General features: G+C 59.6%; 64 protein-coding genes and 4 tRNA genes (2 of these 68 running past the window's edge). 36 read left to right on the plus strand and 32 right to left on the minus strand.

Features of this window, described 5'->3' with window-relative positions; genetic code table 11:
- From bioD to AFE_RS01185, 8 genes are all read left to right on the plus strand, one after another.
- Positions 1–345: the end of a dethiobiotin synthase gene (gene bioD, locus AFE_RS01150; RefSeq protein WP_009563102.1), read on the plus strand. 360 nt of this gene lie to the left of the window's left edge; 345 of the gene's 705 nt are visible here — the last part of the coding sequence; its start codon lies off the left edge, out of view; its stop codon occupies positions 343–345.
- Between the two features lie 113 nt (positions 346–458).
- A complete protein-coding gene (htpX, locus tag AFE_RS01155; protein WP_012536043.1) occupies positions 459–1,355 on the plus strand; it encodes a protease HtpX in 897 nt (298 codons plus the stop codon).
- A 46-nt stretch (positions 1,356–1,401) separates the two neighbouring features.
- The gene (aat, locus tag AFE_RS01160) at positions 1,402–2,127 is read left to right on the plus strand and encodes a leucyl/phenylalanyl-tRNA--protein transferase (protein WP_012606530.1); all 726 of its coding nucleotides are present in this window, start codon (positions 1,402–1,404) and stop codon (positions 2,125–2,127) included.
- A 2-nt stretch (positions 2,128–2,129) separates the two neighbouring features.
- Positions 2,130–2,840: an arginyltransferase gene (locus AFE_RS01165; RefSeq protein ID WP_012536045.1), complete on the plus strand. Its 711-nt coding sequence runs from the start codon at positions 2,130–2,132 to the stop codon at positions 2,838–2,840.
- The gene (locus AFE_RS01170; RefSeq protein WP_009560928.1) at positions 2,837–3,616 is read left to right on the plus strand and encodes an ABC transporter permease; all 780 of its coding nucleotides are present in this window, start codon (positions 2,837–2,839) and stop codon (positions 3,614–3,616) included. The genes AFE_RS01165 and AFE_RS01170 overlap by 4 nt, the downstream gene beginning before the upstream one ends.
- A gap of 6 nt (positions 3,617–3,622) precedes the next feature.
- The gene (gene rnt, locus AFE_RS01175; protein ID WP_012536046.1) at positions 3,623–4,228 is read left to right on the plus strand and encodes a ribonuclease T; all 606 of its coding nucleotides are present in this window, start codon (positions 3,623–3,625) and stop codon (positions 4,226–4,228) included.
- 75 nt (positions 4,229–4,303) lie between these two features.
- Positions 4,304–5,320, plus strand: a complete 1,017-nt coding sequence (locus tag AFE_RS01180) for a CDP-6-deoxy-delta-3,4-glucoseen reductase (RefSeq protein ID WP_012536047.1) — start codon at positions 4,304–4,306, stop codon at positions 5,318–5,320.
- A gap of 62 nt (positions 5,321–5,382) precedes the next feature.
- On the plus strand, positions 5,383–5,751 hold the full coding sequence (locus tag AFE_RS01185; RefSeq protein WP_009566152.1) for a hypothetical protein: 369 nt from the start codon (positions 5,383–5,385) through the stop codon (positions 5,749–5,751).
- A gap of 88 nt (positions 5,752–5,839) precedes the next feature.
- Here the strand turns inward: AFE_RS01185 and AFE_RS01190 are convergent, their stop codons facing one another.
- Both AFE_RS01190 and AFE_RS01195 read right to left on the minus strand, forming a co-directional pair.
- The gene (locus AFE_RS01190) at positions 5,840–6,151 is read right to left on the minus strand and encodes a zinc ribbon domain-containing protein (protein WP_041645263.1); all 312 of its coding nucleotides are present in this window, start codon (positions 6,149–6,151) and stop codon (positions 5,840–5,842) included.
- Positions 6,144–7,082 (minus strand): hypothetical protein, encoded by a 939-nt coding sequence (locus AFE_RS01195; RefSeq protein WP_012536049.1) that lies wholly within the window; start codon positions 7,080–7,082, stop codon positions 6,144–6,146. Before AFE_RS01195 ends, AFE_RS01190 begins: the two co-directional genes overlap by 8 nt.
- Before the next feature lie 190 nt (positions 7,083–7,272).
- On the opposite strand from AFE_RS01195, the gene AFE_RS01200 reads away from it, so the two are divergent.
- Positions 7,273–7,917 (plus strand): TetR/AcrR family transcriptional regulator, encoded by a 645-nt coding sequence (locus tag AFE_RS01200; RefSeq protein ID WP_009566155.1) that lies wholly within the window; start codon positions 7,273–7,275, stop codon positions 7,915–7,917.
- Positions 7,914–8,786: an acetylglutamate kinase gene (gene argB, locus AFE_RS01205; protein ID WP_012536050.1), complete on the plus strand. Its 873-nt coding sequence runs from the start codon at positions 7,914–7,916 to the stop codon at positions 8,784–8,786. Before AFE_RS01200 ends, argB begins: the two co-directional genes overlap by 4 nt.
- A gap of 82 nt (positions 8,787–8,868) precedes the next feature.
- On the opposite strand, the gene AFE_RS01210 is transcribed toward argB, so the two are convergent.
- A complete protein-coding gene (locus AFE_RS01210; RefSeq protein ID WP_009567391.1) occupies positions 8,869–9,882 on the minus strand; it encodes an HlyD family secretion protein in 1,014 nt (337 codons plus the stop codon).
- 236 nt (positions 9,883–10,118) lie between these two features.
- On the opposite strand from AFE_RS01210, the gene AFE_RS01215 reads away from it, so the two are divergent.
- Positions 10,119–10,685 (plus strand): acyloxyacyl hydrolase, encoded by a 567-nt coding sequence (locus tag AFE_RS01215; protein ID WP_009567390.1) that lies wholly within the window; start codon positions 10,119–10,121, stop codon positions 10,683–10,685.
- A 46-nt stretch (positions 10,686–10,731) separates the two neighbouring features.
- On the opposite strand, the gene bioB is transcribed toward AFE_RS01215, so the two are convergent.
- The 5 genes from bioB to AFE_RS01240 are packed head-to-tail and all read right to left on the minus strand — an operon-like array spanning position 10,732 to position 13,821.
- Positions 10,732–11,682: a biotin synthase BioB gene (gene bioB / locus AFE_RS01220; protein WP_012536051.1), complete on the minus strand. Its 951-nt coding sequence runs from the start codon at positions 11,680–11,682 to the stop codon at positions 10,732–10,734.
- Positions 11,679–12,029 (minus strand): DUF167 domain-containing protein, encoded by a 351-nt coding sequence (locus AFE_RS01225; protein ID WP_009566572.1) that lies wholly within the window; start codon positions 12,027–12,029, stop codon positions 11,679–11,681. Before AFE_RS01225 ends, bioB begins: the two co-directional genes overlap by 4 nt.
- Before the next feature lie 24 nt (positions 12,030–12,053).
- Positions 12,054–12,332, minus strand: coding sequence for a YggT family protein (locus tag AFE_RS01230; RefSeq protein WP_009566573.1), 279 nt, complete (start codon positions 12,330–12,332; stop codon positions 12,054–12,056).
- Positions 12,329–13,156, minus strand: coding sequence for a pyrroline-5-carboxylate reductase (gene proC / locus AFE_RS01235; RefSeq protein ID WP_009566574.1), 828 nt, complete (start codon positions 13,154–13,156; stop codon positions 12,329–12,331). The genes AFE_RS01230 and proC overlap by 4 nt, the downstream gene beginning before the upstream one ends.
- The gene (locus AFE_RS01240; protein ID WP_009566576.1) at positions 13,153–13,821 is read right to left on the minus strand and encodes a YggS family pyridoxal phosphate-dependent enzyme; all 669 of its coding nucleotides are present in this window, start codon (positions 13,819–13,821) and stop codon (positions 13,153–13,155) included. The genes proC and AFE_RS01240 overlap by 4 nt, the downstream gene beginning before the upstream one ends.
- A gap of 101 nt (positions 13,822–13,922) precedes the next feature.
- Between AFE_RS01240 and AFE_RS01245 the strand changes: the two genes are divergently transcribed.
- From AFE_RS01245 to AFE_RS01255, 3 genes are read left to right on the plus strand one after another with little or no spacing between them, the layout of a single operon-like run.
- Positions 13,923–14,972, plus strand: a complete 1,050-nt coding sequence (locus AFE_RS01245) for a type IV pilus twitching motility protein PilT (protein ID WP_012536052.1) — start codon at positions 13,923–13,925, stop codon at positions 14,970–14,972.
- A 9-nt stretch (positions 14,973–14,981) separates the two neighbouring features.
- Complete coding sequence (locus tag AFE_RS01250) at positions 14,982–16,112, plus strand: PilT/PilU family type 4a pilus ATPase (RefSeq protein ID WP_012536053.1); 1,131 nt, start codon at positions 14,982–14,984, stop codon at positions 16,110–16,112.
- 5 nt (positions 16,113–16,117) lie between these two features.
- Positions 16,118–17,266, plus strand: coding sequence for a glycosyltransferase (locus AFE_RS01255; RefSeq protein ID WP_012536054.1), 1,149 nt, complete (start codon positions 16,118–16,120; stop codon positions 17,264–17,266).
- Positions 17,267–17,325: 59 nt separating this feature from the next.
- Here AFE_RS01255 and AFE_RS01260 read toward each other — a convergent pair whose 3' ends face one another.
- The 5 genes from AFE_RS01260 to trmB all read right to left on the minus strand — a co-directional run bounded on the left by AFE_RS01260 (position 17,326) and on the right by trmB (position 21,428).
- A complete protein-coding gene (locus AFE_RS01260) occupies positions 17,326–18,453 on the minus strand; it encodes an NAD(P)/FAD-dependent oxidoreductase (protein WP_009565299.1) in 1,128 nt (375 codons plus the stop codon).
- A 124-nt stretch (positions 18,454–18,577) separates the two neighbouring features.
- The gene (locus AFE_RS01265; RefSeq protein WP_009565300.1) at positions 18,578–19,195 is read right to left on the minus strand and encodes a hypothetical protein; all 618 of its coding nucleotides are present in this window, start codon (positions 19,193–19,195) and stop codon (positions 18,578–18,580) included.
- A 12-nt stretch (positions 19,196–19,207) separates the two neighbouring features.
- Positions 19,208–19,897 carry a sulfur dioxygenase subunit alpha Sdo gene (sdo, locus tag AFE_RS01270; RefSeq protein ID WP_009565301.1) on the minus strand — a complete coding sequence of 230 codons (690 nt, stop codon included), beginning with the start codon at positions 19,895–19,897 and terminating at the stop codon, positions 19,208–19,210.
- Positions 19,898–20,037: 140 nt separating this feature from the next.
- Positions 20,038–20,703 (minus strand): Crp/Fnr family transcriptional regulator, encoded by a 666-nt coding sequence (locus AFE_RS01275; protein ID WP_215905594.1) that lies wholly within the window; start codon positions 20,701–20,703, stop codon positions 20,038–20,040.
- A 32-nt stretch (positions 20,704–20,735) separates the two neighbouring features.
- Positions 20,736–21,428, minus strand: coding sequence for a tRNA (guanosine(46)-N7)-methyltransferase TrmB (trmB, locus tag AFE_RS01280; RefSeq protein WP_009565303.1), 693 nt, complete (start codon positions 21,426–21,428; stop codon positions 20,736–20,738).
- 37 nt (positions 21,429–21,465) lie between these two features.
- Here trmB and purE point away from each other — a divergent pair, with 37 nt between their 5' ends.
- Together purE and AFE_RS01290 are read left to right on the plus strand one after the other, a co-directional pair.
- Positions 21,466–21,963 (plus strand): 5-(carboxyamino)imidazole ribonucleotide mutase, encoded by a 498-nt coding sequence (gene purE, locus AFE_RS01285; protein WP_009565304.1) that lies wholly within the window; start codon positions 21,466–21,468, stop codon positions 21,961–21,963.
- Positions 21,960–23,093: a 5-(carboxyamino)imidazole ribonucleotide synthase gene (locus AFE_RS01290; protein ID WP_012536056.1), complete on the plus strand. Its 1,134-nt coding sequence runs from the start codon at positions 21,960–21,962 to the stop codon at positions 23,091–23,093. The genes purE and AFE_RS01290 overlap by 4 nt, the downstream gene beginning before the upstream one ends.
- Positions 23,094–23,126: 33 nt before the next feature.
- Here AFE_RS01290 and AFE_RS01295 read toward each other — a convergent pair whose 3' ends face one another.
- The 4 genes from AFE_RS01295 to smpB are packed head-to-tail and all read right to left on the minus strand — an operon-like array spanning position 23,127 to position 26,368.
- Positions 23,127–23,639, minus strand: coding sequence for a disulfide bond formation protein B (locus tag AFE_RS01295; protein WP_225487402.1), 513 nt, complete (start codon positions 23,637–23,639; stop codon positions 23,127–23,129).
- The gene (locus AFE_RS01300) at positions 23,636–24,247 is read right to left on the minus strand and encodes a thioredoxin fold domain-containing protein (RefSeq protein WP_009560677.1); all 612 of its coding nucleotides are present in this window, start codon (positions 24,245–24,247) and stop codon (positions 23,636–23,638) included. Before AFE_RS01300 ends, AFE_RS01295 begins: the two co-directional genes overlap by 4 nt.
- Positions 24,244–25,914: an ArnT family glycosyltransferase gene (locus AFE_RS01305; protein ID WP_012536058.1), complete on the minus strand. Its 1,671-nt coding sequence runs from the start codon at positions 25,912–25,914 to the stop codon at positions 24,244–24,246. Before AFE_RS01305 ends, AFE_RS01300 begins: the two co-directional genes overlap by 4 nt.
- Positions 25,907–26,368 (minus strand): SsrA-binding protein SmpB, encoded by a 462-nt coding sequence (gene smpB, locus AFE_RS01310; RefSeq protein WP_012536059.1) that lies wholly within the window; start codon positions 26,366–26,368, stop codon positions 25,907–25,909. Before smpB ends, AFE_RS01305 begins: the two co-directional genes overlap by 8 nt.
- A gap of 127 nt (positions 26,369–26,495) precedes the next feature.
- Here smpB and AFE_RS01315 point away from each other — a divergent pair, with 127 nt between their 5' ends.
- The gene (locus AFE_RS01315; protein ID WP_012536060.1) at positions 26,496–27,665 is read left to right on the plus strand and encodes a phospholipase D-like domain-containing protein; all 1,170 of its coding nucleotides are present in this window, start codon (positions 26,496–26,498) and stop codon (positions 27,663–27,665) included.
- A gap of 9 nt (positions 27,666–27,674) precedes the next feature.
- The gene (locus tag AFE_RS01320) at positions 27,675–28,160 is read left to right on the plus strand and encodes a type II toxin-antitoxin system RatA family toxin (RefSeq protein WP_012536061.1); all 486 of its coding nucleotides are present in this window, start codon (positions 27,675–27,677) and stop codon (positions 28,158–28,160) included.
- Here the strand turns inward: AFE_RS01320 and AFE_RS01325 are convergent.
- Positions 28,157–28,504: an outer membrane protein assembly factor BamE gene (locus tag AFE_RS01325; protein ID WP_009567211.1), complete on the minus strand. Its 348-nt coding sequence runs from the start codon at positions 28,502–28,504 to the stop codon at positions 28,157–28,159. The two genes, AFE_RS01320 and AFE_RS01325, sit on opposite strands and share 4 nt — an antisense overlap.
- Positions 28,505–28,570: 66 nt before the next feature.
- On the opposite strand from AFE_RS01325, the gene fur reads away from it, so the two are divergent.
- Positions 28,571–29,047 (plus strand): ferric iron uptake transcriptional regulator, encoded by a 477-nt coding sequence (gene fur / locus AFE_RS01330; protein WP_012536062.1) that lies wholly within the window; start codon positions 28,571–28,573, stop codon positions 29,045–29,047.
- On the opposite strand, the gene proB is transcribed toward fur, so the two are convergent.
- From proB to metX, 11 genes are all read right to left on the minus strand, one after another.
- Positions 29,044–30,174 carry a glutamate 5-kinase gene (gene proB, locus AFE_RS01335; protein WP_012536063.1) on the minus strand — a complete coding sequence of 377 codons (1,131 nt, stop codon included), beginning with the start codon at positions 30,172–30,174 and terminating at the stop codon, positions 29,044–29,046. The two genes, fur and proB, sit on opposite strands and share 4 nt — an antisense overlap.
- Positions 30,171–31,295, minus strand: coding sequence for an Obg family GTPase CgtA (gene cgtA / locus AFE_RS01340; protein ID WP_012536064.1), 1,125 nt, complete (start codon positions 31,293–31,295; stop codon positions 30,171–30,173). Before cgtA ends, proB begins: the two co-directional genes overlap by 4 nt.
- Before the next feature lie 55 nt (positions 31,296–31,350).
- A complete protein-coding gene (gene rpmA / locus AFE_RS01345) occupies positions 31,351–31,611 on the minus strand; it encodes a 50S ribosomal protein L27 (RefSeq protein WP_009565803.1) in 261 nt (86 codons plus the stop codon).
- Between the two features lie 11 nt (positions 31,612–31,622).
- Positions 31,623–31,934 (minus strand): 50S ribosomal protein L21, encoded by a 312-nt coding sequence (rplU, locus tag AFE_RS01350; RefSeq protein ID WP_009565805.1) that lies wholly within the window; start codon positions 31,932–31,934, stop codon positions 31,623–31,625.
- Positions 31,935–32,116: 182 nt separating this feature from the next.
- The gene (locus AFE_RS01355) at positions 32,117–33,667 is read right to left on the minus strand and encodes a SulP family inorganic anion transporter (RefSeq protein WP_012536065.1); all 1,551 of its coding nucleotides are present in this window, start codon (positions 33,665–33,667) and stop codon (positions 32,117–32,119) included.
- A gap of 9 nt (positions 33,668–33,676) precedes the next feature.
- Entirely contained in the window at positions 33,677–34,306 is a 630-nt protein-coding gene (locus AFE_RS01360; RefSeq protein WP_009562903.1) for a carbonic anhydrase, read from the minus strand.
- Between the two features lie 167 nt (positions 34,307–34,473).
- Positions 34,474–36,828: a 5-methyltetrahydropteroyltriglutamate--homocysteine S-methyltransferase gene (metE, locus tag AFE_RS01365; RefSeq protein ID WP_012536066.1), complete on the minus strand. Its 2,355-nt coding sequence runs from the start codon at positions 36,826–36,828 to the stop codon at positions 34,474–34,476.
- Between the two features lie 95 nt (positions 36,829–36,923).
- Complete coding sequence (ubiE, locus tag AFE_RS01370; protein WP_012536067.1) at positions 36,924–37,709, minus strand: bifunctional demethylmenaquinone methyltransferase/2-methoxy-6-polyprenyl-1,4-benzoquinol methylase UbiE; 786 nt, start codon at positions 37,707–37,709, stop codon at positions 36,924–36,926.
- Between the two features lie 47 nt (positions 37,710–37,756).
- Positions 37,757–38,413, minus strand: a complete 657-nt coding sequence (locus tag AFE_RS01375) for a glutathione S-transferase family protein (RefSeq protein WP_012536068.1) — start codon at positions 38,411–38,413, stop codon at positions 37,757–37,759.
- 19 nt (positions 38,414–38,432) lie between these two features.
- A complete protein-coding gene (metW, locus tag AFE_RS01380; protein WP_009567240.1) occupies positions 38,433–39,038 on the minus strand; it encodes a methionine biosynthesis protein MetW in 606 nt (201 codons plus the stop codon).
- Positions 39,035–40,186, minus strand: coding sequence for a homoserine O-succinyltransferase MetX (gene metX / locus AFE_RS01385; protein WP_012536069.1), 1,152 nt, complete (start codon positions 40,184–40,186; stop codon positions 39,035–39,037). The genes metW and metX overlap by 4 nt, the downstream gene beginning before the upstream one ends.
- A 190-nt stretch (positions 40,187–40,376) precedes the next feature.
- Between metX and AFE_RS01390 the strand changes: the two genes are divergently transcribed.
- The 10 genes from AFE_RS01390 to AFE_RS01435 all read left to right on the plus strand — a co-directional run bounded on the left by AFE_RS01390 (position 40,377) and on the right by AFE_RS01435 (position 47,967).
- Positions 40,377–41,156 (plus strand): hypothetical protein, encoded by a 780-nt coding sequence (locus AFE_RS01390; protein ID WP_111122541.1) that lies wholly within the window; start codon positions 40,377–40,379, stop codon positions 41,154–41,156.
- A gap of 133 nt (positions 41,157–41,289) precedes the next feature.
- Positions 41,290–42,534, plus strand: coding sequence for a serine hydroxymethyltransferase (glyA, locus tag AFE_RS01395; protein WP_012536070.1), 1,245 nt, complete (start codon positions 41,290–41,292; stop codon positions 42,532–42,534).
- A 6-nt stretch (positions 42,535–42,540) separates the two neighbouring features.
- On the plus strand, positions 42,541–43,032 hold the full coding sequence (gene nrdR / locus AFE_RS01400) for a transcriptional regulator NrdR (protein ID WP_012536071.1): 492 nt from the start codon (positions 42,541–42,543) through the stop codon (positions 43,030–43,032).
- On the plus strand, positions 43,022–44,122 hold the full coding sequence (gene ribD, locus AFE_RS01405; protein ID WP_012606537.1) for a bifunctional diaminohydroxyphosphoribosylaminopyrimidine deaminase/5-amino-6-(5-phosphoribosylamino)uracil reductase RibD: 1,101 nt from the start codon (positions 43,022–43,024) through the stop codon (positions 44,120–44,122). Before nrdR ends, ribD begins: the two co-directional genes overlap by 11 nt.
- A gap of 3 nt (positions 44,123–44,125) precedes the next feature.
- A complete protein-coding gene (locus tag AFE_RS01410; protein ID WP_009560911.1) occupies positions 44,126–44,782 on the plus strand; it encodes a riboflavin synthase in 657 nt (218 codons plus the stop codon).
- Positions 44,779–45,912, plus strand: a complete 1,134-nt coding sequence (gene ribB, locus AFE_RS01415; RefSeq protein ID WP_012536073.1) for a 3,4-dihydroxy-2-butanone-4-phosphate synthase — start codon at positions 44,779–44,781, stop codon at positions 45,910–45,912. Before AFE_RS01410 ends, ribB begins: the two co-directional genes overlap by 4 nt.
- On the plus strand, positions 45,909–46,373 hold the full coding sequence (ribH, locus tag AFE_RS01420; RefSeq protein ID WP_009568607.1) for a 6,7-dimethyl-8-ribityllumazine synthase: 465 nt from the start codon (positions 45,909–45,911) through the stop codon (positions 46,371–46,373). Before ribB ends, ribH begins: the two co-directional genes overlap by 4 nt.
- Before the next feature lie 10 nt (positions 46,374–46,383).
- A complete protein-coding gene (gene nusB, locus AFE_RS01425) occupies positions 46,384–46,827 on the plus strand; it encodes a transcription antitermination factor NusB (RefSeq protein ID WP_012536074.1) in 444 nt (147 codons plus the stop codon).
- A gap of 127 nt (positions 46,828–46,954) precedes the next feature.
- Positions 46,955–47,236 (plus strand): DUF2934 domain-containing protein, encoded by a 282-nt coding sequence (locus tag AFE_RS01430; protein WP_012536075.1) that lies wholly within the window; start codon positions 46,955–46,957, stop codon positions 47,234–47,236.
- 158 nt (positions 47,237–47,394) lie between these two features.
- The gene (locus AFE_RS01435; RefSeq protein WP_012536076.1) at positions 47,395–47,967 is read left to right on the plus strand and encodes a tetratricopeptide repeat protein; all 573 of its coding nucleotides are present in this window, start codon (positions 47,395–47,397) and stop codon (positions 47,965–47,967) included.
- Between the two features lie 17 nt (positions 47,968–47,984).
- Here AFE_RS01435 and AFE_RS01440 read toward each other — a convergent pair whose 3' ends face one another.
- The 3 genes from AFE_RS01440 to AFE_RS01450 form a co-directional block, all read right to left on the minus strand.
- On the minus strand, positions 47,985–48,338 hold the full coding sequence (locus tag AFE_RS01440; protein ID WP_012536077.1) for a LapA family protein: 354 nt from the start codon (positions 48,336–48,338) through the stop codon (positions 47,985–47,987).
- A 54-nt stretch (positions 48,339–48,392) separates the two neighbouring features.
- The gene (gene ubiB, locus AFE_RS01445; RefSeq protein WP_012536078.1) at positions 48,393–50,075 is read right to left on the minus strand and encodes a ubiquinone biosynthesis regulatory protein kinase UbiB; all 1,683 of its coding nucleotides are present in this window, start codon (positions 50,073–50,075) and stop codon (positions 48,393–48,395) included.
- A gap of 99 nt (positions 50,076–50,174) precedes the next feature.
- A complete protein-coding gene (locus AFE_RS01450) occupies positions 50,175–50,828 on the minus strand; it encodes an OmpA family protein (RefSeq protein ID WP_009567335.1) in 654 nt (217 codons plus the stop codon).
- Positions 50,829–51,057: 229 nt separating this feature from the next.
- Here AFE_RS01450 and AFE_RS01455 point away from each other — a divergent pair.
- From AFE_RS01455 to nusG, 7 genes are all read left to right on the plus strand, one after another.
- Positions 51,058–51,142: transfer RNA gene (locus AFE_RS01455), tRNA-Tyr, on the plus strand.
- A gap of 57 nt (positions 51,143–51,199) precedes the next feature.
- A tRNA-Gly gene (locus AFE_RS01460) sits at positions 51,200–51,273 on the plus strand.
- Positions 51,274–51,281: 8 nt separating this feature from the next.
- Positions 51,282–51,357, plus strand: a tRNA-Thr gene (locus AFE_RS01465).
- Positions 51,358–51,402: 45 nt separating this feature from the next.
- Complete coding sequence (gene tuf, locus AFE_RS01470) at positions 51,403–52,593, plus strand: elongation factor Tu (RefSeq protein ID WP_009566505.1); 1,191 nt, start codon at positions 51,403–51,405, stop codon at positions 52,591–52,593.
- Positions 52,594–52,645: 52 nt separating this feature from the next.
- Positions 52,646–52,721 (plus strand) — tRNA-Trp (locus tag AFE_RS01475).
- A gap of 22 nt (positions 52,722–52,743) precedes the next feature.
- Positions 52,744–53,094 (plus strand): preprotein translocase subunit SecE, encoded by a 351-nt coding sequence (gene secE, locus AFE_RS01480; protein WP_009560851.1) that lies wholly within the window; start codon positions 52,744–52,746, stop codon positions 53,092–53,094.
- Positions 53,095–53,384, plus strand: partial view of a transcription termination/antitermination protein NusG gene (nusG, locus tag AFE_RS01485; RefSeq protein ID WP_012536079.1) — the 5' portion only. The gene runs 244 nt beyond the window's last position; only the first 290 of its 534 coding nucleotides appear in the window; it begins with the start codon at positions 53,095–53,097; its stop codon lies beyond the right edge, outside the window.

Raw genomic sequence — 53,384 nt, forward strand, 5'->3', positions numbered from 1 at the left:
GATTGTGTGCTGGTGGAGGGTGCCGGTGGTTTTCTTACCCCATTGGGCGATGACTGGGGCGTTGCCGAACTGGCCAGGGATCTGCATTTTCCTGTGCTGTTGGTGGTGGGCTTGCGGCTCGGTGCCATCAACCACACGCTGCTGAGCGTCGAAGCCATCCGCGCACGGGGACTGCGCTTGGCCGGGTGGGTGGCAAACACCCTGAATCCCGCAGTCGCGGTGGGCACATTGGAGACCTTGCAAGGGCGGCTGGCGGCGCCCTGTCTGGGGGTGCTGCCTTACGCGCCACACTGGTCTCCCGCCATCCTGAGCCCTTGTCTATCCCTTCCTGATGTCCTGTATTGATGTTAGACTGTTTCCGTATTGTCATAAAAAACAAAAGGCAAGCGGCCGCGATGTCAGGGTGGAAATTCAGTCGTCGCGGTAAGGTCGGTGTATTCTGATGGAGCGTGCGTGTCATGAAATCATTCAAGAGCATACTGCTGTTGGTGGTGACGAATCTGCTGATATTCGTCAGCCTGTCGATCAGTTTTACTATTCTGGTCAACTTCATTTTGCCGATCTTCGGTGTCGACCTCCGCGGGTCGGTGAGTGGCGCGGACCTGCTCTGGGCGCTGCTGATCGGTTTTGGCGGCGCCTTTATTTCGCTACTGATGTCGAAACATCTGGCGCGCGCGGGCCTGCAGATGCAACGCATCGATGCGCCGCAATCGGCCAAGGAACATCTGGTATACGATTCAGTGGCGCAGCTCGCCAATCGTTTGGGTATTCGCATGCCGGAAGTCTGGGTGTACTGGAATGATGAGCCTAACGCCTTCGCCACCGGACCGGGGCGCAACCACAGCATGGTGGCGGTCAGCAGCGGCCTGGTCAATCTCCTCAGCGACAATGAGGTGCGGGCGGTACTGGCCCATGAGATGGGGCACGTATACAATGGCGACATGGTGAGTACCACCTTGCTGCAGGGGCTGATGAATACGTTTGTATTCTGGTTGTCCATGCTCGCCGCGCGGCAGTTTGATGACCGGCCCATGGTTGCTTTTGCGGTATCCATAGTGCTGCAGATCGGCCTGTCTTTCCTGGCGCTGATTCCCATCACTTGGTTTTCGCGCCGTCGGGAGTTCGCGGCGGATCGTTTTGCCGCCGAGCAGGTAGGCGTGGCTCCGATGATCTCGGCCCTGCAAAAACTGCAGCGGGGCGCGGAAGCCCTGCATGTGGTGCATGATGTGGTGCGCGATCCCATGGCGACGGCCTACATTTCCGGAAGCTGGCGCGGTTGGTTTGCCACCCATCCCAGTCTGGAGGCGCGGGTGGCAGCTCTGCGGGCGTTGCAAAACGGTTATAGTTACCAGTAGTTGGTATCGCGATGGAGGAATTGGTCTTTGATGCAGCCAGGAGGCAGTGCAGTTGCGCCCTGAGGGCGTCCGTCCGGTCCTCCTGCAATGCCATGACCGGTCAGCCCCCTTCCCCGACCCGGAGCAGGCCGACGGCAACCTGGTCGCCATCGGCGGCGATTTATCCAGGGAACGCCTGCTCCTGGCCTATGCCCACGGCATCTTTCCCTGGTTCGGCGAGGAAGACCCCATTCTCTGGTGGTCACCTGATCCCCGCGGTATTCTCGAGCCCCCGGCGATACACGTCAGTCGCAGTCTGCGCAAATCCGCCCGTAACCGTGACTGGCAATATCGCATGGACAGCAATTTTGCCGGTGTCATCGACGCTTGCGCAGCGCCGCGCCCAGGGCAGGGAGATACCTGGATTACCCCGGCGGTGCGGGCCGCCTACCTGGACCTGTTCGCGGCCGGAGCAGCACATTCCATAGAAGTCTATCAGCAGGACCGTCTGGTCGGGGGACTTTACGGCGTAGCCCTCGGCGGACTTTTTTTCGGGGAGTCCATGTTCAGTCGGGTGCCCGATGCCTCCCGGCTGGCTCTCGTTCTGCTGGCGCGTCATCTCCAGCATTGGGGCTTTGGCCTGATCGATACCCAGTTCATCACCCCGCATCTGCAGAGCATGGGCGCGCGGGAAATACCCCGTCGTGATTTCCTGCGTGCCCTTGCCGATCTGCGCACCCAACATACGCAAGCAGACTGGAACATCTCGTTACCGCTGACCGGGATGTTTTAATCATGGCTTTTTATTTGTCCGCCTTGCAGAAGTGTCCTTACCTGCCGGATCAGGAAGAACTCCTGGTGCTCAGCGATCCCCGGGAGATGGTGGGCAGCGCCCAATATGACCAACTTCTGCAGAAAGGATTCCGGCGCAATGGTCCGGTGGCATACCGCCCGATGTGCCCGCAATGCGATGCCTGCGTTTCCGTGCGCATCCCCGTTGCGGAGTTTCGGCCAGATCGTGGCCAGCGGCGCACCTGGGCATGCAATCAGGATATACAGATACGGGAGCAGCCCCCTCACTGGGAAGCCGCCCACGCACGTCTCTTCGCCGAGTATCAGTGTTCGCGGCACCCAGGGGGTGGCATGGACGAGCATGCGGATCGCCTGTACCGGGAAATGATCGTCGAAAACGGCGGCGTGGACGCCCGCCTCCTGGTCTTTGAACAGGATGAACATCCGTTGGCGGTGGCACTGGTGGACGTGCTCGACGGCGGCGTCTCTGCGGTTTACACCTTTTATACACCAGATCTGCCGCAACGCGGCCTGGGTATTTTTGCTATCCTCAGCCAGATTGAATGGACCAGGAAGCTGGGCCTTCCCTATCTTTATCTGGGCTATTGGGTCGCCAACAGCCCCAAAATGGACTATAAAAAGCGCTTTCGCCCCCTGGAGGGTTTTGTGGCGGGCGACTGGCGATTGCTGACAGAGGCGTTCAAACGCGGATGAACAGTGCCGCACCGGACATTTTCAGCACCTTTTCACCGTGGACCATGGCGGGGGTGACCGGCCTCCTCGGCAGTGCCTGGGCCTTGTCGGCCTGGCAAAAGCTGGGGGTGGGCAAAGAGCTTCTGTGGTCGGCGGCCCGGGCGACGGTTCAGTTGGGGATCATGGGGTTTCTGCTGGGTTGGCTGTTCCGCCAGCATCAGCCGTTTTTGCTGGTGCTCTTTCTGATAGCCATGATCCTGATGGCTGGTCGTTTCAATCGTAAGCGTGGTGCCGGTATTCCGCACGCCTACTGGATCGGGGTGATCAGCATCACGGTGGCGACTACGGTCACCCTCGGTTGGATGCTCCTTTCCGGGCTGGTTTTCTGGCGAGGCGAATCATTGGTCCCCATTGGCGGTATGATTATCGGCAATGCAATGAACGCCGTATCGCTGGCACTTAACCGTCTGCGCAGCGAGGTGGACCAGCGTGAGGCGTTGTTGCTGGCCATGCTGGCGCTTGGCGCCACGCACCGTCAGTCGATGCGCAGCCTGTACAGTATGGTGGTGCGAAGTTCCCTGATTCCGACGATAGACAGCCTGAAAAGCGTCGGCATGATCCATATTCCAGGAATTACCGCAGGAATGATTCTCGCGGGTACGGCGCCCCTTGCCGCGGTATCCATGCAATTGGTGGTGATGGTGATGTTGACAGCCGCTGTCACCCTGAGTGTTTCCACAGCGGTTTTGCTGGCTGCACCGCATGCGCTGGTTTTTTCACAACAGATTGAGGAGTAACTTCTGATGGCGGCTTTGGCCGGACGGTTTCGCGGCTTTTTGCCGGTAGTGGTCGATGTGGAAACGGCAGGATTTGACTCTGAACGTAATGCGCTGCTGGAAGTGGCTGCGATCATCATCGGTGGCGAAGTGGGGCAGTTGCGGCCCGTAGCCACCCACCACTTTCAGGTCCAGCCCTTTGCCGGGGCGGTGCTTGACCCGGCAGCGCTGGCGTTTACGGGTATTGATCCCTTTCAGGCACTGCGCGGCGCTGTTTCCGAGGAGGAAGCCCTGCGCGGGATTTTCAGGCCGGTGCGCACTGCCGTAAAGGTGGCTCAATGCCGACGTGCCATTCTCGTGGGGCACAACGCCGCTTTTGACCTGTCCTTTATCAAGGCCGCAGAAAAACGGACCGGCGTCAAGAATAACCCCTTTCATCTTTTCAGTACCTTCGACACCGTTAGTCTGGCCGGACTGGCCTATGGTGAGACCGTGCTGGCCAAGGCTGCCCTGGCAGCCGGCCTGGACTGGGATCATACCCAAGCCCATTCGGCACTCTATGATGCGCGCCAGACGGCGGAATTGTTCTGCCGGATCGTGAATCGCTACGATCTCAACCGGGAGTATCCGTGAAGCGCGGCCATCACGCCGCGCATCTGCTAGAATGCCCGCCGAAACATTTATCAATCGTTATGAAAGGATGTGCTCATGACTTACCGCCTGCGTATTGAACCGAGCGGCCACGAGATGGATTGCGACAGAGATGAAACCATCCTGGAGGCCGCTCTGCGGCATGGTTTTCATATTCCCTACGGTTGTCGCAATGGTACCTGTGCGACCTGCAAGGGACGTATTCTCCGTGGAGAAGTGGATTACGGGAAGGTGGAGGAAAAGATCTTGTCGGCCGCCGAGAAGGATGCGGGCCTGGCGCTCTTCTGTCAGGCAATACCCCTGTCCGATGTGACGATAGAAGTTCGGGAGATCGGGGCCACCAAGGATATCCAGATTAAAACACTACCGTCCCGGGTAGCAAGAATAGTCGATTTGGCACCCGATGTGCGCGCCGTTTTTCTAAAAATTCCGACTACGGAGCGTCTCCAGTTCCTCCCTGGACAGTATATCGACATTCTCCTGAAAGACGGTGGCCGACGGGGTTTTTCCCTCGCCAACATACCCGGTGACGATGCGCTCCTGGAGCTGCACATCAAAAGAGTACCTGGTGGCGTCTTTACCGGGCATGTATTCAGTGCGATGAAGGAAAAGGACATCTTGCGTTTCGAGGGACCATTGGGCACTTTTTTCATTCGTCAGGAATCCACCCGTCCTTTACTGATGGTCGCTACCGGTACCGGTTTTGCACCTATTAAGGCGATGCTCGAGTCGCTCTTTGCGCAGGGCTCCATACGTCCGATCCATTTTTATTGGGGTGTGCGCCATCCGGAGGACTTTTATTATCAGGATTTGCTGAGGGAATGGCAGGCGCGTCATGACCATTTTCAGGTAACCCGGATAGTATCCCGTCCCGATGCTTCCTGGTCTGGAGCAACCGGCTATGTTACGACACAAGTGATCCACGACTTTCCGGACGCGAGCACGCTCGACGCCTATATTTGTGGGCACCCGGACATGGTGTTTTCCTTAAGCGCCGCTTTACAGGGAGCTGGATTGAATCCGGAACACATTTATGCAGATGCATTTGTATTTGCCAAAGCAAAAACAAGCTGACATAATTATTAAATTGGCGAGGGGTTCTGCCAAGTTAACCTGACTTAGAGGAGCGATAGCATATGGAAGCACAAGTAAAAAAGCGTCACCGTCGTAGTTCGGAGGAGCGTCTCGCGGATTTGGAAGAGAAGCAGCGCCAGACGGAAATGCGACTGCGTGAACAGTTGGCAAAAATCGAACAGCAGAAGCGGAGCCTGCAGGAAAATCCGCGCGCCCGTCGTGAGCGGGAAGCACAACGGCGGTCATTGATGGACCGTATTTCCCGTCTGGTACCTGATTGGGAACCCGCCCAGATTCTGGCGGCTGTTGCCGAAGTGCGTGACCGCGTGGGTGGTAATGACCATTTGCTGGGTGAACTGAACCACCGCGGTGATGCGCTCATGCAGGAACTGAAACCCCGTCGCGGTCGTCGTCCCCGTTCCGCGATTTAAATTCTGGTCCAATCGGTTTTCCACGTACAGAAGCCCCCGGCGCCGAGCGACGGGGGCTTCCTTTATAAAGCGCGGCGGCGGCGGCGTTCTAACGCTTTTTGCATCCCCGCCAGCGGGCCAGTGTCGGCACGCGATGTGCCATGTAAGCACGGACGTACCATGGAGCATTACGTTGGCGCATCAGTTGCCGGACACGGTGCTGCATGGCATCCAGCGCCAGTTCCGGCTCCCTGAATTGACCTCCGGCATAGCAATAGCTGCAGTAACAGGTGCTGTGGCTACCATCGGCTTCCGTTCCCCCACCTTCGGGGTCAAATTGCAGCGGCATACCACAACTCTGGCAGCGGTTTCTTTCGAGTTCCAGTTGGCGCATCCATTTTTTCATAGGGAAATTAGACATCCTCCGGTGCTACCAGTTCGAGAGCCTCAATATAGATGTGTGCCATGCCCAGCAGGAACACCACATTGGGGAGAATGAATACCAGTGCGCCGGCCAAGCCCATTCCCATGCTGAGTCCAGCGTTATACAAGGAGGTATTCGCTGCCATCGCCTGTACAGGCATTCCGTTGCCAAAAACCCTGTCTCCCGACCATGCTCCCAGCATTTGCCAGAACATATCCGCACTGCGGCTGATTTCGTCAGCCAGCACCGGGGTGGCCGCCGTTAATGTCATGCCATATCCAATATAGAGAATCACTGCAATGATAATTCCCATACCTGTCGCCAGGGCTGCGAGCAGCAACATCATCAGCAGGATGGAACCGGGTTTATTACGGGCGATGGCAATGGTATGACGAAGTGATTTGCCCACGCCTTCGCCATGCCACAACGCTGGTCCGGAAAGATTGAAGACGATAATGGCAAGGACAAAAACAACGGCGTTTACCAGCATGACGGCAGGGAAAATCGGGACAAACAGTACCGCACCCACTCCGGGTATCTTGCAGGCGAGAAACCCCAATACCTCTACCGCAAAAATGCCGAGAAGCAGGAGACTTTCGATAATCAGCAATCCCAGCAGACGTGGTAGCGCCCGTATGCCGAAGCGGAGGCTTTTGATTATTCCGGGCAGTGGGTCGCCGCGCGCTTCATGCAGCAATACGCCACCGGAGCCCAGATAGCCGACACCAAAACTGATCAGCAAAATGGTCATCCCGATGGTGGCACCTGCCCACCCTCCCGGCCATTGTGCGAAAAATTCCAGACCAGCCATACCCAGGAAAACCGCGATCACGTACACCAGAATGGGCTGCCATAAAGTAATGCCGCGCAGCGCTCGCAACAACAAAGAAAAAGACAGGTCTCCCTGGCTGGGAGTGTGGGTAAACATGCGTGGTTCCCTTGCTAGAATTTCCAGCCCCTAGAATAGCAAATTGCAGGCGGATGGTGGACAGCTTCCACCCGTGCCCACAGAGGGACAACTGCCACGGGTGATGCTACACTGTCCCTATATTGACCGATTGGTCGGGCGGCGCGCAAGTGTGGCCATCACATGCAGATTGGGGGCGAGGGACGGTTTCATGGGGGAGTTGCCACTGACACTTGAAGGCGAAGGACGGCAGCGGATTCTGGCCGCTGCCGAAAAGCTCTTTTCCGATAAGGCATTTGATGCGGTCTCCATGAATGCCATCGCTTTGCAGGCGGGTATCAGCAAGGCCAATATCTATCATTATTTTCCCAATAAGGATGCCCTCTATCTTGCGGTATTGCGCGCGGCCAGCCGCAATTTGCGGAAACTGCTCAACGATGCGGTCGACGCCCACGGAACCGTGGTGGATGTGCTCCGACATTTTGCGCGCTGCCACCTCCAGGCTCTGCTGGATCGGCCGGAACTGGTGCGTCTGGTATGGCGGGAACTGCTCGAAAAAGGCGCGCCCAGAGCACGGGAGTTTGCAGAACAGGGATTTGCGGATGTATTTTCGGCCTTGGTTGCGGTCTTGGAAAGCGGGCAGGCCCGGGGCGAACTGCGGGCGGATTTCAACCCTGCCTTGGTGGCAACCCTGATGTTGGGCGCGAATGTTTTCTTTTTTCAGTCCCGGGATATTCTGCGCCATTACCCGGCCGTGGCCTTTGCCGATGATCCCGCAGGTTATGACGCTGGGATTGTCGAGATTCTTCTGCGGGGGATGATTCCGGAATCTTCAGCAGACACGGTACGTGCATGATAAACTCCACACACAACGATCCCCACCTGCAGGCTCGCATACTGGTGGAAGCCCTGCCTTACATGCAGCGTTTTCACGGCCGTACCATCGTCATCAAGTATGGTGGCAACGCCATGACCGATGCCCGACTTCAGGAGCAGTTTGCCTACGATGTAACCCTGATGAAACAGGTGGGCATGAATCCGGTGGTGGTGCATGGGGGTGGGCCGCAGATTGGTGCCATGCTGGAGCGACTCGGGGTGCATACCCATTTTGTGGACGGCATGCGAGTGACCGATGCCGCGACCATGGAAGTGGTGGAAATGGTCCTTGGCGGGGGCGTCAACAAGGAGATCGTGCAGGCCATCAATCGTGCGGGCGGCCGCGCCGTGGGGTTGACCGGCAAGGACGGCGGCTTGCTCCGGGCGCGGCCCCTGCGCCGGGATGGAGTGGATCTCGGGCTGGTGGGCGAGGTCGCACGGGTGGACCCGGACATTATCCGTCTGCTCGATCAGGGTGATTTTATTCCGGTGGTGGCGCCAGTCGGGGTGGGTTCCCTGGGCGAATCCTATAATATCAATGCCGACCTGGTGGCAGGCGCTCTCGCTGCGACGTTGCGTGCAGAGAAGCTGATCCTGATGACCAATGTCGCCGGTGTGCTGGATTCTGATGGACAGTTGCGCACTCGTCTGGAGGCCGCCGAGGTGGACCGGATGATCGCCGATGGCCGTATTTACGGCGGTATGCTGCCCAAGATCCAGTGCTGTCTGGACGCTGTGGCGGCGGGCGTGCAGGCTTCACATATCATCGATGGTCGGGTACCCCATGCATTATTGCTGGAAATATTCACCGACGCGGGGGTCGGTACATTGATCTCCGACACGCGCTGAACCTGGGTCGCGTGGTTTGGTGCAGATCTCGCCGCCACGGTTGAACTTCTGGCGTTACCGGCCCTGCCGGTAACGCCAGCGCTCAGAAGATCGGCCGCAGCGCCTTGACCCAGCCCGGTGCTCCGCCCGTATCCACCGTTACCGACGCGCTGGTACCGATCCGTAGCGGGAACCTGGAGTCCGGATTGGTGATGAGCACACGCACCGGTACCCGCTGTGTCACCTTTACCCAGTTACCCGTAGCATTTTCCGGGGGGAGCAGGGAGAAGGCGTTTCCGGCACCGCCGCTCAGGCTCACCACCTTTCCCTTGAAGGGATGGTCGGGGTACATGTCCACAGTGATTTTCGCACTCTGTCCCGGGTGTACCCGGCTGAGATCGGTTTCCTTGTAGTTGGCCTCGACCCAGTATTCCGCATTGCCGATCAGGGGGAACAGATCCTGATTGACATTGACCACGTCGCCCACATGGATTTTATCCACTTTGCTGACGACCCCCGCGATGGGCGCGTAGAGCGTGGTTTCAGACAGATAGAGCCGGGCTGTGCGCAGGGCGGCCTTGGCGGCGGCGATGCGGGCACCATTGAGGACTTGCTGCGCCTGGGTCTCCGCCAGGGCCGCCTGATCTGCGGTCAGGCGCGCCCCGGCACTTTTCGCCGCGGTCATTTCGTTATCCGCCTGTTGCGCAGACAGATATTTCTGCGCCGCCAGCGCCGCCGCGCGTTGGGCGTTGTGCCGGGCATTCTGGTAATTGACCTGGTCGGCGCTGATATTGGCGCGCGCTCCGGCAATATTGGCCTGAATGGCGGCCGTCTGCCGTTCCGCCTGGGTCAGTTCGGCCTCGGCTTTCTGCACGTCGTAGACGTAGGCCCGCGGATCCACCTCGACCAGGGGCTGTCCAGCCTGCACCACCTGATTATCATGCACATAAATAGCGACAATATGTCCTGTAACCCGCGGTGCGATGTTCACGACATGGGCATGCAGATAGGCATCGTCGGTGTTGGGATAGTAATCAGAAATCTGGAAGTATGCATAGGCGCCAAAGGCAACCACGACGATGATGACCAGAACCAAAAGGCGTTTGAGCCAGCGCATATGTGTCCCTTGTTGAATCCAAGCAGCCGGGCGACTCTCCGGACCTGTTTCGACGGTCGACTCATGCGCAACCCCTGCTTACAATGGGTTTTGCGCAGAGCATATGCGCGGCTCAGGTCCATCAGGGTTTTTTGACATGCGCGCTGAGCGAACGCATACTGACCGTTCGGTTGATACCATAACGCAAACGATTCCCGTCGGCAAGGCGGCCGACACATCTTTACTAAGGAGCAGTCATGAAGGACGGTAATGGAATCCTGGCGAGGATCCTGGGGGTGACGGCATTGGGTCTGCTGGCAGCCAGGCCAGCCTGGGCGGAGGGCGCGGGGTTGCATGTGATCCAGGGCGGCCCTGCGTATTTCAACGCCGGTATCGGTGCCTTTAACGCGGCTGGCGTCGAGCCCGGTCCCGGACATCGGGGTAATGCAACCCTTCCGGAGATCGATCTGGAATACCAGTCTGCCTCCAAGTTGTTCGGCATCGGCGCGCTATGGGGTATCGTCGCCAATACCAACGGCGGTTTCATGGGCTACACCGGCTTTTACTCGGATATCGCCTGGGATCACTGGGTACTGACGCCGGTGCTCGGCATGGGCGGATATAATCAGGGGCGTGGCAAATATCTGGACGGCACCTTCCAGTTTCGTCTGGAGTTGAGTCTGGCCTATCAGTTTGCCGATCAGTCGCGGTTGGGGATCAAGATCGCCCACATTTCCAATGCATATATCGCCAACGAGGATCCCGGCGAGGATGAGGTGCTGCTGACTTACGCCATCCCCCTGTCTTTTGGTGACCACTCCTGATGTACACCGGGGCCGGCCCGTCCGGCTGGCCCCTTGTCGCCGATCGTCAGTCCGCGCTGCGGTGCAGGCCCAGTCGGTTGAACAGGGCCTGGTCATGCCCTGTGCTGGCATTCCCTGTCGTCAGCAGGCGATCCCCAAGAAAAATGCTGTTGGCACCGGCCAGGAAGGCGAGTGCCTGTAATTCGTCGCTCATGGCTTCGCGCCCTGCCGAAAGCCGTACGTAGGCCTTGGGGAAGAGGATTCTGGTGACCGCGACGGTGCGCACGAATTCGAAGCCGTCAATGGGCTCCGCAGCCTCCAGCGGGGTGCCGGGAATGGGCACCAGGGCGTTGATGGGGATACTCTCCGGAGCCTGAGGCAACTGCGCGAGCACCTGCAGCATCCGCGCCCGGTCCCGGCGGGATTCTCCCATACCGAGGATGCCGCCGCTGCAAATCCGGATACCGGCGTCACGCACCGCCTCCAGGGTGTCGAGGCGGTCCTGATAACTGCGGGTGTGGATGACCTCACCATAAAACTCGGGGGAGGTATCGAGATTGTGGTTGTAGTAGTCGAGGCCAGCATGCTGTAGGCGTTCCGCCTGCCCCGGTTTGAGCATCCCCAGCGTCACGCAGCTTTCCAGGCCATACTCTTTGACCACGCCGATCATAGCGGCTACTTTTTCGATATCCCGGTCGTGGGGCGAGCGCCAGGCAGCCCCCATGCACAGGCGTTGGGCCCCATTGGCTTTGGCCTCGCGCGCGGCGGCACGCACCTGTTCAAGATCCATCAGCGGTTCGGCCTGGAGGGCCGTCTGGTGATGGACGCTCTGGGAGCAGTAGCCACAATCCTCGGGGCAACCGCCGGTCTTGATGGAGAGGAGGGTGGAGCACTGGATGGCGTTTGGGTCAAAGTGTAGCCGATGCACCTGTTGCGCCGCATAAATCAGATCGTTGAATGGGCGGGCATAGATTTCGAGGATGGCATCGAGAGTCTGCAGTGCTGTGCTGTTGTTCATCGGTCTTCCCTGTCGAGAGCAGGTGAGTGGGCGGATTCGGCATATTTTGCGAGTTGAGTCTGAACGTGTGTGGACGCTGCGCTAATCCTGAGCACTTTGTCCCGCGCGCTCTCCCCCTGCACCAAAGTGATCTGCTGTCTTTTCAGGCGCAGGGTAGCACAGAGCAAAGCCGAAAGGGCAGCATTGGCAGCGCCATCCACGGGCCGGGCACGCAGGCGAATTTTGAGGGCATCGCCGTGGCATCCGCCGATGGCATCGGTCTTGGCACCCGGCTGTACATGGATGCGTACATACAGGTCGTCACCGTCTGCCCGCAGATATGGGGGGCGTGTTTCTGAGGAGGTCATGTGCTGCAGTCCGTCGTAAAGGGCTTACCCGCCCAGATTGAGGATGGCATGAACCAGCAGCCCCCTGAGCACTTCGATGATCAACAGGGCTGCCAGCGGACTGAGGTCGAATCCGCCGATGGGCGGGATGATCCGCTGCAGGGGATAGAGAATGGGTCCGGTAAGCCGGTCCAGAAACTGCATGACCGGATTGCGTGGATCGGGCTGTACCCAGGACAATATGGCACGGATGAGAATTGCCCAGAACAGCAGGGTCAGAATGAGACTGGTAAGGCGTGCCGCCATGATACTCAGTTCGGTCATGGTATATCCTTTTCCGGGCTGCCCAGAGCGCGGCTGCGCTCCGCCGCGGCGGCCAGGGCCCGCTGCGCCAGTGGCCGCAGGTGCTCTTCCCAGACCGCCAAACCCGCCGCCGTGGTGCCACCCGGACTGGTGACCTGATGGCGTAACGCGGTCGGACTGAGGGTGCTGGCGGCCGCCATCTGTGCGGTGCCGAGCACCGTCTGCAGGGCGAGGGCGCGCGCAGTGGCACGGTCCAGGCCCTGCAGCACGGCGGCATCTTCAAGGGCTTCCAGGAACAGCAGGACATAGGCAGGGCCGCTTCCGGATAGTGCCGTAACAGCGTCCATCAGCGATTCATCGCTCAGCCAGTAAATCTCGCCCACGGCGGACATGATAAACCCGGCAGTCTGGCGTTGCGCGGCGCTCACCGAATCGCGGGCATACAGGGCCGTCGCTCCGGCACCGACTTGTGCCGGGGTGTTGGGCATACCGCGCACGATGGCGCTCCCGGGGTTCAGTTCGGCGGCAATGCGTGCGCTGTCGATGCCGGCAGCCACAGAGAGGAAGAGCACCCCGGCATCGGCGAAGGCCTGTCGCCACAGCGCAAGCACCGCGGATATCTGCTTTGGTTTGGCTGCGTAGATGACCACGCTGTTGGCAGGCAGACTTTGAGCCGTTGCCGCCAGACTGCGGATGCCGAACTCTTCGGCAAGTGCGTCACGGTGTGCACTGCTGGGGGCATGAACCTGAATCTGCTCGCCTGCAATGCCCTGACGTCGCAGACCGGCGATGAGGGCGCGAGCCATATTGCCGGCACCAATGAAGACAATATTCTGGGGTATCATAAGGGCTCCTGGGCACGGGCTCCGAAGAGGATGGTACCAAGACGGATTTCTGTGGCACCCTGCTGCAGGGCCTGGAGGTAATCCGCCGAAGTGCCCATGGAGAGGGTATCCAGATCGGCATGGACCTGGGTCTGCCGCAGCGCGAGAAAAAGTTCTGCCATCCGGCGGAAGTCGGCCTCTGCCAGCTCCGGTTGCGGGTGGACCAGGGCCATCAGACCGCGGAGCCGTAAATGGGACAACCGGGAAATGACGAGGGCCAATTCCGGAACGTCTTCTGGCGCGCAGCCGCCCTTGGTTTCCTCCCCACTGATGGCGACTTCGATCAGCACATTCAACGGCTCCATGCCGGCGCGGGCGGCATGGAGCCGTTCCGCGATGAGTGGGCGGTCCACACTTTCTACCCAGTCGAAATGCCGGGCCAGTAGTGCGGTCTTGTTGCGCTGGATGCGACCTATGAAATGCCAGATGATGCCATCCAGATCTCTCAGTGCCGTCTGTTTGTCCAGGGCCTCCTGCAGGAAGTTTTCGCCGAAGTGGCGAAGTCCGAGCGCATAGGCGTCACGCAGTGTCGCCGCCGTAACGTGCTTGCTGGCCGCCAGCAGGCACTGCGGCGGGTGATCGGCAATCTCCCCTTGCACATGGGCTAGGCGTTCAGCGATGGACATCGGTCTCCGGCAGACGTGGGCGAAATGGTCAAGGTCGACTATAGTAACGCCCAATAGCCTTTGGCCCCAAATCATGGGGCGTTCTTGTCGGGAGCCGCACGATGGATATCTCAGAACTGCTCGCCTTCGCGGTGAAAAACAACGCGTCGGACACCCATATCTCGGCAGGTCTGGCGCCGATGCTGCGGATCAATGGCGACATCCGTCCGCTGAATGTGGAGGCGCAGGACAGCAAAACCGTACACAGCATGATTTACGACATCATGAACGATTTCCAGCGGAAGGGGTATGAGGAGAACCTGGAAATCGACTTTGCCTATGAACTGCCGGGTGTGGCGCGTTTTCGGGTTAACGCCTTCAACCAGGACCGCGGACCGGCTGCGGCGTTCCGGACGATTCCTGCGAGTGTGCTGACACTGGAAGACCTCAATGCGCCCGGTTCTTTCAAGGAGATCATCAACGTGCCGCGCGGACTGGTATTGGTCACGGGGCCGACCGGATCGGGTAAGTCAACGACGCTGGCAGCGATGGTGGATCATATCAATGCGAATCGCGCCGACCACATCATTACCATTGAAGATCCCATCGAATTTCTGCACACCCCCAAGAAGTGCCTGATCAACCAGCGCGAGGTGGGTGCCAGCACCCACTCCTTTGAAAACGCCCTGCGCTCGGCTTTACGTGAAGATCCCGATATCATTCTGGTGGGCGAGCTACGTGATCTGGAGACCATGCGCCTGGCGCTGACCGCGGCAGAGACCGGCCATATCGTGTTTGCGACGCTGCATACCAGTTCCGCACCAAAAACCATCGACCGTATTGTCGATTCCTTTCCCGGGGGGGAAAAGGATATGGTCCGCGCCATGCTGTCCGAATCCCTGCGCGCGGTCATTTCCCAGACTCTGCTCAAAACGGCCGACGGCAAGGGAAGGGTGGCCGCGCACGAAATCATGATCGCCACCCCGGCTATCCGCAACCTGATTCGTGAGAACAAGGTCGCGCAGATGTACTCGGTGATCCAGACCGGGCAAAATCAGGGTATGCAAACCCTGGACCAGTGTCTTGCCGATCTGGTGCGTGCCCACAAGGTGACTCACGAAGATGCGCTGCGCCGGGTACAGAACAAAGACAGCTTCATGAACGTGGCCTGAGGATAATTTATGTCTGTGCTGGATGACCTGCTGGTCCTGATGGTGGAAAAAAACGGCTCGGATCTGTACCTCACCGTGGGCTCGCCACCGGTCATGAAAGTCGACGGACGGACGGTTCCGCTGGGGACAGAAATGCTGAAACCGGGTCAGGTGCTGAATCTGGCCAAGGAAATTCTGGGGATGGAGCGCTTGCAGGAGTTCCAGCACGAGAAAGAAATCAACATGGCCATTTCCGTGCCCGGGGTGGGGCGTTTCCGGGTCAACGGGTTTTTCCAGCGTGGTGAACTGAGCTTTGTCCTGCGCGCCATCAAGACCCAGATTCCCAGCCTGGAGCAGCTCAGGCTGCCGCCGATACTGAAAGATCTGGCCATGACGTCGCGGGGGCTGGTGCTCTTCGTCGGTTCTACCGGTTCCGGGAAAAGCACCTCTCTGGCGTCGATGGTCCAGTATCGCAACCAGAACGCGGCGGGTCATATCCTCACCATCGAGGATCCGATCGAATTTCTGCACCGGAATGCGAAGTCCATCGTCAATCAGCGCGAAGTGGGCATCGATACCCTGAATTATGAGCGGGCGTTGGAGAATGCATTGCGGGAAGCACCGGATGTCATCCTGATCGGCGAAGTGCGCAGCCGGGACACCATGGATCATGCCATCGCTTATGCCGAAACTGGGCACCTGTGTATGTCCACCCTCCATGCGAACAATGCCAATCAGGCCATTGAACGGATCATCAATTTTTTCCCGGAAGACCGTAAAAAACAGTTGCTGATGGACCTTTCGCTCAATTTGCGCGCCGTGGTCTCACAGCGCCTGTTGCCGGTCAAGGGGCAGAGCGGACGAATCGCTGCAATGGAGGTGCTGATCAACACTCCGGCCATTGCCGATCTGATCTACAAGGGTGAAGTGGGCCTGCTGAAGGACGCCATGTCGCGAACGAACGACGTCGGTATGCAGACGTTTGATCAGAGCCTGTTGCAGTTGTTTATGGATGGACTGGTGGAATATGACGATGCCCTGCGCGCGGCCGATTCGCAGAACGATCTGCGCCTCGCCATCAAACAGGCGTGTATGCGTTCGGGCATGGCAGATCCCGGGGCCGCCACCTCTGCGGAAGGGCAGTGGCGTATTCAGTCTTGAGCGACATGTGGCTGTTACCGGCCGCGTGGGCCGTTCTGGCGGCCTGGCTGGTGCTGTTCCTCGGGCGGGGCGCTTTCTGGCGGGCAGATCAGCGTCTTCCACCCCGCGAAAGCAACCCACGGCGAAGCTGGCCGGAAGTCACCGCCGTAGTGCCTGCGCGTAATGAGGCAGAGGGTATTGGTGCCTGCGTAACGGCCCTGCTGAGGCAGGATTACCCCGGCGTCTTGCGGGTCATCGTGGTGGATGACCAGAGTACGGATGGCACTGCAAAGTGCGCACGGGAGGCGGCGCGGCAGATGGATGCCTCCTCCCGTCTGGAGGTGCTGACCGGCACGCCGCTGCCGGAAAACTGGGCGGGTAAGGTCTGGGCCATGGACCAGGGGGTGACCGCGGCCGGCCGGGTGCCGCTTCTCTGGTTCACCGACGGTGACATCGTGCATGGGCCGGATGTCCTGCAGCGCCTCGTCACCCGGATAGAGGATCGGGACCTGTCATTGGTCTCGCTGATGGTGATGCTCTCCTGCCGCGGTTTTTGGGAACGTCTTCTGATCCCGCCCTTCATCTTCTTCTTCCAGATGCTGTACCCCTTTCCCTGGGTCAACGACCCACACCGTACTCTGGCCGGTGCGGCGGGGGGGTGCATGCTGCTGCGTCGGGAGGCGCTCGAAAAGGCCGGCGGGTTCGCCGCCATGCGTGCCGCACGCATAGATGACTGCACGCTGGCAGCGTTACTGAAGCCCCATGGCGCGATCTGGCTGGGTTTAGGGACGGAGAGCCATAGTCTGCGGGATTACCGCCAACTGGGCGAAATATGGCGGATGGTAGCACGTTCCGCCTACGTGCAATTGCGGTTCAGCCCCTGGCGGCTGCTCGGAGCGACGTTGGTGATGGCTTTTCTCTATGCCGGGCCGGTAGGGGGGCTGCTGTATGGACTTTGGACCGAAAATGTCTGGCTGGCGATACCCGCGTTGCTCGCCGGTCTGCTGATGCTGACGGCCTATGTGCCCACTTTGCGGCTTTACTCGCTGAACCCCCTCCGGGCGTTCAGTCTGCCCATTGCGGCTCTGTTCTATACACTCATGACGCTGGATTCCGCCCGCCGTCATTACGGCGGCCGGGGCGGAGCGTGGAAAGGGCGGCATTATAGTGCATAGTGCGCCCAGACAGGAGCGCTGAACCCCCGCCGCGCCTCGTCGGGGCCGCATTGCGCTTCTCAGCGGTAATGCAACAGATAACGCCACTCAAAGGCGACCTTGGCCGCATGCCAGAGCGAGTTTGGCAGGATGCTGGCATGATTGGGGCTGCGATAGACCATGATGCCGCTGTCCAAGGTGTCGACAATGCAGATCAACTCGCTGCGGAAGGTATTGTCTGCCGCCTTCCCCTGCAGATGCAGGAGCAGGTTATGCACGGCGGTCCCGGCCTGCAGGTCCGCCATGTGGCCCTGCTTGGGTAGCCAGTCCGGGCTGCCCGCGTAGGACCCCCCGTCACCAATGACAAAGACGCCCGGATGGTCGGGGACGGTGCAGTGCAGGTCGGACTGAAAAAAGCCACCGGCAGAGAGGGGCAAACCGCTGTCGGCTGCCCAGTCCGGGCCGGTCATGCCGGGCATGAACAGGATCAGGTCCGCGGCAATGTCGCCGCCTTCGGTCATCACTTTGTTTACCGAGAACCCACTGATTTTATGACCAAGATGGGTGCGAATATCGCGCCGCTGCATTTCCGCGAGCAGTCCTTCCACCGCCTTCGGACCCAGTCGATTACCCGGTTCGGTCATCGGATTGAAAAATACCAATTCGATTTGCCCGCGCTTATCGATCTGACGAAGGTAAGTGTCGATTCCAAAGAGCAGTTCAAAGACCGGACCACCGCGTACGGCGGTCGGCTCCAGGGGATTGCCGGCGAAACCGAAGGCAATGGTGCCTTTGTCCATCAGCGCCAAGCGGTCTCGGATGTTTTCGGCGGCATCGATACCGTCGCAGATGGCGAAACTGTGTTCGATGCCCGGCAGCTTACGAATACCGCGACCGCCGCTGGCAATGATGAGCGCGTCGTTCCGCACTTCACCCTGGTCGGTGATGACGGTACGGCCGCCATCGCGCAGGCCAGTGACGCGACCCTGATGAAACTGCACTCGTCGGCGCTGAAAGAAACGGTCCAGGGGAATCCGCAGATTCTCGCCTTGCCGCAGCCCGGTGGGAATCCAGATCAGGCTGGGGTAGTAAACGAACTCCGCCCTGGGTGCGATGACGGTGATTTCCGCGTCGGGCATCCGGCGACGCAGGTGGCGGACGGCCGTCAAGCCACCAAAGCCTGCGCCGATAATGGTCACTTGGGTCATATGCTATTCCTCAGTAGCAGAAAACGTGGAAGGAAGCCGCAATCGGCCCCGTTCACACAGTATACTGCATCCGCGTGGCAGAGCGCCCCGCAGGCCGGACGCCGTTGCTCCTCCGGCAGACGGCTCAACCCCCCAGTACACGCTGATAGTTGTCTGGTAAGGGGCTGACCTCCTGGGCCTGGGCAAAGCCGCGTTGCACGAAGAGGTTGATGACGGCGCCGTGGGCCTGAATGAGGATCACCACGTTCGGATCCTCGCTGGTCTCTTCCACAAGAACCCCATTGGGTACCAGGGTTACTTCCATTCGCACTTTTTCGCGCTGCGCGAAAATTTCTGGAAATGCTGGATCCCAGAAGCGCAATCCAAAGTTTTCTTCCAACCGGTGGTGCATGGCTGGAACATGGTCATGTAGCAGGCCGACGATCTCCGGGTTGGCGGAGGTCGTCAGCGAACGTATGCCATCGGGAAGCCGGGTCAATTCACGCTGAATCTGGTCGTGATGGCGAAGCAGGGTATGAAAGACCTCCTGATCGTGCTGGTGACGTGCCCTTTTGTCCGTGTCCCCGGTGCCCGCCAGCATCCGCTGTTCCATAGATTCCTCGTCGGCCAGGCTCATGCCGGCAGGCCGCATGCCCGGCTCATTCCCGAAACGAATGCCGCCCTGCCCGCGTCCCTGACCTCCGCCGCCGCCACCTCGTCTCATGCCTGTCAGCACTCCTTGCACGGTATTTTGTTTGCTCATCTTAAGTACTCCTCATACGCTGAGCGCTCCACAGCGCTGGTTGGCGGGCACGGCAACATGAATTTTCTTCGGTTCTGACAAGTGGAGTTCCGCCATGATGGCGATGAACTCCTCCCGGCTTTTACCCGCCAGGCGACGGTTCATGCGCTTTTCCTCGCCGATGCAACTGACGTGGCGACCGGCATAGTCGTGGCCCGGGTAGACCAGCGTCTCGTCGCGCAGTGTGAAGATCTTCCCGGTGATGCTGTCATAGAGCGCCCCCGCATCGCCACCCTGAAAATCCGTGCGGCCACAGCCCCCGATCAAGAGTGCGTCGCCCGTGAAAACCCGGTCGCGCCAACGGTAACTTACGCATCCCGGAGTATGGCCGGGCGTGCTAATGACCCGTATGACGTCATCACCCAGCACGATAAAATCGTCATCATCCACTAGTACGTCCGCACAGGGCGCGGCGGCCCCGCGGCTGATCACGACCTGCGCACCGGTGCGCGCACGCAGTGCGCCGGCGCCGGTAACGTGGTCGGCGTGGACATGGGTATCGAGCACGTATGCAAGTCGCATGGATTCCCGATCCAGTATGCGCAGTACCTCATCGACGGTTTCCAGAACAGGGTCGATAACCACGGCCTCGTGCCAGGTCGGGTCGCCCAGGATGTAGGTGTAGGTGCTGGTTTCGGTTTCAAGAAGCTGTCTGAAAAGCATGATATCACCCCTTGTCGGCAATGGTGTCGGAGCACCATCCTGTGTTCTGAGATGCCCATACGCCCACCATAAGGTGTAGAAAGAGTGTCTGCATTGACAATTATCAAAGTTGACCGATTTGGTTAACTAACAGCGGAGGTTCAGGCGCGGGTGCCGTCGCTGCTGGCGTACAGGAATAGGTTTTGGGGATCGGGAATCTCGATTTGCCCCTTGTGTTCGTGGAGCAGCCTGTGGCGTTTCAGGTCCGCCATGATGCGGCTGACGTGCTCGGTGGAAAGGCCGAGAAACTCCCCCAGGTCCTGACGAGTGAGGGGGAAAGGCGCCGCGCGTTGTTGCGGGTAGGCGCCGACCCATTGGCAGAGGAATGTGGCCAGCCGGGCATCGGCCTTTTTGGCACCCAGTTCGACGATGCGGTCCTCGGCTTCCTGCAGTGCCTGCTGCCAGCGCGCGAAAATGGCTTCACGCACCGCTGGGAGACGCTGGGAAAGCGCATCCAGTGCCCTCAGTTCCAGGCGGCAGAGATCGGTGCCGGTCAAGGTAATGGCACTATGACGATGCCGATCGGTGCGCAATCCTTCAAAACCCAGGAGGTCGCCGTGGTGGAGCAGGCGAACGATCTGAGCGTGACCATTGGGCAGACTCTTGACCAGCTTGATGCCGCCCTGACGAAGCGTATAGGCATATTGCGCAGGATCGCCCTCGTGATAGATCGTCGTTCCCGCCGGGACGTGGATATCCTGGACGTCCATACCGAGTTCGCAGACTTCTTCCCTGCTCAACCCGGCAAATATGCTTTGTCCGCGCATGAGGCAATGCACACAGTCGGAGTGCCTGGCAGTCACGGGATGCGTCGATAGCAGAGGTCATAAACCGCATGCCCCAGTCGTTGCCCGCGCCGCTCAAATCGGGTCAGGATGCGGTTGTCGGGGCGGAAGACATAGCCATTGTCGGCATCTGCATTTTGCAGGCCCGGGGTGGCGTTGAGCACTGTGAGCATCTGCCCAGCATAATCCGCCCAGTCCGTGGCCAGTTGCAGTTCGCCTCCGGGCTGCAGCAGGCGGCACAACACTGCAGCAAAATCCGGCTGGATAAGGCGGCGTTTTTGTTGCCGTTTTTTAGGCCACGGATCAGGAAACTGAATGATGATGCAGCGCAGAATAGCGTCCGGCAGAGTCTTCAGCCAAGTGACGGCATCGTCGTGGACGATCCGGACGTTGTCGGTTCCGGCCTCCACCAGTTGCAGCAGCAGGGACCCCACGCCGGGTGTATGCACCTCGATGCCGATGCAGCCCCAAGTCGGCCGTTGCGCGGCGATGGCGGCCAAGTGCTCACCGTTACCAAAGCCTATTTCCAGCATAAGTGGTCTTTGGTTATTCCAGGGATCCCGCCATTCGGCATGGGCATCTATCTGTCGGGCCGGCAAATATTCCGCAACAGCCCGTGTCTGGGCAGCGGTGATGCGGCCCTGGCGCAGGACGAAACTGCGGATGGCCCGATGGCTGGTCTTGAGCGCTTCTTCCATGACAGGCATTATAACTCGTTTGGGGTCAGGGCGTAGAGGGGCAGGTATGGAACAATCGGTAGTGGGTGTGGTGATGGGCAGCGAAAGTGACTGGGAAGTGATGCGTGCCGCGGTGGAACATCTGCAGGCGTTGGCCATTCCCTGCGAACAGCGTGTCGTATCCGCACACCGCACGCCGGACCTCCTTTTTGACTATGCGGCTGGTGCCGCGCCACGGGGGCTGCGATGTATCATTGCCGGCGCTGGCGGCGCTGCGCACCTGCCCGGCATGCTGGCGGCCAAGACCATCGTGCCGGTGCTGGGCGTGCCGGTGCCCTCCCGGCATCTGCAAGGCCTGGATTCTCTATTGTCTATCGTGCAGATGCCAAAGGGGGTGCCGGTGGCCACCTTTGCCATCGGCGCAGCGGGTGCTGCCAATGCTGCCCTCTTTGCTGCCGCGATGCTGGCTGGTGCCGATGCGGCGCTGGCCCGGCGCCTGTTGGATTTTCGCGCGCGCCAAGAGACTGCAGTGATGGCCATGACCTTGCCGGAGACCGGCCTTTGATCCTGCCCGGCGCTACTCTCGGTGTGCTCGGCGGCGGACAACTCGGTCAGATGTTTGCCCTCGCCGCCCGGCGCGTCGGTTACGGCGTATGGGTACTGGACCCCGATCCGGATTGTCCCGCCGCCGCGGTGGCAGACCGCCATCTCTGCGCGGCGTATGACGATATCCACGCATTACGGGAGTTGACGGCTACCTGTGCGGCGGTTACTACGGAATTCGAGAATGTTCCGCTGGCGGCCTTGGAGCGTGTCGCCCGGGAGGTACCGATGCATCCCGGCGTCGGGGCGGTGGCCATTGCCCAGGATCGGGCACGGGAAAAGGCCTTTTTCCGCGACCTGAATCTGGCTGTTGCGCCTTTCGCAGTGCTGCGCAGCGCCGCCGACCTGGCAACGGCAGCGGCGGCGGTGCCCTTTCCGGCCATTCTCAAGACGGCGCGTCTCGGTTATGACGGCAAGGGGCAGATCGATGTGGCTTCCGCAGCAGACCTGGCTGCCGCCTGGATATCACTGGGGGAGAAGGAAGCGGTGCTGGAAGGGCGCGTCGCGCTGGCTCAGGAGCTTTCCATCATTCTGGCACGCACTATCGATGGCATGATGGTGTTCTACCCGGTGGCCGAAAATATCCATTACCGGGGCGTTCTCGACCTCAGCATCGTACCCGCCCGTGCCGTCGAGCCGCTGCAGGAGCAGGCGCGAAACAGCGCCGCACGGATTGCCGGGGCGCTGGATTATGTCGGCGTGTTGGCGGTCGAATTTTTTGTGGATGGCGCCGGTCAACTGTTGGTGAACGAGATGGCGCCCCGTCCTCACAACAGTGGTCACTTTACCGTGGACGCCTGTGTGCACAGTCAGTTCGATCAGCAGGTGCGGACCCTCTGCGGTCTGCCACTCGGGGATACCCGCCTGATCAGCCCTGTGGTGATGATGAACTTGCTGGGCGATCTCTGGGATAGGGGTAGCCCGGACTGGGAGGCGCTGCTGCGCCATCCCCAGCTCAAGCCCCACCTGTACGGGAAAAAGGAGGCCAGACCGCGGCGGAAAATGGGGCATGTGAACGCGCTCGCCCTGGACACGGGTCGGGCGCTTGACGTACTGGAAACCTTGCGTCGTGACTGGCGATGGCCAAACTGAAGAAGGCGGAAACCCTGTTTTTGCGGTCGAGGCCTAACGCCTGTCCTGCCGTCCGGAAAGCCATTGGGCAAGCCACAGCAGTACGGCGCAGGTGAGGAAAAAGACCAGACTCCAGTGCGTAACGGGCCATCCCGCCAGGGTGCGGGCTCCGGCGGCGGCGCAGGAGCCCTGTCCCGAGAAGACCGAGGCTGCCTCTTTGCCCCAAGGTCCGAAACTGCCCCCACTCGGGAAGATATCCACTGCTGTGCATGCCTCTGGTGCGTGGCTTGCGATCGCGCTGAGATGCCATTGCCACCCGGCAAGCCCTGCGCCCGCCAGGGCATAGACACTGGCCAGCATCCACAATCCGCGCCGTGCCGCACCCGCCCAGAAAAATCCCATCACGACGATGAGCAGCACGGCGACATTGGCTAGGCGCTGATACACACAGAGACTGCACGGTTCATAGCCCCGTGCGAATTGCAGCCAGAGGACCAGGACAAAGGCACCGGCCGCTGCGCTCGCCACTAGCACCGCGATCAGGCCGGATAGCCTCGCTGGGCTCAAGAAGCGTCGAGTAGGTCTTTCCATTGTGCGTTATCGGGCGGGCCTAAGAGGTAATGGATTTTTTTGCCCCGCTGGTAGACCAGAAAAGGCACCGCGGCACCTTCCATCCCAAAAAGTTCGGATTCCTTGCCATCGAGACGGGACTGGTTGAATTGAAGCTGGTTCAGCACATTGGCGACCACTGCGGCGTCGGCAGGCTTGATGCCACCTTCCGGACCGTTTGGGGTCATGGCAAAACCTTTTTCCGTCCGCCGGAGGGCGGCCAGGGGTTTGGGTGCCGCGAGAATGGCTGCAGCCTTGCCCTTGCTGCTGGGCGACAGGAAACCGACGATGACGAAGCGCACGCGCAATTGTCCACCATCGATGGGATTTTGTAGCCAGACATAAGTCTGATGGCAATAGGGACAGTTGGGATCCAGAAAATCATAGAGGATGGGCCCCTTGCTGCCTTCTTCGATGTAGCGGGTGTGGCTCAGGGCTTGCCAGTAGTCGAGATCATGATCGGTGGCCGCTGTCGCCCCCTGGGCGATGCCGACGCTCGTGGTCAGGATGACTCCGCCAATCGCCAGCGAACGAGCCAGGGTCTGAACTGCGTGAACAATCGTCATGATCCGTTTTTCTCCAGAGATATGGGGGACTCGATGCGCAACAGGGCGATATGCTGCCGGCTATAGAGTTCATAACCCGAGTAGAGTTCCTGTACATGCAACGCTCCGGGTAGGCCTGTCCGCAGGGCCGGTACATCGCGGGTCGGCAGGGCGAGATAGGCGGTGCCGTGGCCATCGGCAACGACGCGCCGGATCTCCTGCGGGTTTTTCAACTGATGCACGCGCATGGCGCCACGCCCGGCATAAAAGAGAAAACTGGGCTCAAACCACTGCCAGGTCGCGATGGCGTAGGGCCGTGCGCCCACACTGGCGCGGATCATGCGGCCCATGGTCACCGAGGGTTTCAAGGCATCCAGGGCGGGCATGGCCAGCAATACCAGGCAGGCTGTGAGGGCTACCGCGCCTGCTCCGAGACTGCTGATGACCGGCAGCAGCAGGCCTCGCCAAGCGAAAAACAGGCCGAGCATTGCCGCGGCGATATAGGGCAGGCCCAGATAGGCCATGCCGCCCAGGGGCGGAATTTTTTCCGGTACCAGCCAGGCCCCCAGGGCCGTCAGGACGAAGCCCACCAGCAATAAAGCCACGAGGGACAGGATGACACCGCGGCGACCGAGGGGCTCCGTCCCGTTCAACGCCCGGTAAAGGCGCGCCGCAATGAGGACAAAGAGGGGGGGGTAGGCCTCCCAGACGTAATTGGGGAGCTTGGTGGCGCCGAGGCTGAAAAAGGCAACCCAGACAACGACCCAGACCAGCATGAAGGTATCAGCGGGTGCCTGTTGCAGCAGCGTGGTCCGTCGCTGCCAGATTTCCGCAATGGTCTGCGGCAGAAAAATCGTCCAGGGCAGCAGCGCCAACGCCATGGTGAAAAGATAATAGTAAATCGGACCCCAATGCCCCTGCATGGCGGCGGCGTAGCGATCGATGTTCTGCTGATCAATGAACAGGCGATCCCAGGCCCAATGGGTCTCCATACCCACCGCCAGATACCAGGGCAGGGTGACGACCAAAAACAGTGGTATACCCCACGCCAGGCGGCCGCGGCGCCAAAGATCCGGCAGCTCCCGGCGCAGCAGCAGGAAAACCACAATGACAAGGCCGGGCAGGAGGAAGCCTATGGGGCCTTTGGCCAGGGTCGCCAACCCCATCGCTGCGTAGGCGATCAGATAGTCGCGCTCCGCTTTTTCCGGGTAAAGATAACCCCGCAGGTAGGAAACCAGTGCGATAGTGACAAAGAGAATCAACAGAGGATCCGGCACTGCGGCCCGGAAGATGATCTGGCTATGGAGGGCTGTGGCAGCCAGTAGTCCGGCCAGCAGCGCAGTCTGCTCCCCATAGGGGCGACGCAAGGCCAGCGCCAGATAGAATACCAGCAGCGCCCCCATGGCCACCGAGCCGATACGCAGGCCCCAACTGTTCATTCCCAGCACGTGTACCCCGGCCCACATCAACCAGTAATTGAGGATGGGCTTGTCGGGACGCAGTGCTGCGTTGAATGTGGGGACCACCAGGTTGTGATGCACCATCATTTCTTTCAGAGCCTGGGCATTATTGGGCTCATCGATGTCCCAGAGGCTGGAATTTCCGGTATGAAAGGCCAACAGCCAGAAGGCAAAAAGGAACAGAATCAGCGCCTGAAAGAGAAAAGTCCCTTGACGCCGTTCAGACATCCCGCGCCCCGCCCTTCATGATGCGCGCCTTGTCCCGCTGCCATTCCCGGTCTTTGACCGTGGCACGTTTGTCGTGCTCCTGTTTGCCCTTCACCAGTGCGATTTCCACTTTGGCACGGCCTTGCTTCCAGTACATGGCCAGGGGCACGATCGTAAAGCCCTTGCGCTCGACACTACCGATCATGCGATTGATCTGTTCCCTGTGCATCAGCAGCTTGCGGGTGCGTGTCGGGTCAGGGTTTATATGGGTGCTGGCGGTAGGCAGTGGACTGATGTGCGCGCCCAGCAACCAGAGTTCCGCATTTTTGACGATGATATAACTGTCTTTGAGAGTGAGCCGGTTGGCACGCAGCGACTTCACCTCCCAGCCCTGTAAGACCATGCCGGCTTCAAAGCGCTCTTCAATAAAGTATTCATGTTTCGCCTCGCGATTGAGGGCGATGGTGCTGCTCATCCTGCACCTCCCGTGCCGGCCAGTCGCGTATTGTACGGGAAAAGGCCAGTGCGCAGAAAGGTGGCATTGACTTTGTCGCTGTTCCTGTGGAAGGTAACCAGCATGCACCATAGCGGAGCCTGAAGACGTGCCGAAGCTGTTGCCCGACCATTTCGCGGCGCATCGCCAAAGACGCTGGGAGCCCATTCCCGAAGCCGTGCTGCTGAGCGAGATGCCGGCTATCGCCGAATGGCTGGAGCAGCGCCTGCGCGACGCGCACAACGAGATTCTCTTTGAGAACTATATTTTTGCCGGAGGCGACTGGCCCCGGCGTGTCGTGCGTATCCTCTGTGACAAGGCGGCGGCTGGGGTGGAGGTCTATATCACCCTGGACGCTCTGGGCAGCCGCAGCTTTCCGGGTGCCTGGGCGGCTGAGTTGCGCGCCGCCGGTGCCCGGTTACACTGGTACCATCACCTGCAAACCAAAGGGCTGGAAAAAAGGCTGCGACGCAGCCACCGACGCATCATCGTGGTGGATGGTGAGTGGGCTGCGGTCGGTGGTTTTGCGATTGCGGATGACTGGCTCACCGGCGTTCCCGGCACCGTGCCTTATCGTGAGATGCTCTTTGCCTGTCGTGGCCACCTGGCGGAACAAGGCCGCCAGGTTTTTTTTCGTCATCGCCCCGAGTCGCTTCCGTCGCCGGGCACGGCGGCATCCTTCCCCTCCGATACCTTGTGGTGGGGTTTCGGCCGTTTCGTAGAGGGGGCGCCGCCGAAAAATCTGGCGGTGCGTCGCCGTCTGCTCGCCGCCATCCGTGCGGCGCATCGCAGTATCTGGATCGCTACTCCCTATTTCAATCCCGATCCTATCGTCCTGCGGGCGGTGTATCATGCCGTTCAACGGGGCGTCGACGTCAGGCTTCTGCTCGCCGGTAGAATCACCGATCATCCGCTTTTGCGATTCGGGATTCAGGCGTACTATCAAAAGCTGATGCGCAGAGGGGTGCATATATACGAATATGAGGGTGCCTTTCTGCATGCGAAATATCTGTTGGTGGATGATTCCTGGGCATCCATCGGCTCCGCGAATCTCGATTTTCTGAGCCTGTGGTTCAACCATGAACTGAACCTGGAGCTGCGTGCTCCCCTCGCGGCGCTGTTGCTGCATACCCTGTTTTTACGTGAGTTCGCCCAGGCGCGGAACATCGACCCGGAGCCCTGGCGCAAACGGCCCCGCTGGCGGCGGGTCGTGGAATGGTTTTTGGTACGGATAGACCGATGGGTGCAGGCGCATGCGCTGGGGCAGCGCCGATATTGAGAGGATTTCATGCATCATATTTGTAAGACCGCCGTGCTGCCTTACAGTGCGGCGCAGATTTTTGCCCTGATAGAGGATATCCGCGCTTATCCGCAATTTTTACCCTGGTGTGGGCGAACCCGGATCATCCAGTCGAAAGAGGATGAAGTGGTTGCCGAGATCACCATCTCCCACGGCGCTTTTGGCAAATCCTTCACCACCAAAAATCGTTATCAGCGGCCCAAGATGGCGGAGGTGCGGCTGGTCAATGGTCCCTTCCGCTTTCTGGAAGGGCTCTGGCAACTGGAACTGGACGCCAGGGGCACCAAAGTAACCCTGGATATGCGTTTCGAGTTCGCGTCCCGGTTGCTGGGCGCATTTCTGGAACCCATATTCAAGCAGGCGGCGGAAACCATGGTGCAACGCTTCGCTCAACGTGCGCGGGCCGTATATGGCCCGCCGCGCGCGTTGGAGGCACAGGAATCTGGGGACGTCCCCCACTCCGGCCACCCCTAAGACGCAGTGGCCGCTGTCGTCGGCGTGGTGCTCCGTACGTCTCCCTGCACGCCGGTCAGCTTGTCGTCCTTGTCAAAAAGCACCAGAACCTTGCGGACCTCCGTATTGCCATAGGCCGGCTTGAAGCTGTAGGCATACACCCACTGATGGGGATGCCAAGGGTTCTGCAGGAGTGGCGAGCCAAGGATGGCGCGCACCTGCAGCTTATCCATACCCGGGTGCAGTTCAGCCAGCTCCTTGGCGGTGATGACATTGCCCTGTTGCACATCGACGCGGTAAATACTGCAGGCGCCAAGCGGCAGGGCACAGAAAGTAAGCAAAATAATCAGGCGGAAGCTTCTCATGGTCCTTGTCTTGGGCGTCAGGTGCAACTATCCTAAACCATTACGCATGGCCATTGCTACGAGCGAATGATCGACGAACGAATGAACAGCGATGAATTGAAGCGCGCCGGCCTCAAGGCGACCCTGCCGCGGCTGAAGATACTTCGCATTTTTGAGGACAGCGACGCACGGCATCTTACTGCCGAGGAAATCTACCGGCTGTTGCTGGAGACCGGTGAAGAAGTGGGCCTGGCGACAGTCTATCGAGTGCTTACGCAGTTTGAAATGGCCGGATTGGTGCGAAGGCACCACTTTGAGGGCGATAAGGCGGTCTTTGAGCTCAATGAAACCGGCCACCACGATCATATGGTGTGTACTGCCTGTGGTAAGGTACTGGAGTTTTTCGATGAGATGCTGGAGGCCCGGCAGCGGGAACTCGCTGCGAACCGGGGCTTCTTTATCAGCGACCACAGCCTCTATCTCTATGGCACCTGTCTTGGCATGCAGGACGTGGGGATTTGTTCACTAAGGGACGACGATGCACCCGGAGCCAGCACGGATTAGCCGTGGTCGCTGCTGAGCACCAGGTTGTCACGGTGGATGATCTCGAACTCGTCCACATCGCCGAACAATGCGCAGAGTGCCTTGCTGCCCTTACCTAGCCGCAGCAGGACTTCATGCTGCGCGAAGTTCACCAGGCCACGCGCGACCTCATGACCTTCCGGGTCCACACAGCGCACCAGGTCGCCGCGTTGGAAATCGCCCTCGCTGGCAGTAATACCGACCGGAAGCAGACTGCTGCCCTTTTCCCGGAGTACCCGCACGGCGCCCGCGTCCAGATGGAGTGTCCCGGACGGGCGCAACTGCCCTGCCAGCCAGCGCTTGCGCGCGGCCAGTTTGGCAACGCCCGGACGAAAATACGTCCCCACCTCTTCCCCGGACCAGATGCGTAACAGGATGTTGTCGGCGCTGCCCGGGGCGATAAGGGTGGCGGCGCCCGACTGGGCGGCACGGCTGGCCGCCCGCACCTTGGTGATCATGCCTCCGCTCCCCAGCATTGTCCCGGCACCACCAGCCATCCGTAGCAGTTCCGGGTCTCCGGCCTGTACTTCCGAAAGCAGGCCGGCATGGGGGTCGTGGCGCGGGTCCCTGTCATAAAGCCCGGCCTGATCGGTGAGTATCACCAGTAGGTCGGCTTCCAGCAGATTAGCGACCATGGCCGCCAGGGTGTCATTATCGCCAAAGCGGATCTCGGCGCTGGCAATGGCGTCATTTTCATTGATAATGGGGACTACACCCATCTCCAGCAAGATGCGCAGGGTGGAGCGGGCGTTGAGGTAACGCTGACGATCCTGCAAATCTTCATGGGTCAGCAGGACTTGGCTGCCATGCACGTTGCCCCGGCGCAGAAAATCTTCATAAACCTGAATGAGCGCAGCCTGGCCGACGCTGGCAGCCGCTTGGAGTTGGTGGAGTGACGTAGGGCGAGTCGACCAGCCGAGGCGCTCCATGCCGGCAGCTACCGCGCCCGAAGAAACCAGCACCAGTTCAATGCCATGCCGTCGCAGCACCAGTATTTGCGTAACCCAGGCCTCGATGGCGGCGAGATCAAGGCCCTGACCGTTATTGGTGAGCAGGCTGCTGCCGATTTTTATGACCCAGCGTTGCGCAGTTTTGAGGTCGCGACTCACACCTGCTCCTCCTCCCAGTCGGCATCGAGATCGTCGCCCTCCCAGTTTTCAAGGCGCTCGCCTGCATCGCTTTCGTCACCCCAGTCCTCTGTCTGCGTAGGGTCAGCGGCCGGAGGAAGGTCGGGAAGGGCCTGCCAGATGGCATACACCAAAGCCTCACACCCGGCGCCGCTGGCCGCCGAGATCAGAAAGGCGGGGCTCTCCCATTGCAGGGCCGTGCAAATCTGTTGAAACCTTGCCTCGGCTTCTTCGCCCGGAAGGAGGTCTGACTTGTTGACCACCAACCAGCGGGGACGCGCGGCCAGGGTTGGGCTGTAGGCGGCCAGCTCCATCTCCAGTGCGCGGATATTCATCGCCGGATCGCTCCCGTCAACGGGGGCCATGTCTACCAGATGCAGGAGCAGGCGGGTGCGACTCAGGTGCTTGAGAAAGCGGGTGCCCAGTCCTGCACCTTCAGAGGCACCCGGAATGAGGCCGGGAATATCGGCAAGCACAAAGGACTCGTGCGCTGCGACGCGCACGACGCCGAGATTGGGGTACAAGGTAGTGAAGGGGTAGTCCGCCACTTTGGGGCGGGCGGCACTGACGGCACGGATCAGGGTGCTTTTGCCGGCATTGGGCAGCCCCAGCAGGCCGACGTCGGCAAGCAGGCGCAACTCCAGGCGCAGATCCCGTTCCTCACCCGCGCCGCCTTTCTCAAACTGACGAGGGGCGCGATTGGTACTCGATTTATAGAACAGATTACCGTGCCCCCCGCGGCCGCTCCGGGCGATCAACAGCCGTTCGCCTTCGAATCGCAGGTCACCGAGCAATTCATGGGTGTCGTCGTCATACACCAGGGTGCCGACCGGGACTTTGATCTCCAGGTCGTGACCGGCGCGGCCCGTCATTTGGCGCCCGGCGCCGCCGTGACCATTTTCGGCGCGATAGCGGCGCTGGTAACGAAAATCGATGAGCGTGTTGAGGCTGGCCTGGGCCACCAGATAAACACTGCCGCCGCGTCCGCCATCACCGCCATCGGGGCCGCCAAAAGGAATAAATTTCTCGCGGCGAAAGCTCACCGCGCCGTGGCCACCGTTGCCGGACGCCACATGAATGCGTACTTCATCAATAAATTTCATAGAAAAACCCCGCACCCGCAAAAACGGGGCGGGGTCCCTCCGGGCGGCAGCCTGATCAGGCTGCCGAAACGACGCTGACGGTGCGTACCTGGCGCGGACCTTTGCGCTCGAACTTCACGACACCTTCGGCGGTGGCAAAGAGGGTATGGTCTTTGCCGATGCCGACGTTGGCGCCCGGATAAAACTGGGTGCCACGCTGACGAATGATGATGTTGCCGCTGATGACCTCCTGTCCGGCGTAGCGCTTGACGCCCAGACGCTTGGACTCGGAATCGCGACCGTTACGGGAGGAACCGCCAGCCTTCTTATGTGCCATGATTGTGCTCCTTAGGCTTCAATGCCGGTAATGCGGACTTCGGTAAAGTACTGACGATGGCCCTGCTGCTTACGGTAGTGCTTGCGCCGACGCATCTTGAAAATATGTACCTTTTTCGCGCGGCCCTGGCTGAGTACGGTGGCTTTCACCGCGGCGCCTTCCACCAGAGGTCGGCCGACCTGGACATCATCACCAACGCCGACCATGAGCACACGGTCCAGTGCGAGTTCGGCACCGGGCTCCATTTCCATTCTTTCGAGCCGGAGCTTGTCGCCCACTGTCACCCGATACTGCTTGCCACCATTTTCAATGACCGCGTACATCACAGACCTCCAACAAGGGTTTCGCCGGGACTGCCCGGAAAAGCTCGCTAAGATACCGTTATTACGGTATTAACGTCAAGCATATTCGGCTGCCGGGTAGCCGGGCTCTTGCACATTACCGGATCAGGTCGAGCGGTGGAACTATCAGGAACTCCGATGGCCTGTTTCCGCACATGTCGGTGTCAGATGGGAGCCTTCAGCACCGGCGCATCAAAGCCCTGTTCCCGCAGGCGGATTTCACGCAAGGGTGCGGAGCGTTCAAAATCCCTGATCACTTCGAGGACATCGTGATCGATGAAACCCACATGTTCACCATCCAGTATGACCTCTGCGCCCTTTGGCAGTCGTTCCAGGATATGGGAAAGCCGCGCCTTGTTGACAAATGTCACCTCCCGGTTCAGGGCAATTTTATAAGCGGCGCCCTCCCGGCCAATCTCTATGGCACTATGGTAATTGGCCTTGAGGACAAAGAACACCCCGGCCAGCAGGCCGATGATCACCCCGGTAATGAGGCTGGTAAAGAGAATCGCCACGATGGTGATCATGAACGGCAGATACTGCGATTTATCCAGCCGAAACATTCGCTGGAATATGCTTGGGTGGGCCAGCTTGAAACCGACAAAAATCAGGATGGATGCTAAGGCAGCCAGCGGAATCTGGTTCAGCAACGTCGCCAGAAACAGAACGGCGAGCAGCAGGAACAAGCCATGCAGAAAGGCACTCGCCTTGGTGCGGGCCCCGGCCGCCACATTGGCCGTACTGCGCACGATAACCGCCGCCACAGGAAGTCCGCCGATCAGACCGCTGGCAATATTGGCCACACCTTGTCCGAGTAATTCGCGATCAAGGGGCGTGCGTCGTTTGAATACATCCAGTTTGTCCGCCGCCTCGATGGATAACAGGCTCTCCAGACTGGTGATAAAGGTGAGGGCGATGGCCGTCACCCAGACGGCTTTCGATCCGATCAAGCCCCAGTCCGGCATTTGCAGCATGCCCTGCAGATCCGCAACGGAGCGGATGATCGGCAGGTTGACCAGGTTATGGCCGCTGACGGCCAGATCCGGAACGGCGTAGAGGAACAGTGTGTTGAGCAGGGTGCCCAGGATCACCGCCATGAGTGGTCCCGACAGCCAGGTCTGTTTACGCAGTACCGCCACCTTGTCCCAAGTGATGAGAATGGAAAGGGCAAGTACGCTGACCAGCAGTGCGCCCCATTCCAGGTGGGCGAGGGCAGCGATGACACCGGTGAAGGTATTCTCGCCATGGGCACTGATGAAATCCTGATTGCCAAATTCGCCCAGGTCAAAACCGATGGCATAAGGAAACTGTTTGAGGATGATGATGATGCCGATAGCCGAAAGAATGCCCTGAATGACCGCAGAGGGAAAAAAATATGCGACGACGCCGGCACGGATGGCACCCAGAACCATCTGGATGCCCCCGGCGATGACCACCGCCAGCAGGAAGGCGGAGAAACTCGGCAAAGTCTGCATGGCCAGGAGCACCGTGGCGACGATGGCGGGCGTCGGACCGCTGACGGCCAGTTGCGAACGGCTGAACAAGGGGACCAGTAGGCCACCCATAACGCCCGCAATCAGTCCGGCGATCAGCGGGGTCCCTGACGCCAAAGCTACGCCGAGGCAGAGCGGCATCGCTACCAGGGCGACGACCACGGCGGCGGGCACATCCGCGCGCAGATTTTTGAATGGCGAAAGATTGGCGCTGTTTTCCATATGGTGTCCTCAGGCCAACTGCTCGAACTGATGTTTCTCCGCACGATAGCTGAGGAGAGTGCCTTCTTCCATATCGAAGTACCAGCCATGCAACTGCAACTCACCCCGCACCACGCGGCGGCGCACACTGTCGAAGGTCAGCAGATTTTCAAGAGAAATCAGAATGCTGGCTTTTTCCAGTGCACGTGCCTGCTCTTCCGGGCTGGCGTCGGCGTACTCCCGCAGCACGTCGGACCGGGCGTCTTTGGCAATGTCCACCCAGGGGCCGACATATTTGCCGTCGGTACCGTGAAGCAGCGCTTTTATGCCGCCGCAGTGTGAGTGGCCGTTGATGATGATATGTTCGACTTCCAGCTGGCTGACCGCGAATTCCACTGCAGCACTGGTACCATGGAGATGGCCGTCCTGCTCCGCCGGGGGCACGAGGTTGGCGATATTGCGCACTACAAAAATGTCTCCGGGCTCGCTGCCGTAGAGGGATGTGGGGGTGACCCGGGCATCGGAGCAGCCTATCAGCATGACTTTCGGGCTTTGCCCTTTCCCCACGAGGGAATCGAAAAGGTCGGGGTGCTCATCATAATAGGTACGGTGGAACGCCTTGAAGCCGTGGATCATGGCATCGGTCACGTCGTTTTTCATGGCTGTCACTCCCTCGTTATCGGTTGAAATTCAGACGAAAGCGCAGGTTGGACCCTGACACCGTCAACAAGGTTCAATAACCATATGGCTAGTTAATGATAGTCCGGAATGGACATAAAAAAAGCCCTCGAAAAAAGAGGGCTTCCTCATGGCTTCAGGGGAGGATGTCAACCGTGCCGGGCGCGAACCTGGCGGGCTGCCTCGACCATATTCTCCAGTGCCGGGGTGACTTCCGCCCACTTGCGGGTTTTCAGACCACAGTCGGGATTGATCCACAGGCGTTCGGCGGGAACCACTTTAACCGCCTTCTCCATCAGACCCACCATCTCTTCGACGCTGGGGACGCGTGGGGAGTGGATGTCGTAGACGCCCGGCCCAATTTCGTTGGGGTAGTTGAAGGTTGCGAAGGCGTCCAGCAGTTCCATCTGCGAACGGGAAGTCTCGATGGTGATGACGTCGGCATCCATGGCCGCAATGGCGGGCAGAATATCGTTGAACTCCGAGTAACACATGTGTGTGTGAATCTGGACGTCATCGGGGGCGATCTGCGCCGAAATCCGGAAGGCGCGGGAGGCCCACTCGAGGTAGTGGCCCCAATCCTTGCGTTTGAGGGGCAAACCCTCACGATAGGCCGGTTCGTCGATCTGGATGATGCCGATGCCTGCGTCGATCAGGTCCCTGACCTCGTCACGGATGGCCAGGGCGATCTGCAGTGCAGTACGTTCCCGGGGTTGGTCATCGCGGACGAAAGACCATTGCAGGATGGTCACCGGACCCGTGAGCATGCCCTTCATGGGCCGCTGGGTGAGAGACTGGGCGTACTTGCTCCAGGCTACCGTCATCGGCGTGGGGCGGGAGACGTCGCCGAAAATCAGCGGCGGCTTGACGTAGCGTGACCCATAGCTCTGCACCCAGCCATGACGGGTAAAGGCGAAACCGGCGAGCTGCTCACCAAAGTATTCAACCATGTCATTGCGTTCCGGCTCACCGTGGACGGGTACGTCGATGCCCAGACGTTCCTGTTCCTTCACCACCAGGGCGATTTCTGCTTCCATGGCTTTCTGATAATCGGCGTTGCTCAACTCACCCTTGCGATTCTGCAGTCGGGCTTTACGGATCTCGGGAGTCTGCGGGAAGCTACCGATGCTGGTGGTGGGGAAGGCAGGCAGTTTGAAACGGGCGCGCTGCGCGGCTTCGCGGATGGGGAAAGGGCTCTTGCGCCGACCATCATCCTGACCCAGTCCCTCCAGACGCTGGGCGACCGCCGGGTTGTGAATGCGTGGCGAGCTTTTGCGTGAGGCGACGGCTGCGCGGGCGGCGGCCAGTTCCTGTGCCACCGACTCGACACCTTCCTTCAGCGCGCGTCCGATGATGGCGACTTCGTCCAGTTTCTGTACGGAGAAGGACAGCCAAGACTTGAGTTCGGCGTCCAGCTCGGTTTCCTGCTCCAAGTCTACCGGAGTGTGCAGAAGGCTGCAGGACGGTGCCACCCAGAGGCGATCACCGAGTTGTTTGTGAGCGGGTTGCAGCAGTTCCAGAGCAGCGTCCAGATCGGCGCGCCAAACGTTACGGCCATCGACGACGCCAAGGGAGAGTACCTTGTCGGCGGGGTAGTCGCTGAGGAAACTGTTCAATTGCTGCGGCGCACGGCGCAGATCCAAGTGCACCCCGGCTACCGGCAGCGCCTTCAGCGCTTTGGCATGATCGGCGACGGAATCAAAATAGGTCGCCAGCAGCACCTTGGGCGTCTTGTCACGGCGCAGTGTCTGGTATGCGGATTCCAGGGCCTCGACCCATTCCTGGGGGAGATCGAGGGCGAGGGCGGGTTCGTCGATCTGTACCCATTCGACACCCATTTCCGCCAGACGCGCGAGTATCTCGGCATAAACCGGCAGGACCTTGGGCAGCAGGGTCAGCCGGTCAAAACAAGCGGCCCCGATCGGGGCGCCATGGCCATGACAGGCGCTGTCATCGTGATGATGCTGCGCGTCATGGTGTGCTTCCGCATTCAGGTCTTTTTCCTTGCCCAGCCACAGATAGGTGATAGGGCCGACCAGTACGGGCTTGGCCTTGAGACCCAAGGCCTGCACCTCTTTCACCTGATCAAACAGACGCTCGCTGCTGAGGCGGAAATCCATCCCCTCGTGGAACTCGGGGACGATGAAGTGATAGTTGGTATCAAACCACTTGGTCATTTCCATGGCTGGCTGGGTGGCGGAGCCGCGGGCCATGGCGAAGAAGGTGTCCAGACCGACCTGACCGCCGGCGAAGCCGTAACGGGGCGGAATGGCACCGAGGGTACAGCTCATGTCGAGCATGTGGTCGTAAAGGCTGAAATCGCCGACGGGCACCAGATCCATGCCGCAGGTCTGTTGAATCCGCCAGTGGCGGTCACGTAACTGGGCAGCGCGGGACTGCAATTCCTGCTCGTCAATTTCCCTGGACCAGAAGCTTTCCAGCGCCTTCTTCAACTCGCGCTTGTGGCCGATACGGGGAAAACCGAGACTGTGGACCGATGTCATGGGCATTACTCCTCTGCGAAAATTGCCGCCATCATGCCCTGCCATGCCGGCGGGCTCAAGAGGGAATTTTTAGGCGTGGTGATGAAAAGCATTCATTAGTCCATCCGGAACCCGCGATGCAGTGCGACAATCCCGCCGGAGAGGTTGAATACCTCCACCCGCTCCAGCCCGGCATCTTCCATCATTACCTTGAAGGTTTCCTGATCGGGGAAGCGGCGGATGGATTCCACCAGATACTGGTAGCTCTCACGGTCTTTGGCCACCAGTTCGCCAATTCGCGGCAACAACTTGAAGGAGTACATATCGTACATGGTCTGCAAACCGGGCCAGCGTGGATGGGAGAATTCGAGGATCAATACCCGCCCACCGGTTTTCAGCACCCGATGAATTTCTTTCAGCGCCCTTTCGGGATGGGTCATGTTGCGAATGCCGAAAGCCAGGGTGACCAGATCGAATTCGCGGTCAGGGAAAGGCAGGGCCTCGGCATTGGCCTCGACAAACTCCACTCCCGCGATGATGCCTTTGTCGGCCAGCCGGCTTTCCCCCACCGCCAGCATCTCGGGATTGATGTCCGAGACCACGATGGAGCCGTTGGGCCGCACCCGCGGATAAATGGCGGCAGCCAGATCGCCCGTACCACCCGCCAGATCCAGTACCCGCTGCCCTGGCCGGGGCCGGGCGAGATCTACGGTAAAGCGTTTCCACAGGCGGTGGACTCCGAGGGACATGAGATCGTTCATCAGGTCATATTTGCTGGCGACGTTGCTGAAAACCCCCCTGACGAGTTGCTCCTTCTCCGTCTCGGGCACTTCCTGGTAGCCGAAGTGGGTGGTCGGCACCAGTGCCTGACTCTGTTCCCCGTTTTCGTGATGCGCGCTCATATGGTCTACTCCCCTGTTCCTTGTCGAATTTGTGGTGCGGCGTTGGTTCAGGCAGTACGCAAAAACAGACTGCCTCTCTCACTGATATAGTTGCGCAGACGATCGGGGAAGTCCGCAGTCACCGATCCCGCCACTTCCGGCAGCTCCATGAGCAATGCCGTCAAACGTCGCAGTTTGCCCAAGGATTCCCAGCGCGGCAATGGGCGCAGGGCATGGAGGATTTCCATGCGCATGAACAGGGGGGCCAATGCGGCGTCTATCAGACTGAAGTCGTCGCCGGCGAAGAAGGCGCCGTTTCCCATGGCCTTATCCAATCGTTCCAGCTTGTCAAAAAGCTGACGACTGGCGGCGGTAAAACGCTCTTCTCCCTGAGCGACCATCATCTGCATCTGGTCGCCCAGTATTTCGCTGCCGAAGGCAATCCAGGCGCGGTGCTGCGCCCGCTCCAGCGGGTCGGCAGGATGGAGCACGGGGGCGATGGTTTCGTCCAGATATTCATTGATGACCTGCGAATCGAAAAGTACGGTGTGTTCATCGATCTTCAGGCAGGGGACTTTGCCCAGGGGCGACAGGGCCAGAAACCACTCCGGTTTATGCGCCAGATCAATGTGGGTGAGGGTGAAGCCCACCTGCTTGTGGAGCAGGGTGATGACCGAGCGCTGCACGTAAGGGCAGAGGGGAAAGCTGATGAGTTCCAGTGGCATGGCATTCTCCTGCAGCGGGTCAGCGCACCATCAGAGCGCAACGATAGAGGGCGACCTCGCCGAAAAGATTGGGCAACAAGCGGTTGCGCCAGGTTTCGCGACGCAGATCGTTCAGCACGACCCGCTGATGGACGGCAATCCCGTTATCATGGCACAGCGACTCGAAATCACGGATCGTACACAGATGGATATTCGGCGTATCGTACCACGTATGGGGCAAAACATCCGTCATGGGCATGCGGCCACGGATGCCCAGTTGCCAGCGCGCGTGCCAGTGCCCCATGTTGGGAAAGGTGACGATGACCTCTCGTCCCACCCGCAGCATCTCCAGCAGCAGTTCGCGCGGGTAGGTGGTCGCTTGCAGGGTCAGGGAAAGGACTACCGTATCGACGCTTTGATCGGCAAAATTGCGCAAACCTTGATCGAGATCCTGCTGAATCACCGGTATGCCGCGGCGTATGGCCGCCACCACCCTCGCCTCCTCGATTTCCACGCCATAGCCCTGCACACCTTTTTCGGCACGCAGGTAAGCCAACAGTTCGCCTTCCCCGCAACCCAGATCGAGGATACGGCTTCGGGGTGCAATCCAGTCGGCGATAATCGCCAGGTCCTTACGCAGGGTCATGCGCCGATCTCTTCAGCAACCCGCCCCAGATAGGTGCTCAGCACTGCCACGTATTGGGGGATGGGCATCAGGAAAGAATCGTGACCATGCTCCGCCTCGATCTCCGCATAACTGACGTCCCGGTTACAGGTATACAGGGCTTGCACGATTTCACGGGAGCGTTCCGGAGAGAAGCGCCAGTCTGAACTGAAGGAAATCACCAGAAAGTTTGCCCGAGTGGAGGCAAAGGCCTCGGCCAGATTGCCCCCCCAGGTGCTGGCCGGATCAAAATAGTCCAAGGCCTTGGTGATATAAAGGTAGCTGTTGGCATCAAAGCGCTCCACAAAGCTGGAGCCCTGATAACGCAGATAACTCTCCACTTCGAAATCCACGTCGAAGCCGAAGGAGAATGCCTTGCCGCCACGGGTGTCGCGGCCGAATTTGGTACGCATGGCGTTGTCGGAGAGATAGGTGATATGGCCGATCATGCGTGCCAGCGACAGGCCGCGACGCGGTTTGGTGTTGTGCGCATAATAACGGCCGTTATAAAATTCCGGATCCGTCATGATGGCTTGCCGGCAAACCTCGTTGAAGGCGATGTTCTGGGCGGTGAGCTTGGGTGCGGCGGCGATGACCACAGCATGCCGCAGGCGCTCCGGATAATCCATGCTCCACTGCATCACCTGCATGCCGCCAAGGCTGCCTCCCACAACGGCCGCCCACTGTTCAATGCCCAGATAGTCTGCCAGTTCGGCCTGGGTTTTGACCCAGTCGCGCACGGTGACCATGGGAAAATCCAATCCCCAGGGTGCGCCGGTTTCCGGATTGGTACTGGCTGGGCCGGTGGACCCCTTGCAGGAGCCGATGAAGTTGGCGCAGACAAAGAAAAACCGCTCCGTATCCATGGCCTTTCCCGGTCCCAGCAAGTGTTCCCACCAGCCGGGTTTGCGATCGTCCATGCTGTGATAGCCAGCTGCGTGGTGGTCGCCGGAAAGGGCATGGCAGAGCAGGATGGCGTTGCTCCGCTGCGCATTGAGTGTGCCGTAGGTCTCATAGGTGAGGGTGTAGCCAGGCAGCGAGCGCCCGCACTCCAGCTCCAGAGGTGCCGAAAAGGTCACAGTCTGCGGGGTCACCAGTCCAACGGAATCGGCGGGTATCTCTACTGGCATTATGCACTTCGATTTATAGGGAGAGCTGAAAGAGTCTAATCGCGCCGGCCCCCAGCCACAAGATGTGCCGGGCAGGTCCGGGTGCAGGTGTTTTGTCATGACCCACATTCTTGGCTAAACTGATCCCTGTGTACCGGCCTGGTACAGGAATTGCGCACAGGCCGTTCGTCCTTAGTCCGGGAGCAGCGCTTTGGCTTGGAATTGGTTGAATCGAATGATGACCTGGGTGGAAGGTGGAGCCGAGTTGGTAGCGGTGCGCCCCAAGCAATGGCTTGCCTTCGCCGCGGGGGCTCTGATCTTCGCCGCCATTCCCTTCCCCGGTTGGCTTATGGACGCGCTGGCACCGCTTGGACTGTTGGTCGGTCTGCGCATCGCCGGGCGCAGTGAGGGAGAGGAATACACCCCGCAGCAAACCCGGCACGCACTCCATGTGGCCGTTTTATGGGGCATGGTATTCGCGATATTCGGAATGATCTTCGAGTTCGGCCAGGATACGGTAGTGATGGGGGCCATCCTCGCCGGAATTCAGATGCCCTGGAATGACGGGTCTGGCTTGGGGCAGGGGTTCTGGGGCTGGTGGTTCGCATTCGGCGAGCGCTTCTCCAATCTGGCGCTCATGCCCTACTTCTGGTTCTCTCCCGCCTTCTTTGGTATCGCTCTTGCGCTGCATAAAGGGCATGGCTGGCTGGAATCAGAGGTAGAAACCACGCTGACCCTGATTTTTCGGCCGGAGTTGCGCGACCCCCTGATTGCCCTGTGGGCCGCCATTCTTATCAGCAATGTGCTGATGCCCGCATTCTCTCAGCTTTGGCTCGGACTAGTGGTCTGGGTGCTTGGGCCACCGGTCATTTATGTGGCCTATCAGGATATTTTTGCGGACAAACAGCGGCCACGCCGTGGCAGGAAAGAAAAGGCGGCACCGAAGTTCGTTTTGCAGGGCCATCCCCAGCCGGTGCGTATCAAGATCTGAGCCGGTGCATGTTCAAGGCGCTGGTGGCCGATGAAGGAGATTCATGGGTTATGCCAATTTTTCACCCTTGCCGTGACCGTGTGCATCCATTAGTGTTTACGCCTGCTTTTTCTGAAGCCCAAGGAGTTCGGCCATGTTTTCCAAAACCCTGACCATCGCTGATTTTGACCCCGTGCTTTGGGATGCCATGCGCAAAGAGGCCCGGCGCCAGGAGGATCATGTCGAGCTCATCGCTTCCGAGAACTATGCCAGCCCCATGGTAATGGCGGCGCAGGGCTCGGTGCTGACCAACAAATACGCAGAAGGCTATCCTGGTAAACGCTACTATGGCGGCTGCGAGTACGTAGATATCGCCGAGCAGCTCGCCATGGACCGTGCGCTGGAGCTTTTCGGCGCTGAACATGCCAATGTCCAGGCTCATTCCGGCTCGCAGGCCAATCAGGCTGTTTACTTGTCCGTGCTCCAGCCCGGTGACAAGATCATGGGCATGAGTCTTGCCCATGGCGGCCACCTGACCCATGGCGCCAAAGTGAACGTGTCCGGCAAGCTTTTTCAGGTGGCGGCTTACGGCGTGCGCGCGGAAGACGGCCGCATCGATTATGACGCCATGGCGGAGCAGGCGGAGCGGGAACGCCCGAAGATGATCGTTGCCGGTGCCAGTGCCTACTCTCGCGTCATCGACTTCGCCCGCATCGGCGAGATTGCCCGCAGCATCGGCGCCTATCTGCTGGTGGACATGGCGCACATCGCCGGCCTTGTGGCCACGGGCCTGCATCCCAGCCCCGTGCCCCATGCGGATTTTGTCACCACCACCACCCACAAGACCCTGCGCGGTCCTCGCGGCGGATTGATCCTCTGTCGGGAGCAATATGCCAAAAAGGTGAACTCCCTGATCTTCCCCGGCTTACAGGGGGGGCCGCTGATGCATGTCATCGCTGCCAAGGCCGTCGCCTTCCGTGAAGCGCTGCAGCCGGAGTTCAAGTCCTATCAGCAGCAGGTCATTCATAACGCGCAAACCTTGAGCAAGGTGTTGGCCGGGCGTGGTTATGGCGCGGTTTCGGGTGGCACCGACAACCATCTCTTCTTGCTGAACCTGGGCGAAAAAGTCACGGGTAAGGAGGCGGAAGAGGCACTGGGACAGGCCAATATCACCGTCAACAAGAATGCCGTGCCCTTCGATATCCGCCCCCCGGCGGTTACCAGCGGCATCCGGATTGGTACGCCGGCCGCTACCACGCGTGGCTTTGGCGAGGCCGAAATGCATCGCCTGGGCAACGGCATTGCTGATGTCCTGGATGCGAGCAGCGATGCTGCGGTCATTGAGCGGGTCCGTGCAGATATGAAGGCCCTCTGCCATCAGTTTCCGGTATACGGCTGAGTATTCGTGCACTGCCCGTTCTGTGCCTATGCGGATACCCGTGTGGTGGATTCCCGCCTTGCGGATGACGGTGGAAGTGTACGACGGCGGCGTGAATGTCCCCAATGCGGGCAACGCTTCACTACCTTTGAACGCGCGGAACTGGCGTTGCCTGTGGTTGTCAAGACCGACGGGCGGCGTGAATCCTTCAATGAAGAGAAGCTCCAGCGGGGTCTGACCCGGGCATTGAGCAAGAGACCGGTAGCCACCGCGCGGGTGGATGCCGCCGTGCGGATGATCCAGCGCCGTATCCGCGAACGTGGTGAGCGGGAGATCCCGGCGCGCCTCATCGGCGAACTGGTGATGGAGGCCCTGCGTGACCTCGATCCCGTCGCCTATGTGCGTTTTGCCTCTGTTTACCGGCGCTTTGAGGACGTCGATGCGTTCAGCGTGGAGATTGCGCGGATGAAGGAGGCGGAGGTCCCCGACGGGGGAGACGATCTGAATCGTGGCGACTGAGCAGGATCTTGCCTTCATGAGTGAGGCTCTGGTGCTTGCGGAACAGGGCCTGTACAGCGCGCACCCCAATCCCTGTGTTGGGGCTGTTCTGGTGAAAGATGGACGCGTCATCGGGCGGGGTGCTCATCTGCAAGCCGGTGAGCCGCATGCGGAGGTTCTCGCGCTGAAGGAGGCGGGTGCTGCTGCGCGCGGCGCTACGGCTTATGTGACTCTGGAGCCTTGCAGTCACTATGGCCGTACGCCGCCCTGTGCAGATGCGCTGATTGCCGCGGGTATCGCGCGGGTGGTGATTGCCATGCGCGACCCCAACCCTCTGGTGGCGGGGCGCGGCGTGGAACGTCTGCGCGCCGCCGGCGTGGTGGCCGAGGAGGGTTGCCTGGAAGCGGCGGCAGAAGCCTTGAATCCTGGATTTCTGCGACGGATGCGCCACGGCCGCCCCTGGCTGCGGCTCAAGCAGGCCATGAGTCTGGATGGCCGGGTGGCGCTCGCCAACGGGCGAAGCCAATGGCTGACGGGGGAGGCGGCGCGTGCGGATGTGCAGCAGGAGCGGGCGCGCGCCAGTGCCATCCTTGTCGGCATCGGCACGGTGCTGGCCGATAATCCGCGCCTCGCACCACGCCTGGAAGCTCCCCTGCGGCGCTATCCGGTGAAAGTCATCATGGACAGCCATCTGCGCACGCCGCCGGATGCGGCGCTTTTTGGTACACCTGGTGCGGTATGGATTTTTCATGGGCAGGATGCTCCTGTTGCCGCCCGGGCGGCGCTATGCGCTGCCGGTGCGGAGTTGCTGTTCTGTCGCGGCACGGTACAGGGACTGGACTGGCAGGAAGTGATGGGCATGCTGGCAGAGCGGCAGATCAACGAGGTGCTGGTCGAAGCGGGGCCTGGCGTCGCTGCTTCCCTGTTCGCCGCTGGCCTGATCGACGAATGGCTGCTTTATGTGGCCCCGCTGCTGCTCGGGCTGGATGCACGGCCAGTGCTCGCCACCGGCCCCTATTCGGATCTCGCGGAGGTGCCGCGCTGGTCGGTGATCCAAAGCTCCCGATTGGGCAACGATATCAAGTGGACATTGCGTCCACAGGAGCGATAGGCGATGTTTACCGGTATCATTCAGGCCTTGGGCCAGATTCGCGGGATGCAGGCACGGGATGGCGACCTGCGGATGATCGTTGCCGCCGGAAGACTGGATCTCGCAGATGTCGGGTTGGGCGACAGCATTGCGGTTTCCGGCGCCTGCCTGACGGTGGTGGAAGTCCAGCGCGACGCCTTCGCCGTCGATGTCTCCCGCGAAACCCTCAATAAAACCATTCTTGGACGTCTTCAGGTGGGCAGTCCGGTCAATCTGGAAAAGGCCCTGCGACTGGCAGATCGCCTGGGAGGGCATCTGGTCGCTGGCCATGTGGACGGTGTCGGACAGATTCGCGAAGTGAGCGCCTCGGGACGCTCGCAGGTATTTGCCATCGCCGCACCTCCGGACCTGCTACGCTATGTTGCCGCCAAAGGCAGCGTCTGTGTGGACGGTATCAGCCTGACCGTCAACGCGCTTCGAGGCGACCTGTTCATGCTCAATCTCATCCCCCACACCCTGGCGCAGACGACGGCCGCGCAGTGGCGGCCGGGGCAGTCCGTCAATCTGGAGGTGGACCTCATTGCACGCTATCTGGAACGCTGGGTGGCCACAGGCCCCGGGTCCGGGTTAAAATCAGCAGTCGATCGCGATTCACTCGCCGCAAAAGGGTTTCCGGTATGAGCAGTGCCAGTATAAGTTCCGCAGAGGAGATCATCGCCGACATCGCTGCCGGTCGGATGGTGATTCTGATGGACGACGAGGGGCGTGAAAACGAAGGTGATCTGATCATGGCGGCGGAGTTTGTGACGCCCGCCGCCATCAATTTCATGGTTTCGCAGGGGCGTGGTCTGGTGTGCCTGCCGCTCACCCGCGAGCGTTGCGAGCGATTGCGCCTCCCGCAGATGGTAGGGCATAACACTGCCAGCCTGGGCACCGCGTTCACGGTGTCGATTGAGGCTGCCCGCGGTGTCACCACGGGCATTTCCGCTGCTGACCGCGCGGTGACGATTCGGGCGGCCATTGCAGACGAGGCAGGCCCGGAGGATATCGTGATGCCCGGTCACATTTTCCCTCTGGCCGCAGAACCCGGGGGCGTACTGGTTCGCGCCGGTCATACCGAAGCAGCGGTCGACCTTGCACGGCTGGCTGGCTGCAAACCCGCCGGTGTCATCTGCGAAATTCTCAATGTCGACGGCGAAATGGCGCGTTTGCCCGACCTGCTCCCCTATGCTGCGGAACATGGCCTCAAAATTGGCACCATTGCCGACCTGATCCGCTATCGCCTGGAACGGGAGCGGATCGTACAGCGGGAGGCGAGCGGCCCGTGGCATACCCCATGTGGCGACTTCGAACTCCACGTTTATCGTGACTGGGTCGCCCGTGAAACGCATTTTGCCCTGGTTCTTGGCGACCTGGAAGCGCGTGATGAACCCGTACTGGTAAGGGTACAGGTTGGCAAGACGCTGAATGATCTCTTCGCCGGTGAAGCCAGCCCGAATGTCATCGCCTTGCGGCGGATCGCTGCAGAAGGTCGTGGCGTGCTGGTCTATCTCCACCATCAGGAGAGTGTCGAAGAACTCCTGCGCGAGATCGCCGCATTGCCTGAAAAGCCCAAGGGGCCCGGTCAGGCGGGTGACGCCGGACGGGTTCTGCGCACCTTTGGCATCGGCGCCCAGATTCTCTCTGATCTGGGGGTGCATCAGGCGGTGGTCCTCAGCGACAGTCAGTTTCAATACCGTGGTATCGGCGGCTTCGGTCTGGAGATCGTCGGCCAGCGTCCCTTTCTGGAAGTTCCCGAGGATGAGTCATGATTCGTCATATCGAAGGCAGTCTGCAGGCCGGTGAGCATCGCTTTGCCCTGTTGGTCAGCCGTTTCAACAGCTTTATCACCCAGCAGTTGGAGCAGGGTGCCATCGACGCGTTGCGCCGTCACGGTGCAAAAGAAGAACAGCTTCATGTCGTTCATGTCCCGGGTGCTTATGAGATGCCGCTGATCGCACAGAAGCTGGCGCGTAGCGGTAATTATGACGCCGTGCTTTGTCTGGGCGCAGTGATTCGCGGCGGTACCCCACATTTTGATTATGTCGCGGCCGAAGTGTCCAAGGGGGTGGCGCAGGTATCCATGGACACGGGAGTGCCGGTGATTTTTGGGGTGCTGACCACGGACAGCATTGAGCAGGCCATTGAGCGCGCCGGAACCAAAGCGGGCAACAAGGGCTTCGATGCGGCCATGACTGCACTGGAAATGGTGCAGTTGTTGCGTCAGATCTGAATAGCACTCGATGAAAATCAGTCGCCGTCGTCTGGCGCGTCAAGCTGCGGTTCAGGCGCTCTACCAGTGGCAGATGAATCCGGGCCATTGTGCGGAGATCGAGTTGCAATTTACCTCCGATCCGGAGCGCCTGCAGGGCGCCGATGTCGCTTTCTTTAAAAGCCTCTGGCAAGGGGTCTGTGCCGCAATCTCCGAACTGGACCCTGCCATCGCCGAGGAAGTTCAGGACCGTCGCTGGGCCGATGAGGTCAGCGAGGTCGAACGGGCGATCCTGCGTCTGGCGGCCTGCGAATTGCGGGACTATCCGCAAACGCCATACCGGGTGATCATCAATGAAGCCATAGAACTGGACAAAGACTTTGGTGGTGAGCAAGGCCATCGCTTCGTCAACGCCGTCCTGGATAAACTCGCGCAGAGGTGGCGGTCTGCGGAGATGTTGCAGGCCGGTCGCTGATGGCACGTCGATGGCTTTCATTCTATCCCACAAAATGGAAAGAAGACTTGCCCGGACTTTGAAAACCCTGCCGCCATGTGCTATTTCTTACTAGAGCGTTTTTTTCATGTCCTTCAGGAGGGTAGCCATGGCGGAAGAGCAACCTAAAAAACGGGTCGCAAAGCCCAGGGAAGTTTCAGCGGATCCCAAGGTGGCGCCGCGCGCGACGGCGCGGGATGCGGTCGCCGTGCCCAAGAAGCCCCGGGCTGCCGGACGTTCAAAGTCTCCACAGGTCTCTGCTGCGGATCGCCAGCGCATGATTGCCGAACGTGCCTACTATCTTGCCGAGGCGCGCAGTTTTGTGGGAGGCGACTGTCAGGCGGACTGGTACGCGGCGGAGTCCTGGATCGACGCTCATATGTCTGCTTGACGCGCCTGATATGCGGCGCCTGCGCGGGGGGGAGAGCGCCGGGTGTGGCCAGTCCGCAATTCCCGTTCGGCATACGCCTGAAAAACTTCTGGTTATGCGCGAGGTTTTTGGTGTAACCTCGCTATCTGTAAGGTATGGGCAATCAGCTAGGAGTTTCTATGCGCAATTATCACGATTTCAGTAAACGATTCCTTCCTGCTGTCTGTGGGGCAGTATTTTTGGCGCTTTCCGCGCCTTGGGCGGATGCGCATACCGCAACCGGTGTAGCCCCCCAAGATGTGGCTGGCGCTCACTCTGCCGATCTCACCACGGCCAGGCTCGAGAATACGATAGGTACTCGTTGTGCATTGGGTGACGGGGTTCCGCAAAATTATAGCTTGGCTGCACATTGGTTCAACAAGGCTGCCCTCCATGGCTATGCCAAAGCGGAATACAACCTTGGCATGCAGTATTATTTCGGCCAGGGCGTGAACAAGGATGAAGCCAAAGCAGCTTACTGGTGGAAGAAGGCGGCAGCGCAGGGTATTCCCGCCGCTCAGTACAACCTGGGCAATCTCTATTTCCTGGGGCAGGGGGTGCCGCAGGACTATGGCCAGGCCAGCCTCTGGTGGCGCAAAGCAGCAGCGCTTGGCAATGTTCAAGCCAGCCGTAACCTGGCGACTTTAGCGCAAGTACACCCAGAGTACCGGGAGGTGGCTGCTGTTAGGGAAAAGACGGTAGTTGCACCATGACGCGCGACTAGTCACCTTCAGTCCGCGCTTCTTCCCGTGTTGCCGGTCGCCGTGCTGTTGCCTTTCTGGACGCGCATGGCGGCTGCATGTTCCTTTTCGAAGTACTCCCGTTTGCCCCGTTCCGCGTTGAGTTGCCCTTCAAGGTCGACCTCGCGTCGTTCATGGCGGCGGATCTTCAGCTTGTTACGGATATGTGTGGGGAGATAAATCAGCATACTCGCAATAAAACCGGCGACAAAACCACTAAGCAGGACCACCCCCTGGGACTGTGCAAACGTCCACGAGAAGAAATGAATGGTGGCGGGTGCCCCGTTCTGAACCGCGAAAATGACAGCCAGCGCCGCTATCAAAAATGAAACGACCATCCACATGACACCCTCCTTTCCCTAGCCCGGTGTATCTGTTGTAACGGACCTCCGCCTACCTTAGTCGCGACGGATAAATATGCTGCGTACCCATCTGGTCCCTGCCCAGAGGGCCGTCGGCAGGATAATCAGCCAAGCCCACACCGGCAAATGAAGTACCGGGCTATCCAGCCGGTGCTCCAGCGCCGCAATAATGCCCAAGCCTACCACAATAAACGTGCCGCCTACGCTATAGGTAAGTTTTTGCAAACCACTGTGCAGTTCCTGCCGAATACCCTGGATGTCGTTGCTACGGATCACCAAGGGCAGTTCACCCTGCTGGGTCTGGCGCAGGATGTTATGGAGTAGTACCGGCATTTCCGGCAGAACCAATCCCCACTGGGGGAAGTATCGTTTCAGCTCGGACCACCAACCCTGCGGACCGCGCTGACGGCTGAGCCATTCTGTCAGAAGCGGTGTGGCCACTTCCCAGATGTTGAGTGCCGGGTTGAAATCACGGGCGATGCCCTCGACATTGACCAGCGTTTTTTGGAGCAGCAGGAGTTGAGGCTGGGTTTGCATATGAAAGGCGCGCGTAGTCTGAAAGAGCCGCAGCAACAGGCTGGCAACGGATATTTCATTCAGCGGTTTTTCAAACACCGGCTCCGCAATGGCACGGATGGCGGTTTCAAAATCCTGCACATTGGTGTCCGCTGGGACCCATCCGGCTTCCACATGGGCTTCTGCCACGCGCCGATAGTCGCGTCGGAAAAACGCAACCATGTTTTCTGCAAGGTAATGCTGGCTCGCATCATCCAAGCTGCCCATGATGCCAAAATCCACCGCGATAAAGCGCCCGTTTTTCGGATCGATAAAAATATTGCCAGGATGCATGTCCGCGTGAAAATACGCGTCACGAAAGACCTGACGGAAAAAGATCTCCGCAGCGCGCCGCGAGAGTTGATCAAAATCAATGCCAGCATCATGAAGTGCCTCGCGCTGACCGATGGGGATACCATAAATGCGCTCCATCACCAGTACCGGAGACGCGCAATAGTCCCAGTATATTTCCGGCACATAGAGCAGTTCCGGTTCGGCAGCAAAATTACGCCGCAACTGACTGGCGTTGGCCGCTTCACGTAGCAGATCCAGTTCCCCGCGAATGATTTTCGCGTATTCCGCGACAACGGCACGCACCCTCAGGCGCCGGCCTTCCTGAGAATAGCGCTCCGCGAGATCAGCGAGCAGCGCAAGGATGGCCAGATCCTGATCGATGATCCATTGCAGGCCCGGGCGTCTGACCTTGATCGCCACCTCGCGGCCATCCAGCAATTGCCCGAAGTGTACTTGGGCAATGGACGCCGCCGCGGCGGGTTGATCATCAAATCGGGAGAAGATCGCATCCAGCGGTTTGCCGAGCGCTGCCTCGATGATCTGCCGGGCGACGTTGGACGGGAAAGGGGGGACTGCGTCCTGGAGTTTCGCAAGCTCCTGAGTAATATGGTCGGGAAGCAAATCCCGGCGGGTTGAAAGCATCTGTCCTAGTTTGATAAAGGTGGGGCCCAGTGTTTCCAGTGCCTCGCGCAGGCGTTCGGCAAAGGAGCCCTGGGGCCGCGGCGCCAGCCATGTCATGGGATTTAGGCGCAACACGGCCTGGTATGGTTTTAACAAAGGAAGAAAATACAGCACTTCGTCCAGGCGGTAACGCACCAGAACGCGGGTGATATGCAGTGTTCGCACAAAACGAAGGAAGGACTGTCGCATGGCGTTTAGTCTATCATGGAAACGATGCCATGCGCCGCCATGGCCGCCGCAAAAAAAGCGGGCCTTGGCTGGCCCGCATCTGCAATATTTGGAAGGAGATTACTGAACGGTCTTCTGAACCTTGATGCTGGAATTGATTTCCACGCGCTGATTCAGGAAGCGGCCTTGGGGGGTAGCGTTAGTGGCGACCGGATTGTCGTAGGAGTGACCCTTCAGTACCATGCGATCACTTGCCACCCCGTGATGGGCCAGGTACTGTGCGACACTCTGGGCACGCAGCTTGGACAGCTTGAGATTGTATGCGTAGGTGCCCACCTTACTGCAATATCCATTGACGTCGAGTACGGCCTCGGGATGTTTTTTGGCAAAACTCGCCACTTCGTCCAGTACCCGGATGTCATGATCCAGCAGCTTGTACGAATCGAACTTGAAGTTGATACCGGTGATGGTGATCGGCTTGCTCACCAGAATCGTCTGCTCAACAGGCGCGATGGGGGCAGGTACAGGGGCTGGAGGCGGTGTCGGCGCGGCTGCCACGGCGACCGGCGCGGGCGCACAATAGGCGGGCACCGGACCATCCGTTACCGGACGCCCGCCACGCACGCAGATACCCCGACTGGTGACAACAGGCTTGGCGCCGTGATTGACTGCATAACCCACATAGCCACCGTCCGCATAGGCTGCACTGGCGAAAATACCCCCGCTGATGGCTACAAGTAGTGTGATGCCTTTGATGCCTTTAATATGTTCCATTATCAAAACCCTCCTCTTTCAAGCCCTGGCGAAGCTGCCTGGCAAAAAACTTCACTTATTCTTTTACAGGATGTTGTAAATGGGCAACGATGTCAAGGCGCCGAGAGCGCAGAATCCGCATTATTCGTCAAGCTGATGGTGCGTTCCCGAAGGTGCCGGGGCCCAGCACCGCTTGACAAAGACGCTTGACAAAGAAATACCCAGGCCGCACAATGCGCCGCTAATCGTGGGAGGGGTTCCCGAGCGGTCAAAGGGATCAGACTGTAAATCTGACGGCTCTGCCTTCGGAGGTTCGAATCCTCCCCCCTCCACCAAGCTTTTTTATGGCATTCTGCCTGGCGCAGGCGCCAGTATGGCAAGTTTTGATTTGTGCGGGTGTAGTTCAACGGTAGAACCTCAGCCTTCCAAGCTGATGGTGTGGGTTCGATTCCCATCACCCGCTCCAGTGTTCATGCCCACATAGCTCAGTCGGTAGAGCACTTCCTTGGTAAGGAAGAGGTCACCGGTTCGAATCCGGTTGTGGGCTCCATATTTTCGGGTCTTTCTTGGGTCTGGTATTCTTGGGGAGTGTCTGATGTCCAAAGGGAAATTTGAGCGGACGAAGCCGCATGTCAACGTGGGAACGATTGGTCACGTGGACCATGGCAAGACCACATTAACGGCGGCGCTGACGAAGGTGTTGTCGGCGAAGTTTGGCGGTGAGATTCGCGCCTATGATCAGATTGACAATGCGCCGGAAGAGCGGGCGCGAGGGATCACGATAGCGACCTCGCACGTAGAATACGAGACCGCGAATCGTCACTATGCCCATGTAGACTGTCCGGGGCATGCCGACTATGTGAAGAACATGATTACCGGAGCGGCGCAGATGGACGGCGCCATACTGGTGTGTTCGGCAGCGGACGGTCCGATGCCGCAGACCCGCGAACATATTTTGCTTGCCCGTCAGGTGGGCGTTCCCTATATCGTCGTGTTTTTGAACAAGGCGGACATGGTGGATGACGCCGAGCTGCTGGAGTTGGTGGAAATGGAAGTGCGCGAACTTCTGTCCAAGTACGAGTTTCCCGGTGATGACATTCCGGTGATTATCGGTTCGGCGCTGAAGGCCCTGGAAGGGGATCAGAGCGACATAGGGGAGCCTGCGATTTTCCGTTTGGCGGATGCGATGGACAGCTACATCCCGATGCCCGAGCGTCCCGTGGACAAGCCCTTCCTGATGCCGATAGAAGACGTATTTTCGATTTCGGGTCGTGGCACGGTGGTGACCGGACGTATTGAGCGTGGCATTGTGAAGATTGGCGATGAGATCGAGATCATCGGCATTCACAACACCGCCAAGAGCATTGTCACTGGTGTGGAGATGTTCCGCAAGATTCTGGATCAGGGGCAGGCCGGAGACAACGTCGGGGTACTGCTGCGCGGCACGAAGAAAGATGATGTGGAGCGTGGTCAGGTACTGGCCAAGCCGGGCAGCATCAAGCCGCATACGCGTTTTGAAGCGGAAGTATATGTGTTGTCGAAAGAGGAAGGGGGTCGACACACGCCGTTTTTCAATGGTTACCGCCCGCAGTTTTACTTTCGTACCACTGACGTGACGGGTGCGGTGGAGTTGCCGGAAGGTGTGGAGATGGTGATGCCGGGCGACAATATATTGTTCAAGGTCGCGTTGATTGCGCCGATTGCGATGGAGGAAGGTCTGCGTTTCGCGGTGCGCGAAGGCGGCCGTACCGTTGGCGCCGGCGTCGTCTCCAAGGTGGTCGAATAAGTTTTCATGATGTAGTGTTGAACGGCGGCACTGTCCGCCGTTTGCCGTCTGCAGGGCAGTAGCTCAATTGGTAGAGCAGCGGTCTCCAAAACCGCAGGTTGGGGGTTCGAGCCCCTCCTGCCCTGCCATTATTAAAAAGGTGTGGTGTTCATGTCGGAAAAAGTGAAGCTCTATTTTGCGGCAGGACTCGCTGCCCTCGGGGTATTCGCCTATTTCCTCATCCCCATCCACTTCGGTACGTATTACCCTGGTGTGGCGCTGATTCTCGCTTTGTTGATTGCCGCAGGGCTTTTCGCTTCCAGCAACAACGGCAAGGCGCTCCTGGTCTTTTTTCGGGAAGCATACGTGGAGTTGCTGAAGGTGGTTTGGCCAACGCGCCCCGAGGTCGTGCGTAGTACGGCCATCATTATTGGTCTGATCGCGGTAATTGCCATCTTCCTTTGGCTGGTGGATATGGCACTCCTTGGGATCGTGCGCCTGCTACTCGGAGGAGTCGCGTAAATGTCTATGCGTTGGTATGTGGTTCATGCGTTCTCGGGCTTCGAGAAAAAGGTGCAGGGCGAGATCCGCGAGCGTGCCAATCGGGAAGGGCTTGCCGACAAGTTTGGTGAGATCCTCGTTCCCGTCGAAGAAGTCGTGGAAATGCGAAATGGCCAAAAAACGAGCTCGCAGCGAATGTTTTACCCCGGTTATGTCTTGGTGCAGATGGAAATGGACGACGTGACCTGGCACCTCGTCAAGAGCACACCACGGGTCACCGGATTTGTCGGCGGCTCTGTAGGGCGCCCACA

This window comes from Acidithiobacillus ferrooxidans ATCC 23270 (assembly GCF_000021485.1).
Taxonomy (GTDB): Bacteria; Pseudomonadota; Gammaproteobacteria; order Acidithiobacillales; family Acidithiobacillaceae; genus Acidithiobacillus; species Acidithiobacillus ferrooxidans.

Bases quoted from the DNA above. Each gene is read 5' to 3' on its own strand.
- AFE_RS01265 (WP_009565300.1), bottom strand. From the start codon at position 19,195: ATGAGCAAACAAAATACCGTGCAAGGAGTGCTGACAGGCATGAGACGA.
- AFE_RS01260 (WP_009565299.1), bottom strand. From the start codon at position 18,453: ATGACCCAAGTGACCATTATCGGCGCAGGCTTTGGTGGCTTGACGGCC.
- AFE_RS01435 (WP_012536076.1), top strand. From the start codon at position 47,395: ATGCGCAATTATCACGATTTCAGTAAACGATTCCTTCCTGCTGTCTGT.
- htpX (WP_012536043.1), top strand. From the start codon at position 459: ATGAAATCATTCAAGAGCATACTGCTGTTGGTGGTGACGAATCTGCTG.
- AFE_RS01225 (WP_009566572.1), bottom strand. From the start codon at position 12,029: ATGACCTCCTCAGAAACACGCCCCCCATATCTGCGGGCAGACGGTGAC.
- rnt (WP_012536046.1), top strand. From the start codon at position 3,623: ATGGCGGCTTTGGCCGGACGGTTTCGCGGCTTTTTGCCGGTAGTGGTC.
- AFE_RS01170 (WP_009560928.1), top strand. From the start codon at position 2,837: ATGAACAGTGCCGCACCGGACATTTTCAGCACCTTTTCACCGTGGACC.
- metE (WP_012536066.1), bottom strand. From the start codon at position 36,828: ATGACATCGGTCCACAGTCTCGGTTTTCCCCGTATCGGCCACAAGCGC.
- ubiE (WP_012536067.1), bottom strand. From the start codon at position 37,709: ATGAGCGCGCATCACGAAAACGGGGAACAGAGTCAGGCACTGGTGCCG.
- AFE_RS01215 (WP_009567390.1), top strand. From the start codon at position 10,119: ATGAAGGACGGTAATGGAATCCTGGCGAGGATCCTGGGGGTGACGGCA.
- AFE_RS01195 (WP_012536049.1), bottom strand. From the start codon at position 7,082: ATGTTTACCCACACTCCCAGCCAGGGAGACCTGTCTTTTTCTTTGTTG.
- ribB (WP_012536073.1), top strand. From the start codon at position 44,779: ATGAGCAGTGCCAGTATAAGTTCCGCAGAGGAGATCATCGCCGACATC.
- AFE_RS01210 (WP_009567391.1), bottom strand. From the start codon at position 9,882: ATGCGCTGGCTCAAACGCCTTTTGGTTCTGGTCATCATCGTCGTGGTT.
- secE (WP_009560851.1), top strand. From the start codon at position 52,744: ATGTCGGAAAAAGTGAAGCTCTATTTTGCGGCAGGACTCGCTGCCCTC.
- AFE_RS01255 (WP_012536054.1), top strand. From the start codon at position 16,118: ATGTGGCTGTTACCGGCCGCGTGGGCCGTTCTGGCGGCCTGGCTGGTG.
- AFE_RS01300 (WP_009560677.1), bottom strand. From the start codon at position 24,247: ATGACGATTGTTCACGCAGTTCAGACCCTGGCTCGTTCGCTGGCGATT.
- proC (WP_009566574.1), bottom strand. From the start codon at position 13,156: ATGATACCCCAGAATATTGTCTTCATTGGTGCCGGCAATATGGCTCGC.
- nusB (WP_012536074.1), top strand. From the start codon at position 46,384: ATGAAAATCAGTCGCCGTCGTCTGGCGCGTCAAGCTGCGGTTCAGGCG.
- cgtA (WP_012536064.1), bottom strand. From the start codon at position 31,295: ATGAAATTTATTGATGAAGTACGCATTCATGTGGCGTCCGGCAACGGT.
- AFE_RS01440 (WP_012536077.1), bottom strand. From the start codon at position 48,338: ATGTGGATGGTCGTTTCATTTTTGATAGCGGCGCTGGCTGTCATTTTC.
- rplU (WP_009565805.1), bottom strand. From the start codon at position 31,934: ATGTACGCGGTCATTGAAAATGGTGGCAAGCAGTATCGGGTGACAGTG.
- AFE_RS01185 (WP_009566152.1), top strand. From the start codon at position 5,383: ATGGAAGCACAAGTAAAAAAGCGTCACCGTCGTAGTTCGGAGGAGCGT.
- AFE_RS01320 (WP_012536061.1), top strand. From the start codon at position 27,675: ATGCATCATATTTGTAAGACCGCCGTGCTGCCTTACAGTGCGGCGCAG.
- AFE_RS01325 (WP_009567211.1), bottom strand. From the start codon at position 28,504: ATGAGAAGCTTCCGCCTGATTATTTTGCTTACTTTCTGTGCCCTGCCG.
- ubiB (WP_012536078.1), bottom strand. From the start codon at position 50,075: ATGCGACAGTCCTTCCTTCGTTTTGTGCGAACACTGCATATCACCCGC.
- metW (WP_009567240.1), bottom strand. From the start codon at position 39,038: ATGACCCTGCGTAAGGACCTGGCGATTATCGCCGACTGGATTGCACCC.
- fur (WP_012536062.1), top strand. From the start codon at position 28,571: ATGATCGACGAACGAATGAACAGCGATGAATTGAAGCGCGCCGGCCTC.
- glyA (WP_012536070.1), top strand. From the start codon at position 41,290: ATGTTTTCCAAAACCCTGACCATCGCTGATTTTGACCCCGTGCTTTGG.
- AFE_RS01240 (WP_009566576.1), bottom strand. From the start codon at position 13,821: ATGTCCATCGCTGAACGCCTAGCCCATGTGCAAGGGGAGATTGCCGAT.
- AFE_RS01180 (WP_012536047.1), top strand. From the start codon at position 4,304: ATGACTTACCGCCTGCGTATTGAACCGAGCGGCCACGAGATGGATTGC.
- rpmA (WP_009565803.1), bottom strand. From the start codon at position 31,611: ATGGCACATAAGAAGGCTGGCGGTTCCTCCCGTAACGGTCGCGATTCC.
- sdo (WP_009565301.1), bottom strand. From the start codon at position 19,897: ATGCTTTTCAGACAGCTTCTTGAAACCGAAACCAGCACCTACACCTAC.
- AFE_RS01275 (WP_215905594.1), bottom strand. From the start codon at position 20,703: ATGCGCGGACAAAGCATATTTGCCGGGTTGAGCAGGGAAGAAGTCTGC.
- AFE_RS01250 (WP_012536053.1), top strand. From the start codon at position 14,982: ATGTCTGTGCTGGATGACCTGCTGGTCCTGATGGTGGAAAAAAACGGC.
- AFE_RS01450 (WP_009567335.1), bottom strand. From the start codon at position 50,828: ATGGAACATATTAAAGGCATCAAAGGCATCACACTACTTGTAGCCATC.
- AFE_RS01245 (WP_012536052.1), top strand. From the start codon at position 13,923: ATGGATATCTCAGAACTGCTCGCCTTCGCGGTGAAAAACAACGCGTCG.
- smpB (WP_012536059.1), bottom strand. From the start codon at position 26,368: ATGAGCAGCACCATCGCCCTCAATCGCGAGGCGAAACATGAATACTTT.
- AFE_RS01430 (WP_012536075.1), top strand. From the start codon at position 46,955: ATGGCGGAAGAGCAACCTAAAAAACGGGTCGCAAAGCCCAGGGAAGTT.
- purE (WP_009565304.1), top strand. From the start codon at position 21,466: ATGGAACAATCGGTAGTGGGTGTGGTGATGGGCAGCGAAAGTGACTGG.
- AFE_RS01165 (WP_012536045.1), top strand. From the start codon at position 2,130: ATGGCTTTTTATTTGTCCGCCTTGCAGAAGTGTCCTTACCTGCCGGAT.
- AFE_RS01410 (WP_009560911.1), top strand. From the start codon at position 44,126: ATGTTTACCGGTATCATTCAGGCCTTGGGCCAGATTCGCGGGATGCAG.
- AFE_RS01200 (WP_009566155.1), top strand. From the start codon at position 7,273: ATGGGGGAGTTGCCACTGACACTTGAAGGCGAAGGACGGCAGCGGATT.
- metX (WP_012536069.1), bottom strand. From the start codon at position 40,186: ATGCCAGTAGAGATACCCGCCGATTCCGTTGGACTGGTGACCCCGCAG.
- bioB (WP_012536051.1), bottom strand. From the start codon at position 11,682: ATGAACAACAGCACAGCACTGCAGACTCTCGATGCCATCCTCGAAATC.
- AFE_RS01190 (WP_041645263.1), bottom strand. From the start codon at position 6,151: ATGTCTAATTTCCCTATGAAAAAATGGATGCGCCAACTGGAACTCGAA.
- trmB (WP_009565303.1), bottom strand. From the start codon at position 21,428: ATGCCTGTCATGGAAGAAGCGCTCAAGACCAGCCATCGGGCCATCCGC.
- AFE_RS01360 (WP_009562903.1), bottom strand. From the start codon at position 34,306: ATGAAAAACGACGTGACCGATGCCATGATCCACGGCTTCAAGGCGTTC.
- ribH (WP_009568607.1), top strand. From the start codon at position 45,909: ATGATTCGTCATATCGAAGGCAGTCTGCAGGCCGGTGAGCATCGCTTT.
- AFE_RS01375 (WP_012536068.1), bottom strand. From the start codon at position 38,413: ATGCCACTGGAACTCATCAGCTTTCCCCTCTGCCCTTACGTGCAGCGC.
- AFE_RS01305 (WP_012536058.1), bottom strand. From the start codon at position 25,914: ATGTCTGAACGGCGTCAAGGGACTTTTCTCTTTCAGGCGCTGATTCTG.
- tuf (WP_009566505.1), top strand. From the start codon at position 51,403: ATGTCCAAAGGGAAATTTGAGCGGACGAAGCCGCATGTCAACGTGGGA.
- AFE_RS01355 (WP_012536065.1), bottom strand. From the start codon at position 33,667: ATGGAAAACAGCGCCAATCTTTCGCCATTCAAAAATCTGCGCGCGGAT.
- argB (WP_012536050.1), top strand. From the start codon at position 7,914: ATGATAAACTCCACACACAACGATCCCCACCTGCAGGCTCGCATACTG.
- AFE_RS01230 (WP_009566573.1), bottom strand. From the start codon at position 12,332: ATGACCGAACTGAGTATCATGGCGGCACGCCTTACCAGTCTCATTCTG.